Annotated in this window: 52 protein-coding genes (1 of these 52 running past the window's edge); 25 read left to right on the top strand and 27 right to left on the bottom strand. The window is 71.1% G+C overall.

The features are described from left to right. From ACIQJT_RS21410 to glgB, 4 genes are all read left to right on the top strand, one after another. The coding region (locus tag ACIQJT_RS21410) for a DUF3459 domain-containing protein (RefSeq protein ID WP_402645730.1) at window positions 1-567 on the top strand (567 nt) is incomplete at its 5' end. Next, the gene (treS, locus tag ACIQJT_RS21415; protein WP_365465393.1) at window positions 564-2264 is read left to right on the top strand and encodes a maltose alpha-D-glucosyltransferase; all 1701 of its coding nucleotides are present in this window, start codon (window positions 564-566) and stop codon (window positions 2262-2264) included. The genes ACIQJT_RS21410 and treS, both read left to right, overlap by 4 nt. 96 nt (window positions 2265-2360) lie before the next feature. Further along, the gene (locus ACIQJT_RS21420) at window positions 2361-3749 is read left to right on the top strand and encodes a maltokinase (protein ID WP_402645733.1); all 1389 of its coding nucleotides are present in this window, start codon (window positions 2361-2363) and stop codon (window positions 3747-3749) included. A gap of 32 nt (window positions 3750-3781) precedes the next feature. After that, the gene (gene glgB / locus ACIQJT_RS21425; RefSeq protein ID WP_402645735.1) at window positions 3782-6559 is read left to right on the top strand and encodes a 1,4-alpha-glucan branching enzyme; all 2778 of its coding nucleotides are present in this window, start codon (window positions 3782-3784) and stop codon (window positions 6557-6559) included. Window positions 6560-6640: 81 nt separating this feature from the next. Here glgB and ACIQJT_RS21430 read toward each other — a convergent pair whose 3' ends face one another. The 4 genes from ACIQJT_RS21430 to ACIQJT_RS21445 all read right to left on the bottom strand — a co-directional run bounded on the left by ACIQJT_RS21430 (window position 6641) and on the right by ACIQJT_RS21445 (window position 10319). Then, window positions 6641-8857, bottom strand: coding sequence for a UvrD-helicase domain-containing protein (locus tag ACIQJT_RS21430; RefSeq protein WP_365465402.1), 2217 nt, complete (start codon window positions 8855-8857; stop codon window positions 6641-6643). Between the two features lie 166 nt (window positions 8858-9023). Further along, window positions 9024-9356, bottom strand: coding sequence for a thioredoxin family protein (locus ACIQJT_RS21435; protein ID WP_402645738.1), 333 nt, complete (start codon window positions 9354-9356; stop codon window positions 9024-9026). Next, window positions 9353-9781 (bottom strand): MerR family transcriptional regulator, encoded by a 429-nt coding sequence (locus tag ACIQJT_RS21440; protein WP_053846386.1) that lies wholly within the window; start codon window positions 9779-9781, stop codon window positions 9353-9355. Before ACIQJT_RS21440 ends, ACIQJT_RS21435 begins: the two co-directional genes overlap by 4 nt. A gap of 28 nt (window positions 9782-9809) precedes the next feature. Further along, complete coding sequence (locus ACIQJT_RS21445) at window positions 9810-10319, bottom strand: Lrp/AsnC family transcriptional regulator (protein ID WP_402645742.1); 510 nt, start codon at window positions 10317-10319, stop codon at window positions 9810-9812. 45 nt (window positions 10320-10364) lie between these two features. Between ACIQJT_RS21445 and ACIQJT_RS21450 the strand changes: the two genes are divergently transcribed. Further along, window positions 10365-11294 (top strand): NAD-dependent epimerase/dehydratase family protein, encoded by a 930-nt coding sequence (locus ACIQJT_RS21450; protein WP_402645745.1) that lies wholly within the window; start codon window positions 10365-10367, stop codon window positions 11292-11294. Between the two features lie 51 nt (window positions 11295-11345). Here ACIQJT_RS21450 and ACIQJT_RS21455 read toward each other — a convergent pair whose 3' ends face one another. Then, a complete protein-coding gene (locus ACIQJT_RS21455; RefSeq protein ID WP_402645748.1) occupies window positions 11346-12002 on the bottom strand; it encodes a maleylpyruvate isomerase family mycothiol-dependent enzyme in 657 nt (218 codons plus the stop codon). 79 nt (window positions 12003-12081) lie between these two features. Between ACIQJT_RS21455 and ACIQJT_RS21460 the strand changes: the two genes are divergently transcribed. After that, window positions 12082-12522, top strand: a complete 441-nt coding sequence (locus tag ACIQJT_RS21460) for a MarR family winged helix-turn-helix transcriptional regulator (protein ID WP_053846389.1) — start codon at window positions 12082-12084, stop codon at window positions 12520-12522. Between the two features lie 11 nt (window positions 12523-12533). Next, complete coding sequence (locus ACIQJT_RS21465) at window positions 12534-12971, top strand: hypothetical protein (RefSeq protein WP_402645752.1); 438 nt, start codon at window positions 12534-12536, stop codon at window positions 12969-12971. Here the strand turns inward: ACIQJT_RS21465 and ACIQJT_RS21470 are convergent. Together ACIQJT_RS21470 and ACIQJT_RS21475 are read right to left on the bottom strand one after the other, a co-directional pair. Beyond that, window positions 12937-13734 carry a DUF2127 domain-containing protein gene (locus ACIQJT_RS21470; protein WP_365465422.1) on the bottom strand — a complete coding sequence of 266 codons (798 nt, stop codon included), beginning with the start codon at window positions 13732-13734 and terminating at the stop codon, window positions 12937-12939. The two genes, ACIQJT_RS21465 and ACIQJT_RS21470, sit on opposite strands and share 35 nt — an antisense overlap. Before the next feature lie 75 nt (window positions 13735-13809). Further along, window positions 13810-15480, bottom strand: a complete 1671-nt coding sequence (locus tag ACIQJT_RS21475) for an MFS transporter (RefSeq protein WP_402645756.1) — start codon at window positions 15478-15480, stop codon at window positions 13810-13812. 111 nt (window positions 15481-15591) lie between these two features. Between ACIQJT_RS21475 and ACIQJT_RS21480 the strand changes: the two genes are divergently transcribed. After that, a complete protein-coding gene (locus ACIQJT_RS21480; protein WP_365465428.1) occupies window positions 15592-16209 on the top strand; it encodes a TetR/AcrR family transcriptional regulator in 618 nt (205 codons plus the stop codon). Between the two features lie 170 nt (window positions 16210-16379). Here ACIQJT_RS21480 and ACIQJT_RS21485 read toward each other — a convergent pair whose 3' ends face one another. Continuing rightward, a complete protein-coding gene (locus tag ACIQJT_RS21485) occupies window positions 16380-17783 on the bottom strand; it encodes a cation:dicarboxylate symporter family transporter (RefSeq protein WP_402646475.1) in 1404 nt (467 codons plus the stop codon). 176 nt (window positions 17784-17959) lie between these two features. Here ACIQJT_RS21485 and ACIQJT_RS21490 point away from each other — a divergent pair, with 176 nt between their 5' ends. The 6 genes from ACIQJT_RS21490 to ACIQJT_RS21515 all read left to right on the top strand — a co-directional run bounded on the left by ACIQJT_RS21490 (window position 17960) and on the right by ACIQJT_RS21515 (window position 25253). After that, the gene (locus ACIQJT_RS21490) at window positions 17960-19744 is read left to right on the top strand and encodes an ATP-binding protein (RefSeq protein ID WP_402645759.1); all 1785 of its coding nucleotides are present in this window, start codon (window positions 17960-17962) and stop codon (window positions 19742-19744) included. Next, the gene (locus ACIQJT_RS21495) at window positions 19741-20427 is read left to right on the top strand and encodes a response regulator (RefSeq protein WP_053846394.1); all 687 of its coding nucleotides are present in this window, start codon (window positions 19741-19743) and stop codon (window positions 20425-20427) included. Before ACIQJT_RS21490 ends, ACIQJT_RS21495 begins: the two co-directional genes overlap by 4 nt. Window positions 20428-20562: 135 nt before the next feature. After that, window positions 20563-21924, top strand: a complete 1362-nt coding sequence (locus tag ACIQJT_RS21500; protein WP_402645763.1) for an extracellular solute-binding protein — start codon at window positions 20563-20565, stop codon at window positions 21922-21924. Beyond that, a complete protein-coding gene (locus ACIQJT_RS21505) occupies window positions 21921-22781 on the top strand; it encodes a carbohydrate ABC transporter permease (RefSeq protein WP_402645765.1) in 861 nt (286 codons plus the stop codon). The genes ACIQJT_RS21500 and ACIQJT_RS21505 overlap by 4 nt, the downstream gene beginning before the upstream one ends. A 2-nt stretch (window positions 22782-22783) precedes the next feature. Further along, the gene (locus tag ACIQJT_RS21510) at window positions 22784-23626 is read left to right on the top strand and encodes a carbohydrate ABC transporter permease (RefSeq protein ID WP_365465446.1); all 843 of its coding nucleotides are present in this window, start codon (window positions 22784-22786) and stop codon (window positions 23624-23626) included. Between the two features lie 922 nt (window positions 23627-24548). Further along, window positions 24549-25253: a helix-turn-helix domain-containing protein gene (locus ACIQJT_RS21515; protein ID WP_402645769.1), complete on the top strand. Its 705-nt coding sequence runs from the start codon at window positions 24549-24551 to the stop codon at window positions 25251-25253. Between the two features lie 48 nt (window positions 25254-25301). Here the strand turns inward: ACIQJT_RS21515 and ACIQJT_RS21520 are convergent, their stop codons facing one another. Further along, window positions 25302-26327, bottom strand: a complete 1026-nt coding sequence (locus tag ACIQJT_RS21520; RefSeq protein WP_365465452.1) for an ATP-dependent 6-phosphofructokinase — start codon at window positions 26325-26327, stop codon at window positions 25302-25304. Window positions 26328-26524: 197 nt separating this feature from the next. On the opposite strand from ACIQJT_RS21520, the gene pta reads away from it, so the two are divergent. The 3 genes from pta to pyk all read left to right on the top strand — a co-directional run bounded on the left by pta (window position 26525) and on the right by pyk (window position 31413). Continuing rightward, window positions 26525-28669 carry a phosphate acetyltransferase gene (gene pta, locus ACIQJT_RS21525; RefSeq protein WP_402645773.1) on the top strand — a complete coding sequence of 715 codons (2145 nt, stop codon included), beginning with the start codon at window positions 26525-26527 and terminating at the stop codon, window positions 28667-28669. Continuing rightward, entirely contained in the window at window positions 28666-29874 is a 1209-nt protein-coding gene (locus tag ACIQJT_RS21530) for an acetate kinase (protein ID WP_365465458.1), read from the top strand. The genes pta and ACIQJT_RS21530 overlap by 4 nt, the downstream gene beginning before the upstream one ends. A gap of 114 nt (window positions 29875-29988) precedes the next feature. Next, window positions 29989-31413 (top strand): pyruvate kinase, encoded by a 1425-nt coding sequence (pyk, locus tag ACIQJT_RS21535; protein ID WP_365465461.1) that lies wholly within the window; start codon window positions 29989-29991, stop codon window positions 31411-31413. A gap of 56 nt (window positions 31414-31469) precedes the next feature. Here the strand turns inward: pyk and ACIQJT_RS21540 are convergent, their stop codons facing one another. The 5 genes from ACIQJT_RS21540 to ACIQJT_RS21560 all read right to left on the bottom strand — a co-directional run bounded on the left by ACIQJT_RS21540 (window position 31470) and on the right by ACIQJT_RS21560 (window position 36671). Then, a complete protein-coding gene (locus ACIQJT_RS21540) occupies window positions 31470-32027 on the bottom strand; it encodes a hypothetical protein (RefSeq protein ID WP_402645776.1) in 558 nt (185 codons plus the stop codon). Window positions 32028-32264: 237 nt separating this feature from the next. Next, entirely contained in the window at window positions 32265-33602 is a 1338-nt protein-coding gene (locus tag ACIQJT_RS21545) for a hypothetical protein (RefSeq protein ID WP_402645777.1), read from the bottom strand. Continuing rightward, entirely contained in the window at window positions 33592-34200 is a 609-nt protein-coding gene (locus tag ACIQJT_RS21550; RefSeq protein ID WP_402645780.1) for a DUF6114 domain-containing protein, read from the bottom strand. The genes ACIQJT_RS21545 and ACIQJT_RS21550 overlap by 11 nt, the downstream gene beginning before the upstream one ends. A gap of 167 nt (window positions 34201-34367) precedes the next feature. Further along, entirely contained in the window at window positions 34368-35030 is a 663-nt protein-coding gene (locus tag ACIQJT_RS21555; RefSeq protein WP_365465473.1) for a DUF6230 family protein, read from the bottom strand. A 663-nt stretch (window positions 35031-35693) separates the two neighbouring features. Continuing rightward, window positions 35694-36671, bottom strand: coding sequence for a tetratricopeptide repeat protein (locus ACIQJT_RS21560; RefSeq protein WP_365465476.1), 978 nt, complete (start codon window positions 36669-36671; stop codon window positions 35694-35696). 232 nt (window positions 36672-36903) lie between these two features. On the opposite strand from ACIQJT_RS21560, the gene ACIQJT_RS21565 reads away from it, so the two are divergent. Continuing rightward, on the top strand, window positions 36904-37542 hold the full coding sequence (locus tag ACIQJT_RS21565; protein ID WP_402645784.1) for a TetR/AcrR family transcriptional regulator: 639 nt from the start codon (window positions 36904-36906) through the stop codon (window positions 37540-37542). A 125-nt stretch (window positions 37543-37667) separates the two neighbouring features. Here ACIQJT_RS21565 and ACIQJT_RS21570 read toward each other — a convergent pair whose 3' ends face one another. The 9 genes from ACIQJT_RS21570 to ACIQJT_RS21610 all read right to left on the bottom strand — a co-directional run bounded on the left by ACIQJT_RS21570 (window position 37668) and on the right by ACIQJT_RS21610 (window position 44550). Next, complete coding sequence (locus ACIQJT_RS21570; protein ID WP_402645787.1) at window positions 37668-39368, bottom strand: methylmalonyl-CoA mutase; 1701 nt, start codon at window positions 39366-39368, stop codon at window positions 37668-37670. A gap of 60 nt (window positions 39369-39428) precedes the next feature. Beyond that, complete coding sequence (locus tag ACIQJT_RS21575) at window positions 39429-39767, bottom strand: DUF3817 domain-containing protein (RefSeq protein WP_365461907.1); 339 nt, start codon at window positions 39765-39767, stop codon at window positions 39429-39431. A gap of 43 nt (window positions 39768-39810) precedes the next feature. Continuing rightward, complete coding sequence (locus ACIQJT_RS21580) at window positions 39811-40320, bottom strand: MarR family winged helix-turn-helix transcriptional regulator (RefSeq protein WP_086724885.1); 510 nt, start codon at window positions 40318-40320, stop codon at window positions 39811-39813. 442 nt (window positions 40321-40762) lie between these two features. After that, window positions 40763-41662, bottom strand: coding sequence for an SMP-30/gluconolactonase/LRE family protein (locus tag ACIQJT_RS21585; RefSeq protein ID WP_402645791.1), 900 nt, complete (start codon window positions 41660-41662; stop codon window positions 40763-40765). Between the two features lie 30 nt (window positions 41663-41692). Then, complete coding sequence (locus tag ACIQJT_RS21590) at window positions 41693-42343, bottom strand: TetR/AcrR family transcriptional regulator (RefSeq protein WP_402645794.1); 651 nt, start codon at window positions 42341-42343, stop codon at window positions 41693-41695. Then, window positions 42340-43020, bottom strand: a complete 681-nt coding sequence (locus ACIQJT_RS21595; protein ID WP_402645797.1) for a DUF4166 domain-containing protein — start codon at window positions 43018-43020, stop codon at window positions 42340-42342. Before ACIQJT_RS21595 ends, ACIQJT_RS21590 begins: the two co-directional genes overlap by 4 nt. Continuing rightward, window positions 43017-43769 (bottom strand): hypothetical protein, encoded by a 753-nt coding sequence (locus tag ACIQJT_RS21600; protein ID WP_365461901.1) that lies wholly within the window; start codon window positions 43767-43769, stop codon window positions 43017-43019. The genes ACIQJT_RS21595 and ACIQJT_RS21600 overlap by 4 nt, the downstream gene beginning before the upstream one ends. Window positions 43770-43915: 146 nt before the next feature. Then, window positions 43916-44209, bottom strand: a complete 294-nt coding sequence (locus ACIQJT_RS21605; protein WP_132838930.1) for an MTH1187 family thiamine-binding protein — start codon at window positions 44207-44209, stop codon at window positions 43916-43918. Beyond that, a complete protein-coding gene (locus ACIQJT_RS21610; RefSeq protein ID WP_365461899.1) occupies window positions 44206-44550 on the bottom strand; it encodes a DUF3817 domain-containing protein in 345 nt (114 codons plus the stop codon). The genes ACIQJT_RS21605 and ACIQJT_RS21610 overlap by 4 nt, the downstream gene beginning before the upstream one ends. Window positions 44551-45058: 508 nt before the next feature. Here ACIQJT_RS21610 and ACIQJT_RS21615 point away from each other — a divergent pair. From ACIQJT_RS21615 to ACIQJT_RS21630, 4 genes are all read left to right on the top strand, one after another. Then, window positions 45059-45691: an AIM24 family protein gene (locus ACIQJT_RS21615; protein WP_053851681.1), complete on the top strand. Its 633-nt coding sequence runs from the start codon at window positions 45059-45061 to the stop codon at window positions 45689-45691. Further along, window positions 45691-46341 carry an AIM24 family protein gene (locus tag ACIQJT_RS21620; RefSeq protein WP_365461897.1) on the top strand — a complete coding sequence of 217 codons (651 nt, stop codon included), beginning with the start codon at window positions 45691-45693 and terminating at the stop codon, window positions 46339-46341. Before ACIQJT_RS21615 ends, ACIQJT_RS21620 begins: the two co-directional genes overlap by 1 nt. Then, complete coding sequence (locus ACIQJT_RS21625) at window positions 46338-47135, top strand: AIM24 family protein (RefSeq protein WP_365461895.1); 798 nt, start codon at window positions 46338-46340, stop codon at window positions 47133-47135. Before ACIQJT_RS21620 ends, ACIQJT_RS21625 begins: the two co-directional genes overlap by 4 nt. A gap of 92 nt (window positions 47136-47227) precedes the next feature. Then, a complete protein-coding gene (locus ACIQJT_RS21630; RefSeq protein WP_053851684.1) occupies window positions 47228-47704 on the top strand; it encodes a MarR family winged helix-turn-helix transcriptional regulator in 477 nt (158 codons plus the stop codon). Between the two features lie 13 nt (window positions 47705-47717). On the opposite strand, the gene ACIQJT_RS21635 is transcribed toward ACIQJT_RS21630, so the two are convergent. After that, window positions 47718-49214, bottom strand: a complete 1497-nt coding sequence (locus tag ACIQJT_RS21635; RefSeq protein WP_402645802.1) for a sensor histidine kinase — start codon at window positions 49212-49214, stop codon at window positions 47718-47720. Next, entirely contained in the window at window positions 49211-49879 is a 669-nt protein-coding gene (locus tag ACIQJT_RS21640; RefSeq protein ID WP_365461891.1) for a response regulator transcription factor, read from the bottom strand. Before ACIQJT_RS21640 ends, ACIQJT_RS21635 begins: the two co-directional genes overlap by 4 nt. Window positions 49880-50024: 145 nt before the next feature. Here ACIQJT_RS21640 and ACIQJT_RS21645 point away from each other — a divergent pair, with 145 nt between their 5' ends. Then, window positions 50025-50675 carry a PepSY domain-containing protein gene (locus ACIQJT_RS21645; protein ID WP_402645805.1) on the top strand — a complete coding sequence of 217 codons (651 nt, stop codon included), beginning with the start codon at window positions 50025-50027 and terminating at the stop codon, window positions 50673-50675. Window positions 50676-50941: 266 nt separating this feature from the next. On the opposite strand, the gene meaB is transcribed toward ACIQJT_RS21645, so the two are convergent. After that, window positions 50942-51898 (bottom strand): methylmalonyl Co-A mutase-associated GTPase MeaB, encoded by a 957-nt coding sequence (gene meaB, locus ACIQJT_RS21650; protein ID WP_402645808.1) that lies wholly within the window; start codon window positions 51896-51898, stop codon window positions 50942-50944. Between the two features lie 34 nt (window positions 51899-51932). After that, complete coding sequence (locus ACIQJT_RS21655) at window positions 51933-53135, bottom strand: acetyl-CoA C-acetyltransferase (protein WP_402645810.1); 1203 nt, start codon at window positions 53133-53135, stop codon at window positions 51933-51935. A 148-nt stretch (window positions 53136-53283) separates the two neighbouring features. On the opposite strand from ACIQJT_RS21655, the gene mce reads away from it, so the two are divergent. Beyond that, window positions 53284-53724, top strand: a complete 441-nt coding sequence (gene mce, locus ACIQJT_RS21660) for a methylmalonyl-CoA epimerase (protein ID WP_365461883.1) — start codon at window positions 53284-53286, stop codon at window positions 53722-53724. A 208-nt stretch (window positions 53725-53932) separates the two neighbouring features. Then, a protein-coding gene (gene scy / locus ACIQJT_RS21665) for a polarized growth protein Scy (protein ID WP_402645814.1) crosses the window boundary here: on the top strand, window positions 53933-56453 show its 5' portion. It continues 1358 nt past the right edge of the window; the window shows 2521 of its 3879 coding nt (coding positions 1-2521); it begins with the start codon at window positions 53933-53935; its stop codon lies off the right edge, out of view.

A 56453-nucleotide genomic window follows, 5' to 3' on the forward strand; every position in this document is an offset into this window, starting at 1 on the left:
CGCGCGGTGCTGGCCGCGACGCTCTCGCCGACCTGGGGCATCTACTCCGGCTACGAACTCGCCGAGAACACCCCGCTGCGCGAGGGCAGCGAGGAATACCTCGACTCGGAGAAGTACCAGCTCAAGGCCCGCGACTGGGACACCCCCGACTCCCTCGCCCCCCTGATCACCCAGCTCAACACCATCAGGCGGGAGAACCCGGCCCTGCGGCAGTTGCGCGACCTCCACTTCCACCACGCCGACAAGGACGCGGTGATCGTGTACTCGAAGCGGAGCGGCTCGAACACGGTTCTGGTGGTCGTGAACCTCGATCCGCACCACACCCAGGAGGCGACGGTCTCGTTGGACATGCCGCAACTCGGCCTGGAATGGCACGAGTCGGTGCCGGTGCGCGACGAGCTCACCGGTGAGACCTATCACTGGGGCAGGGCGAACTACGTGCGTCTGGAGCCGGGCGGGGCACACGTCCTCGTGGTCGGCCGGGGGTCCGGGGGTCATCCCCCGGGTGAGCACAGCACCGTCCTGCGACCGTCCAACCCGCAGATCGGAGGGTCACCCACAACATGATCGTCAACGAGCCCGTCCACGACACCTTCGAGGACACCCCCGCCAAGGACCGGGACCCGGACTGGTTCAAGCGGGCCGTCTTCTACGAGGTCCTGGTCCGCTCCTTCCAGGACAGCAACGGCGACGGCATCGGCGACCTCAAGGGCCTGACCGCCAAACTCGACTACCTGCAGTGGCTGGGCATCGACTGCCTGTGGCTGCCGCCCTTCTTCAAGTCACCGCTCAGAGACGGCGGGTACGACGTCTCGGACTACACCGCCGTGCTGCCGGAGTTCGGCGACCTCGCCGACTTCGTGGAGTTCGTCGACGCCGCCCACCAGCGCGGCATGCGCGTGATCATCGACTTCGTCATGAACCACACCAGCGACCAGCACCCGTGGTTCCAGGAGTCGCGCAAGGACCCCGACGGCCCGTACGGCGACTACTACGTGTGGGCGGACGATGACAAGCAGTTCCAGGACGCGCGGATCATCTTCGTCGACACCGAGGCCTCCAACTGGACCTTCGACCCGGTCCGCAAGCAGTACTTCTGGCACCGCTTCTTCTCCCACCAGCCGGACCTCAACTACGAGAACCCGGCCGTCCAGGAGGAGATGATCTCCGCCCTGCGGTTCTGGCTGGACCTGGGCATCGACGGCTTCCGGCTGGACGCGGTGCCGTACCTGTACCAGGAGGAGGGCACCAATTGCGAAAACCTTCCGGCAACCCATGAGTTCCTCAAGCGGGTCCGCAAGGAGATCGACGCGTCCTACCCGGACACGGTGATCCTGGCGGAGGCGAACCAGTGGCCGGAGGACGTGGTCGACTACTTCGGCGACTACGAGTCCGGCGGCGACGAGTGCCACATGGCCTTCCACTTCCCGGTCATGCCCCGCATCTTCATGGCGGTGCGCCGTGAGTCCCGCTACCCCGTCTCGGAGATCCTGGCCAAGACCCCGGCCATCCCGCAGAACTGCCAGTGGGGCATCTTCCTGCGCAACCACGACGAGCTGACCCTCGAAATGGTCACCGACGAGGAACGCGACTACATGTGGGCCGAGTACGCGAAGGACCCGCGGATGCGCGCCAACATCGGCATCCGGCGGCGCCTGGCCCCGCTCCTCGACAACGACCGCAACCAGATCGAGCTCTTCACGGCTCTCCTGCTCTCCCTGCCCGGCTCGCCGATCCTGTACTACGGCGACGAGATCGGCATGGGCGACAACATCTGGCTCGGCGACCGCGACGCCGTCCGCACCCCGATGCAGTGGACACCGGACCGTAACGCGGGATTTTCCTCCTGTGACCCCGGGCGGCTCTATCTGCCGACCATCATGGACCCGGTCCACGGCTACCAGGTCACCAATGTCGAGGCGTCGATGGCGTCGCCCTCGTCGTTGCTGCACTGGACCCGCCGGATGATCGAGATCCGCAAGCAGAACCACGCGTTCGGTCTCGGCTCCTACACCGAGCTGCCGTCCTCGAACCCGGCGGTGCTGGCCTTCCTGCGGGAGTACGAGGACGACCTGGTCCTGTGCGTCCACAACTTCTCCCGGTTCGCGCAGCCCACCGAACTGGACCTGAGCGCCTTCAACGGACGGCACCCGGTCGAGCTGTTCGGCGGGGTGCGCTTCCCGGCCATCGGTGATCTGCCGTACCTGCTGACCCTCGGCGGGCACGGTTTCTACTGGTTCCGGCTCCGCAAGGACGCCGCGTAGCCGAGGAGGACCCCGGGCGGGGCGTTTCCACCGGCCCGCCCGGGGCACGCATCAGTAGCACCCCGACCAGCCAGCCCGGGGAAAGGACGCCACGTTATGTCGGAAGCCGTCACCCGTACCGCCACGACAAGTACAGGCATCCTCGCCTCCCTCGACCCACTTCTGCGCGAGTGGCTGCCACGGCAGCGCTGGTTCGCGGGCAAGGGACGCCCGGTCACCGGGTTTACCCTGGTGACGGTCACCGAGCTGCTGCCGCCCACCGCCAAGCTCGGCCTGTACCACCTCCTGGTCCGGGCCCACCAGCCGCTCGCCGTGGGCGCCCCGCCGCACCCCGGGGACTGCTACCAGCTGCTCATAGGCGTGCGCGAGGCGCTGCCGCCCCGGCTGGCGCCCGCGCTGATCGGCCATGTCGAGGAGGGTCCGCTCACCGGCCGTACCGCGTACGACGCCCTCCACGACCCGTTGCCCGCCGAACTGCTCCTGGAGGCGATCCGCTCCGGGAGCCGGATCGGCGGGCTGCGTTTCGAGCGGGACCCGCACCAGGAGATACGGGAGGGCCTGGTGGCCCGGGTGATGACCGCCGAGCAGTCGAACTCGTCGATCGTCTACGGAGATACGTTCATCCTGAAACTCCTGCGCCGGGTCGTGCCCGGCGTCAACCCCGACCTGGAGCTGCCGCTGGCGCTGGCTCGCGAGGGCTGCCCCCGGGTGCCCGCGCCGACGGGGTGGGTGCGGGCGGAGCTGGCGGGCGAGCCGTACACCCTGGGCGTGCTCCAGCCCTTCGTGCAGGGCGCCTCGGACGGCTGGGAGCTGGCCCTGCGGGAACTCGCCAAGGGCGAGGACTTCAGTGCCGAGGCGCACGCGCTCGGGCGGGCCACCGCCGAGGTGCACACCGCGCTCGCGCGGGCCCTGCCGACCGTGACGCTGGGCCACCAGCAACTGCAACCGCTGGTCGACGGCATGATCGAACGGCTGGAGGCGGCCGTCCAGGCGGTCCCCGCGCTCCGGCCGCACGCGCCCGGGCTGCGCTCCGCGTTCACCGCGCTGGGGGATCTCGCCGCCGAGGGCAGCACCTGGACCGCCCAGCGCATCCACGGCGACCTCCACCTCGGACAGTGCCTGCGCTCGGCCGCCGGGCACTGGTCGCTGATCGACTTCGAGGGCGAGCCGTCCAAACCGCTCGCCGAACGCCGGCTGCCGCAGCCCACGGCCCGGGACGTCGCCGGGATGCTGCGCTCCTTCGATTACGCGGCACACTCCACCGACCTGCCGGTACCGGGCTGGGCCGATGCCTGCCGTGCCGCGTACTGCTCCGGATACGCCGAGGTCAGCGGGGTGGACCCGCGGACCGATCCGGTGCTGCTGCGCGCGTACGAGACCGACAAGGCGATCTACGAGGTCGTCTACGAGGCCCGGCACCGGCCGGACTGGCTCCAGGTGCCGATGGCCGCGGTCGCGCGGTACGCCACGACCGACCTGATCTGACCGACCCGACTCCCGCCGAGGAGGCTCCACCTGTGACTCCGCCCACCCCCAGCGGTTCGGAACCGAAGAAGACTGCGAAGAACAAGGCCGCGGAGAAGACAGTGACCAAGAAGGCGTCGGCGAAGAAGGCGGAGCCGGTGGCCAGGAAGGCACCCGCGAAGAAGCCGGGCACCGGGAAGACCGGTGTCGGCGCCGCGGCGGCGGAGACGGCCCGGGCCGTGAAGGCCGGTGCCGAGAAGGTCGGCGCCGAGGCGGCCGACGCCGTCAAGGCCGTGGCCAAGAGGAGCGGCGGCGGGAAGGCCGCGGCCGGGAAGACGGACGCCGGAAAGGCCGTGGCCAAGAAGGCGCTGGTCAGGGAGGCGGCCGTCGACACGTCCGTCGTGAAGAAGGCGGCCGCGAAGAAGGCCGCGGCGAAGAAGGCCCCCGCGAAGAAGACCGCGGCACAGAAGACCGCCGCGAAGAAGACCGCTGTGAAGAAGACCGCTGCGAAGAAGTCCGCGGTGGAGGAGGTTGCCGCCAAGAAGACGGCAGCGCCCGCGGTGGCCGCCGGGAGCGCCGTGGAGCCGGCCGCGGTGGCGGAGACGGCCGCCCCCGCCGCGGTCCAGCCGCCGGAGACACCCGTCTCGCCCGCCCTGGACGCCGGTGACCGGGAGCGGCTGCTCTCCGCCACGCACCACGACCCGCACGGGGTGCTCGGCGCGCACCCGGTGCCCGGCGGGGTGGCCTTCCGGGTGTTCCGTCCGTACGCCCTGGGCGTCACGGTCGTGGCCGAGGAGGTACGGGCCGAACTGCACGACGACGGCGACGGCTTCTTCTCCGGTCTGCTGCCGCTGCGGGAGGTCCCCTCCTACCGGCTGCTCATCACGTACGCGGAGACGGTCCAGGAGACCGAGGACGCGTACGCCTTCCTGCCCGCGCTCGGCGACCTCGACCTGCATCTGATCGGCGAGGGCCGGCACGAGCAGTTGTGGACGGCGCTGGGCGCGCAGCCCATGACCCACCAGGGTGTCGCGGGGACCCGCTTCACGGTGTGGGCGCCGAACGCGCGCGGGGTGCGGGTGGCCGGCACCTTCAACTTCTGGGACCCCTCGGCGTTCGCGATGCGCTCGCTGGGCGGCACCGGGGTGTGGGAGCTGTTCGTGCCCGGTGTCGGCGAGGGCGAGCTGTACAAGTTCGAGATCACCCGCCCCGACGGCTCCAAGACCCTGCGCGCGGACCCGCTGGCCCGCCGCACGGAGGTCCCGCCGAACACCTCCTCGATCATCCACGCCTCGCACCACGAGTGGCAGGACCAGGAGTGGCTGGCGAACCGGGCGGCCGGAGCCCCGGCCCACGAGGCCCCCTTCTCGGTCTACGAGATCCATCTGCCGTCCTGGCGCCCCGGCCTGACGTACCGTCAGCTCGCGGAGCAGCTCCCCGCCTACGTCAAGGACCTGGGCTTCACCCACGTCGAGCTGATGCCGGTGGCCGAGCACCCCTTCGGCGGCTCCTGGGGCTACCAGGTCACCGGGTTCTACGCACCCACGGCACGTCTCGGCACCCCCGACGACTTCAAGTACCTCGTCGACGCCCTCCACCAGGCCGGCATCGGTGTGCTGATGGACTGGGTGCCGGCGCACTTCCCGCGCGACGACTGGGCGCTCGCCGAGTTCGACGGCCGGCCCCTGTACGAGCACGAGGACCCGCTGCGCTCGGCCCACCCCGACTGGGGGACGCTGGAGTTCGACTACGGGCGCCGGGAGGTGCGCAACTTCCTGGTGGCGAACGCCGTCTACTGGTGCGAGGAGTTCCACATCGACGGGCTGCGCGTGGACGCGGTCGCCTCGATGCTCTACCTCGACTACTCGCGCGAGCCGGGCCAGTGGGTCCCGAACGTGCACGGCGGCCGGGAGAACCTGGACGCGGTGGACTTCCTCCAGGAGATGAACGCGACGGTGTACCGGCGGGTGCCGGGCGTGGTGACGATCGCGGAGGAGTCGACGGCCTGGGACGGCGTGACGCGCGCGACGCACCACATGGGCCCCGGGGGCTTCGGCGGTCTCGGCTTCGGTCTGAAGTGGAACATGGGCTGGATGCACGACTCGCTGGACTACATGGCCCACGAGCCGGTGCACCGCAAGTACCACCACCACGAGATGACCTTCTCGATGGTGTACGCGTACAGCGAGAACTACGTCCTGCCGATCTCCCACGACGAGGTCGTCCACGGCAAACGCTCACTGGTGTCGAAGATGCCGGGCGACTGGTGGCAGCAGCGCGCCAACCTCCGCGCCTACCTGGCCTTCATGTGGGCGCACCCCGGCAAGCAACTCCTGTTCATGGGCCAGGAGTTCGCCCAGGGAGCGGAGTGGTCGGAGGCGCACGGCCCGGACTGGTGGCTGCTGGACCCGGCGTACGGCGCGGAGGGGGACCACCGCGGCGTCCGTGATCTGGTCCGCGACCTGAACGCGGTGTACCGCCACACCCCGGCCCTCTGGCAGCGCGACACGGACCCCTCGGGCTTCCAGTGGATCGTCGGGGACGCGGCCGAGGACAACGTCTTCGCCTTCCTGCGCCACGACGCCGACGGATCACCCCTGCTGTCGGTCTCCAACCTCGCCCCCGTGGTCCGCCCCGGTTACCGCCTGGGCGCCCCGGACGACGTCCCGGCCTGGCTGGAGACCCTGAACACGGACGGCGCCCGGTACGGCGGCGGTGACGTCACCAACCCGGACGTGATCAAACCGGACCCCCAGGGCTGGCACGGCCGCCCGGCCAGCATCCAGCTCACCTTGCCGCCCCTGGCCACGGTGTGGCTGCGGCCGGCCTGACCGAGGTCACCGGAGCGGACCCGCGGGGGTCCGCTCCGGGACACGGGACACTCCCGCGAGGACCGCGGTGGCACCTGCCCCTCAGGCGGTGACCAGCGCCTTCGGCAGGCGGCCCGTGTGCAGCACCCCCAGGCGCTGGGTCGCCCGGGTCAGGGCCACGTACAGGTCGCTCGTGCCGTACAGGGCCGGCTCGACCACGAGGACGGAGTCGAACTCGAGCCCCTTCGACTGGCGGGGGTCCAGGAGCACGACGGTCCGCGTCAGGTCCGGTTCAGCGCCCGCCGTGACGCCGTCGAGCCGGGCCGCGAGCCTGCGGTGCAGATGGCGCGGGGCGATGACCGCGAGCCGTCCCTCGGCGGGGGTCAGCTCCTTCACCGCCTCCGCGACCGTGCCGGGCAGGTCGTCGGTGGCGCGCACCCAGGGCCGTACTCCGGTGGAGCGGACCGAACTCGGGGGTTCGAAGCCGGGGTCCTCGGCCCGTACGACGGCCGCCGCGAGCTCCATGATCTCGGCCGGGGTGCGGTAGTTGACGCGGAGCCTCGCGTGTTCCCAGCGGTCCTGGACGTACGGCTGGAGGATCTGCTGCCACGAGCCCACGCCCGCCGCCTCCGCGGTCTGCGCCGGGTCGCCGACCAGGGTCATCGAGCGGGTCGGGCTGCGCCGCATGAGCAACCGCCAGGCCATCGGCGACAGTTCCTGCGCCTCGTCGACGATGATGTGCCCGAACGCCCAGGTGCGGTCGGCCGCAGCGCGCTCGGCGGCGCTGCGGTGGTCGTCCTCCTCCTGCCGCTCGGCGAACCGCTCGGCGTCGATGATGTCGTGCGCGGACAGGACCTCGGAGTCCTCCTCGTCCTTGTCGTCGAACTCGTAGGTGCGCGAGGCGTACGACACGTCGAGCACGCCCTGCGCGTACGCGATCTGCGTCTCCCGCTCGCGTTCGGCCCGGGCCCGTGCCAACCGCTCGTCCACGCCGAGGAGTTCGGCCGCCTCGTCGAGCAGGGGCACGTCCGCCACGGTCCAGCCGCGGGTCACCGGGCGGCGGATCGCGGCCGCGTCCTCGTCGGGGAGGTAGCCGACCGGGTCGGCGAGGAAGTCGGCGACCAGCCGCTGCGGGGTCAGGCGCGGCCACAACTGGTCGATGGCGGCCCAGACCTCGGGGTTCTCGGCGAGTTCGTCACGGATCTGGGTGATGTCGCTCGGGTCCAGCAGGTTCGTCCCGTCGAAGGGATCGGTGCCGATGCGCTCGGCGACCATGTCGGTGAGCGTGTTGAGGATGTGGCCCTCGAAGTGCTCACGGGCGACGTTGTGCGGCAGCCGGGCGGCACGGGTCTTCTCGCGGGCGACCTTGACCAGGCCGTCGTCGAGCATGAGGATCTCGCGGTCGTGCTCGATCGCGATCACCGGGTCGGGCAGTGCCTGCCAGTCGCGTACGACGTCGGCGAGGACGTCGGCCATGGCGGCGCGCCCCTTCACCGCGGCCGCGGCCCGGCTGTCGGTCGCCGTCGCCTTCACTCCGGGGAAGAGCTCCCCGACCGTCGCGAGGAGCACCCCGGTCTCGCCCAGCGAGGGCAGCACCTCGCCGATGTAGCCGAGGAAGGCGGGGTTGGGGCCGACGATGAGCACGGCCCGCTTGGCCAGCAGCTCCCGGTGCTCGTAGAGCAGGTACGCGGCCCGGTGCAGGGCGACGGCGGTCTTGCCGGTGCCGGGGCCGCCCTCGACCACCAGCACCCCGCGGTGGGGTGCGCGGATGATCTCGTCCTGCTCGGCCTGGATGGTCTGCACGATGTCGCTCATGCGGCCGGTGCGCGCGGAGTTGAGCGCGGCGAGCAGGACGGCGTCGCCGGTCGGGTCCTCGTGGCCGGTGCGCTCCTGGTCGCCCAGGTCGAGGATCTCGTCGTGCAGGTCGGTCACCCGGCGGCCCTCGGTGCCGATGTGCCGGCGGCGGCGCAGGCCCATCGGGGTGTGGCCGGTGGCCAGGTAGAAGGGGCGGGCGACGTCGGCCCGCCAGTCGATGAGGATCGGGGTGCGGTCGGCGTCGTCGGTGCGCAGTCCGATCCGGCCGATGTGGTGGGTGGTGCCCGAGGTGAGGTCGATCCGGCCGAAGCAGAGGGAGCCGTCCACCGCGTTCAGCGCGGCCAGCAGCCCCGAGCGTTCGGCGACCAGGATGTCCCGCTCCAGCCGGGCCTGCATGGGGGTGTTGCCCTGGGCGAGCGCGTCCGTGACGGAGGCCTCGGTGTCGCCGCGCAGGGCGTCCACATGTGCGTACAGCCCGTCGATGAATTCCTGTTCCTGCCGCAATTCATCGTCCGGAAAACCGGTGTTTGACAATTCCACTCCCGCCCGGATATACTGTGCTCACTGAGCTTCTTTGTGGCTTCATTCCGGTGAAGTCACGAATCATTGAATATACGCAAAGAAATCCCCCGGGCGCAATCGCCCGGGGGATTTCTCGTATTGCGTCAGCTCACAGGACGTCCGTCAGCTCCTCCAGCAGCCGCCGCTTGGGCCGCGCCCCCACCATCGACCGGACGGGCTCCCCGCCCCGGAACACCATGAAGGTGGGCATCGACAGCACCTTGTAGGCGTTCGTCGTCAGCGGATTGGTGTCGACGTCCAGCTGGACCACCTTGAGCCGCTCCCCCTCCTCCGCCGCGAGGGCCGTGAGCACCGGCCCCATCTGGCGGCACGGCGGGCACCAGTCGGCGGTGAACTCCACCAGCACCGGCAGCTCCGCCCCCAGCACCTCCGCCTCGAAGTCCGCGTCCGTCACCTCGGCCACACCCGCTGCCCTGATCACCTGTGGTCCCCTCCCAGTTCGCACACCGGCTCCGGACCGCCCGGAACCTCCGCGTCGGCGGCCAGTTCGGCACGCGCCCGCTCGGCCCGCTCCAGCTGCTGCCCGACCTGGGCGCGCACGGTCTGCAACTCACCGATCAACGCGTCCAGTTCGCCGAGCTTGCGCCGGTAGACCGCGAGCGAGGCGGGACACGAGTCGCCCTCGGGGTGGCCGGCCCGCAGACACTCCACGAAGGGCCGCGTCTCCTCCAGGTCGAACCCGAAGTCCTGGAGCGTCCGGATCTGCCGGAGCAGCTTCAGGTCGTCCTCGTCGTAGGTCCGGTATCCGTTGTGTCCGCGCCGCGCGGGAAGCAGACCCCGCGCCTCGTAGTAGCGCAGCGTCCGCGTCGTGGTCCCGGCCCGTGCGGCCAGCTCGCCGATTCGCATGCCCCGAACGTAGTCCTTGACGCCGACGTCAAGGCAAGAGCGGTTTGCGCTGCACGGGAGAGGTCAGCACGATCGACGTCGCGGTGCGGCCGAGGGCGGAGACCTCCTCGAGGACCTCCTCCAGGTGGACGGTGTCGCGGACGGCGACCTTGAGGATCCAGCAGTCCTCGCCGACCACGTGGTGCACCTCGGTGATCTCGGGGCGCTCCATCAGCTCCAGGGTCCGCGGATGCCGCAGGGTGTAGCCGCCGTGCGGGCTGACCCGGATGAACGCCTGGATGCCGTAGCCGAGCCGGGCCGGGACCACGTGGGCGCCGTAGCCGCCGATCACGCCCGCCGCCTCCAGCCGCCGCACCCGCTCGGTGACCGCCGCCGGGCTCAGCCGCACCCGGCGGCCCAGTTCACTCAGCTTGATCCGGCCGTCGGTCTGGAGGAGCTCCAGGATCTGCCGGTCGAGCGCGTCGAAGGCGACCGAGGTTTCGTCGGCGGCAGGCCGCGGACGCCGTGGTTCTTTCGGCACCGCTGCCTGAACTCCCATGGTTGCCCCTTCAGTACCCGGACGTGCGCCGGGAGAATTATGGTCATGGAAACGCCACGAGAGGTACTGGTCATCGGCGGCAGCCGGTATGTCGGCAAGCGCCTGGTCGCCCGTCTGCTGGCCGCCGGCGACCGGGTCACGGTCCTCAACCGGGGCTCGTCCGCGCCCCCTCCCGGGGCGGTTCACCTGGTCGCCGACCGCGACGACGAGACCGCGTTGCGCGGAGCGCTGGGCGCGCGCTCGTTCGACGTCGTCGTGGACCAGGTCTGCTACACCCCGCGCCAGGCGGCGATCGCCCGCCGGGTCCTGGCCGGACGGACCCGGCGCTATGTGATGACCTCGACGGTGGAGGTCTACGAGTACGAGGACTCGATCGCCCTCGTCCGGGAGGACGCCGTCGACCCGACGTCCGTGTCCGTCGATCCCGGTCTCCCCTGGGACGACCCCGCATTCCTCGATTCCCATTACGGCGAGGGAAAGCGGCAGGCGGAATCCGTTTTCTCCACGGACCCCGCCTTTCCCTTCACGACGGTCCGCGTGGCGCACGTGCTGGGCGGCGCCGACGACTTCACCGGAAGGCTCGCCCATTACGCCGACCGCATCCGCACCGGCGAGCCCGTCGCCGTCCCGGTCGACAACCAGCCCGCCACCTACATCCACGTCGAGGAGATCGCCGGCTTCCTCGCCTGGACGGTGGGCCAGGACTTCACCGGGCCGGTGAACGCGGCCTCCCACGGGCTGCTGGGCACCGAGGAGCTGTGCCGGGCGGTCGCCGCGCACTTCCCCGAGGGGAAGATTCTCCTCCGGCTGGTCGAGGTCGGCGAGGTCTCGCCGTTCTCCTTCACCCGCGCCTACGGCATGGACAACACCCGCGCCACCCGGCTCGGGTTCACCTTCGACGACGTGCGGCGATGGCTGCCGCGGGCCGTGGCCGAGACACTCGGAACGGGGCGAGCACTCGTGCACGGCCGGTAGGGCGGCGGGAGCCGGCAGAAGAGGGCGGGCGGGCACCCGCGCCCGCCCCCGTCACCGGGAAGCCGTGACCCCCGTCCACGGCTCCCCGGCGCGCTCGGCCCACTGCCGGGCCGCCTCGGGGCGGCCGGTGAGCAGCAGGAGCAGGGAGGCGATCGGACCGCGGACCTCCTCGCCGGCCCCGCGTGTCCACTCGATGTCGGTGGCCACGAGCCGCGCCTTGGGCAGGGGCCAGGGGCGCGGCGGGAAACGCATGGTCCACACCCGGTCGGCGGCGTCCCGCGCGGCGACCGCCGGCATCGCGCGCTCACGCCCGAGGGCGAGGACGATGTCCTGGCCGTGGACGAGGAGGTCGAGCAGGGGTTCGTGCGGTGAGGTGGTCGGCGCGAGGCGGCGGGAGCCGACGATCGAGCGCAGGTCGGCGACGATCGCGGCCACCGGCTGCTCCGCCTCGCGGACCGCCGAGTCATGGATCATCCGGTTCCAGTTCCCCCGGGCGCGGACCATCTCGCGGACGACCCGGCCGCGGGAGAAGCGCGCCGCGATCGTGAGGTGCGCGGCGACGTCCCGCACCCGCCAGTCCCCGCACCGGGTGCGCGTCTCCCACTCCTGCGGGCTCAGGTCCTCCAGCAGGTCGGCCAGGCTCGCCCGCTCCCGGTCGACGATCTGCCAGAGCTCGTCGGTGTCCAGCACTGCACCCACGGGAATCACCCACTCAAGTGGTAAGCTTCTCTGACCAAAGTAGTCAGAGACTCTGACCAATGTCAAGCAGTGCGAGGGAGCGTCGACGATGGTGGCGGAGAGCGAGCTCAACACGGGCGTGCTCCTGTTCCTCCCGTACCGGGCCCTGGAGAATCGAATCTTCGCCGCGCTCGCGGAAGCCGGTTTCGACGACTTCACGCCCGCCCAGGCCCGGGTCATGCAGCGGATCGGCCCCGACGGGACCCGGCTGACGGAACTGGCCGAGCAGGCCCAGATCACCAAGCAGACCGCCGGCTTCCTGGTCGACCAGCTCGAGAAGGCGGGCTATGTCACCCGCGTCCCGGACCCGACCGACAAGCGGGCCCGGCTGGTGCGGGGCGCGGCGAAGGCACGGGCGGCGAAGGAGGTCGCCGACGGCGTGGTCGCGGAGGTGGAGAAGGAGTGGGAGGAACACCTCGGCAGGCGCCGCATGCAGCAGCTCCGCGAGGCACTGACCCTGCTGCGGGAGATCACCGATCCGTGGGCCTAGGGTGTGGCTCCGTGCGGATACCGACGGAGAGCGCGACGATGACGACCCCGGCCCGGTGGGACGAGCCGACGGGCATCAGCGAGGTCCTGGCGGAGGCCGACCGTGCCGAGATCCAGGGCTGGCGGGGCCCCGCGGCGCGGGACGGCGACGACGTCCCGCCCCTGACGGTCCGGCTGGCCGCGCTCGGACGCGCGTTCGCCGAGCGCCCGGCCGATTTCACCCCGGAGCGGACCCGTGCGCTGTTCCGGCTCCTGGAAGACACCCAGGCGGCCGACGGCGAGCGGTACGGCAGCGCCGTCGCCACCGGATTCCTGGAGCCGCTGCTGAACGCCTGGAACAAGGACTTCGACCTCCGCTCCGTCTGGCCGGCCCTCGGCCCGCACTCACGCGCCTGTTGCCGGGCCTGGAACGCCTTCACCGGCGTCCCGACGCCTGACTGGATGCGCTGAGCTCCTGCACCCCGCCCGCCTCCTCGACCTCCAGCAGCGAAGCGCTGTGCCGTTCCGCCTCGAAGGCCCGGTGGCCGCCGCGCAGGCCGAACAGGCGCTTGGCCAGGAGGATGTAGAGGACGGCGAGGATGTTCAGGAGCAGGGTGGCGATCTTCAGCCAGCTGACGCGCTCGGTGAGCTCGTAGACCTCCAGCGGGAGGAACGCGGCGGTCGCGACCACCGTCAGGTACTCCGCCCAGCGCCTGGCGTACCAGAGGCCGACCGCCTCGACGAGCTCGACGACGGCGTAGACCAGCAGCAGCACGGCCACGAGGACGAGCGTGCCGTGCCGGTACCCGAACGTCCTGCGGACGGTGTCGACGACCGGCGAGTGGTCCAGGTCGTAGTGGAAGTGCCGGAACACCGGACGGAAGACGTCCAGGTACTCGTCGAAGAGCCGGCGCACCGCGTCCCGGCTGTTGCTGAACTTCCACACCGCCAGCGCGGCCAGCACGACGAACACCCCGCGCACCGCCCGCTCGACCGCGAGGAAGCGCAGCACGAACAGGTCCCTGAGCACCGTGCCGCGCGGCACCAGGGGCGCGTGGTCCGCGGGTCCCGAGCCGTGCGGCTCGCCGAGGACGAAGTCGCCGCAGCGCAGACAGCGCCAGGCCGCGCCGAGGGCGGTTTCGGCGTGCAGCCGCTCCCGCAGGCGGGGTTCGTCGGGCGCGTACGTCACATGGCCGCGGCGGGCGCACGTCCGCCGGTCCCAGTCGATCTTCATCCCCCGCGCCTCCGCAGCCAAGAGCGTGCCGTCCGGGGACGGCACGCTAGTGGGGCGGGGTAAGAGTCCGGTGAGTCAGCGGGTGCCGGCCAGTTCCTTCTCCCGCTCGGCCCGGGGAGTGGCCTCCGCGGGCTTCCGGCCCGGCAGCAGGACCGCCACCAGTACCGTCCCGGCGCCCAGCACGATCGCTCCGACCAGGCTGGTGTGCGCCACCGCGTCGGAGAAGGACGAGCCGACCGCGTCCGCCATCTGCCGTGCGCCGGAGGCGAGTTGGTCGGCCTGCGCCTTGAGCTGGGCCGCCTGCTGGGGGTCGGTGGCCTGCGCGGCCCGCTCGGCGGCCTTCCGGGCCTGCTCGCCGATGCCCTGCGCGACCGTGTACCCGGCGCCGACCGAGTCCTGGGCGCCGGCCAGGGCGGACGCGGGGAGCCGGCTGCCCGCGGTGGCGTCGGAGAGGCGGTCCGAGTAGGAGGTGGCCAGCAGGGAGCCGAGGATCGCGATGCCGAGGGAGCCGCCGAGTTCGATCGAGGTGTCGTTCACCGCGCCGCCGACGCCCAGTTCGGACTCGGGGAAGGCGCCCATGATCGCGTCCGTGGCGGGCGAGAGGGCGAGGCCGATCGCCAGGCCCAGCACGATCAGGGGCGCGACGAGATCGCCGTAGGACGAACCGGCGTCGATCCGGGTGAGCAGCGCGAGGGCCGTGGTGCCGCCGACCATGCCGGCGGTGACCGTCCACTTCATGCCGACCCGCGGGGTGAGGAACCCGGTCAGGGCGGACCCCGCGAAGACCGCGCCGGCGAGCGGCAGCATGCGCAGGCCGGTCTCCAGGGCGCTGTAGCCGAGGACGAACTGGAGGTGCTGGGTGAGGTAGTAGAAGGCGCCGAAGACGGCCAGGAAGAACAGGGCGACGGCGAGGTTGGAGCCGGCGAAACCGCGGTCGGCGAAGCGGCGCACGTCGACGACGGGGCGCGGGTGGCGCAGCTCCCAGGCGACGAAGAGCGCGAGGCCGGCCCCCGCGACCACCGCGGCGGCGATCGCCTTGGCGTGCCAGCCGAAGTGCGGCCCCTCGATGATCATGTAGACCAGCGCGCCGATCCAGACGACCGACAGCAGTCCGCCGACGTAGTCGATGCGGCCGTGCTCGGCGGCCCTGGACGGCGGGACGAGGGCGAGCGCGGCCACGAGGGCGACGGCCGCGACCGGGACGTTGATCAGGAACGTCGAGGTCCAGGCGTGGTGCTCCAGGAGCGCGCCCGCGACCAGCGGACCGGCCGCGATCGCCACACCGGAGGTGGCGGTCCACACGGTGATCGCCTTGGCCCGCTCCCCGCGCGGGAAGGTCGCGGCGAGCAGGGACAGCGTGGCCGGCATGATCATCGCGGCACCGGTGCCCATCACCGCGCGGGCCGCGATGACCGTCGTGGCGCTGCCGGCGAAGGAGCCGAAGACCGCGCCGCCGCCGAAGACGCCGAGCCCGAGCAGGAGTGCGCCGCGGCGGCTGTACTTGTCGCCGATCGCGCCGAGCAGCAGCATCAGGGCCGCGTACGGCACGGTGTAGCCGTCGATGACCCACTGGAGGTCGGCGCTCGACAGCCCGAGGTCCTCGGTCATGTCGGGGGCGGCGACCGTGAGGGCGGTGTTCGCCATCACGATGATCAGCAGGCTGAGGCAGAGGACGAGGAGTGCCCACCAGCGGCGGGCGTAGGGGCGCTCCATCTTCTCGACCGGTTCGGTGATGACGAGTCGCATGGCAGGGGGTGGCCTTCCTCAGCAGACTTGCACAGTGATGTGCATTTGCTCAATGCTGTGCAATGTACGCTCGCTGCACAACGGTGTGCAAGTCCGGTGAGGAGGGGCACAATGACGGCCATGACCCCGGGCCACTCCAGCCGCGCCGACGCCAACCGGCGCCGCATCCTCGACATCGCGCTCGCCGAACTGCTGCGCGACCCCGACGCGTCCATGGACCAGATCGCGCGCGCCGCGGGCGTCGTACGACGGACCGTGTACGGCCATTTCCCGAGCCGTGAGGCGCTGATCGGCACCCTCGTCGACGGGGCCGTGGAGGCGGTGGCGGCCGCGCACGCGGCGGGACGCGAGGGGACCGAGGACCTGGCGCAGGCCGTGGCGGGCTCCGTGCTCGCGGTCTGGGAGGTCGCCGACCGCTACCGCATCCTGGTCGCGCTCGCCCAGCGCAGCGTCACCGTGCAGGGCATCCGCGAGCGGCTGGCGCCCGTGCGCGCGGCCTGCACCGAACTGCTCCAGCGCGGCCTGGACGAGGGCGTCTTCGTCTCCCCGCTGCCCGCGCCCGCGCTGGCGTACGTCCACGAGCAGATGATGTTCGCGGTCATGGAGGCGGTGAACGACGGGCTGCTGGACGCGGAAGAGGCGGGCCGCTCCACCGCGGTCACCGTTCTGACCGCGGCGGGCGTACCCGCCTCTCTGGCCACCGCGCTGGTGGCGAAGCTGAGCGACTGAACCCGCGCCCGGGAAGGGGGCCCGGGCGGCCGAGCCACGGGGGGAGTACTCGGCCGCCCGGGGTGGGGAGCCGGGCCCGGGTTCAGGTCGGGCCCGGCTCTGCTCTGTGTGGCCCTGGGGCCACCGGGTCACGGCGTCCGGCGTCGGCACCGGCGCCGGCGTCCGGCCGCTCAGGCCTTGGCCAGCTCCTTCTCGCCGCCCTGCTCGGGAATGTCCGCCGGGACCTCGTCGTCGTGGTCGAGGAGCGTCTTCTCGTCGAAGGGCAGGTGACCGGCGAGCACCTGGTCGACGCGCTCGCGGTCGATCTCCTTGGTCCAGGTGCCGATCAGGACGGTGGCCACGGCGTTGCCCGCGAAGTTGGTCAGGGCGCGCGCCTCGCTCATGAAGCGGTCGATGCCGACGATCAGGCCGATGCCGTCCACCAGGGCGGGCTTGTGCGACTGGAGACCGCCGGCCAGGGTCGCGAGACCGGCGCCGGTGACACCGGCGGCGCCCTTCGAGGCGACGAACAGGAAGAGCAGCAGCGGGATCTGCTCGCCGATCGACATCGGGGTGCCCATGGCGTCGGCGATGAACAGCGAGGCCATGGTCATGTAGATCATGGTGCCGTCGAGGTTGAAGGAGTAGCCGGTCGGGATGGTGATGCCGACCACCGGCTTGCTGACACCCAGGTGCTCCATCTTCGCGATGACCCGCGGCAGCGCGGACTCGGAGGAGGAGGTCGACAGGATCAGCAGGAACTCACGGCCCAGGTACCTGAACAGCGTCAGGATGTTGAGGCCCGCGACCAGCCGCAGCAGCGTGCCGAGCACGATGAAGACGAACAGGACGCAGGTGGTGTAGAAGCCGACCATCAGGAGCGCGAGGTCCTTCAGGGCGTCGACGCCGGCCGACCCCACGACGGCGGCCATCGCACCGAAGGCGCCGACCGGGGCGGCCCACATCACCATGGCGAGGACACGGAAGACGAGCCGCTGGATGTGCTCGACACCGCGCAGGACCGGCTGCCCGACCGGGCCCATGGCCTGCAGCGCGAAACCGACGAGCAGTGCGATCAGCAGGGTCTGGAGCACCTCGCCCTCGGTGAAGGCGGAGACGAACGTGGTCGGGATGATGCCGAGCAGGAACTCGGTGGTGTCCTTGGCCTCCGCGTCGACCTGCGCGTGGCCGACGTCCTTGACCGCGTCGGTCACGGCCAGACCGGTGCCCGGGTCCAGGATGTTGCCGACGACCAGGCCGATGCCGAGCGCGACCAGCGACATGATCGTGAAGTAGATCAGCGCGATGCCGCCGACGGCGCCGACCTTGGCGGCCTTCCGTACCGATCCGATACCGAGCACGATCGTGCAGAAGATGATCGGCGAGATCATCATCTTGATCAGGTTCACGAACCCGGTGCCGATCGGCTTCAGCTCGACCGCGAAGTCGGGCGCGACCAGACCGACGGTGATACCGAGGGCGACCGCGACGATCACCGCGATGTACAGGTAGTGCGTGCGGTCCTTTTTGACTGCGGGTGCCGTATCGGGGGTGCTGGCGGCCACGGCTGCCCTCCTTGACGTCTTCGTCGGCATGACCGGCGTGCGGCTCACGTCCGGGCTTTTGAAGGAATGCCGTGACTATCTCCCGCCCTGTGAGGACGGTCACCCTTCCGTTCATTGAGTTCACCGACCGGCCTCCCGGAGCGCCGGGCCGCCGGCCCCCCTCGCGAGGGCAGCGGTCAAAATCGGCCATGGGGCACACTGACGGCATGCGCATCGCCGTACCGAGACCCCGCAGCCTGGCGGCCCAGCTCTTCGCCATGCAGGCCGTGCTGATCGCCGTGCTCGTGGCGGGGTACGCGCTGTTCACCTACGTCAGCGACCGGGGACAGGCCGAGGACGCGGCGCGCAGTCAGGCCAGGGCGGTGGCGCGGGCGGTCGCGGACTCGCCGTCCGTGCGGGAGGCGATAGGCACGCCGAGACCGACGGCCGAACTCCAGCCGTACGCGCTCAGGGTCATGGCCGACACCGAGGTCGACTTCGTCACCATCATGAGTCCGCGGGGCATCCGCTGGACCCACCCCGACGAGAACCAGATCGGCAAGCACTTCCTCGGCAACACCGAGCGCGCGCTGAAGGGCGAGACCTTCACGGAGACCTACACCGGCACCCTGGGCGCCTCGGTCCGGGCGGTCACCCCCGTCAAGGACGACAGGGGACACGTCATCGGCCTGGTCAGCGCCGGCATCCAGGTCGAGAAGATCAGCGAACGGGTGCAGGGCCAGCTCACCGCCCTGCTCGCGGTCGCGGGCGGCGCGCTCGCGCTCGGCGCCATCGGCACGTACGTCGTCAACGCCCGCCTGCGCCGCCACACGCACGGCATGAACGCGACCGAGCTCAGCCGGATGCACGACTACCACCAGGCGACCCTGCACGCGGTCCGCGAGGGGCTGCTGATGCTGGACGGGCAGTACCGTGTCGCGCTGATCAACGACGGCGGACGGGAGTTGCTCGGGGTGTCCTCGCAGGACGGTGTGGTCGGGCGGTCGGTGGCGGACCTCGGGCTGCCGGCGCCGCTGACCGGTGCGCTGCTCTCCTCGGAGCCGCGGGTCGACGAGGTCCACCTCACGTCCACGCGGGTGCTGGTCGTCAACACCTCCCCGGTCTCCGGCGGAGAGCAGCGCGGCACCGTGGTCACCCTGCGCGACGTGACCGAACTCCAGTCCCTCATGGGCGAGTTGGACTCGGAGCGCGGCTTCACCCAGGCATTGCGCTCCCAGGCCCACGAGGCGGCGAACCGGCTGCACACGGTCGTCTCCCTGATCGAACTGGGCCGCGCGGAACAGGCGGTGGACTTCGCGACCGCCGAACTGGAACTGGCGCAGGCCCTCACCGACCAGGTCGTGGCGGCGGTCGGCGAGCCCGTCCTGGCCGCCCTTCTGCTGGGCAAGACCGCACAGGCGAACGAGCGGGGCGTGGAGCTGGTCGTCTCGGAGGACAGCCGCCTGGACGACGGACTGCTGCCGGAGAGCCTCCCGGCCCGGGACCTGGTCACCATCCTCGGCAACCTCATCGACAACGCGGTGGACGCGGCCCAGGGCAGCGTCCGGGCACGGGTGACGGTGACGGCGTACACGGCGGGCCCGGAGGGCGGGGCGGGCGTCGCCGGCTCGGCCGGCCGCGGGCTGGTGCTGCGGGTCTCGGACACCGGCGCCGGTGTCGATCCGGCCCACGTGGAGACGGTGTTCCAGCGGGGCTTCTCGACGAAGCCGGCGGGCCCGGGCGGCCGCGGGCTGGGCCTCGCGCTCGTACGGCAGACGGTCAACCGCTGCAAGGGCACCCTGACCGTGACGGAGGCGGAGGGGGGCGGCGCCGAGTTCGAGGTGCGGCTGCCGCTGGGGAGCGAGACCGGGGCCGAGGGAGGGACTCCGGCCCCGGAGGGTTCCGCGGCCCCGGGCGACGGCACGGAACCCGACGGCTCCCCCGTCTCCGGTGACCCCCCGGCCCACGACGGCGCCCCCGTTCCCGCCCCCGTCCCCGGAGGCGACGCATGACCGGTCAGCAGCCCATCCGTGTCCTGGTCGTCGAGGACGACCCGGTCGCCGCCGACGCGCACGTCCTGTACGTCAACCGCGTGCCCGGCTTCACGGCCGTCGGCAAGGCGCACACCGGCGCCGAGGCCCGTCGCCTCCTGGACCGTACGGCCGTCGACCTGCTCCTGCTCGATCTGCACCTGCCGGACGGGCACGGCCTCCAGCTCGCCCGTTCGCTGCGCGCGGCCGGGCATCAGGCGGACGTGATAGCGGTGACGTCGGCCCGGGACCTGACGATCGTCCGCGAGGGCGTCTCCCTCGGAGTCGTGCAGTACGTACTGAAGCCGTTCACCTTCGCCACCCTGCGGGACCGGCTGATCCGGTACGCGGAGTTCCACGCGGCGGCCGGTGAGGCGAGCGGTCAGGACGAGGTGGACCGCGCGCTGGCCACACTGCGGGCACCGGGTCCCGCCGCCCTGCCCAAGGGGCTCAGCGCGCCGACCCTGGAGCGGGTGACGGTGGCGCTGCGGGACTGCGCGGAGGGCCTCACGGCGACCGGTCTCGCCGAGGTGGTCGGCATCTCCCGGATCACGGCCCGCCGCTACCTGGAGCACCTGGTCGACGCGGGCCGGGCGGCACGCAGTCCGCAGTACGGGACGGTGGGGCGGCCGGAGTTGCAGTACCGGTGGGTCAGGGGGCAGTAGGGACGGCCCTCCGCCATGCCGGACCGCCGCCCGGCAAGTCCAGTCCGCTGCAAGGTCATTGACGGGACTAGACCACTCCACTTACGTTCACACGGCAGCCGTCCCGGCCACAACGACGTGAGCCCGTAGGAGGTCATGCCCGTGCGCCCCACCGCCGTACTCCCCTCCCTGCTCGTCACCGCCCTCGCCGCGTCCGCCCTCACCGCCTGCGGCGGTGGTTCCGGCAGCGATCCGGACACCGTGAAGGTCTCGTTCAAACAGTCCACCGACAACTCGGTCCACGTGATGGACGACTACCTCGCGGACGTCAAGAAGCAGTTCGAGAAGGCCCACCCCGGCAAGAAGGTCGAGCTCGTCCCGATCAAGGCCCCGGACTCGGAGTACTACACCAAGCTCCAGCAGATGCTCCGCTCCGCGAAGACCGCGCCCGACCTGGTCTACGAGGACACCTTCCTCATCAACTCCGACATCACCAGCGGCTACTTGAAACCGCTCGACGCCTACCTCGCCAAGTGGCCCGACTGGAACCGGTTCATCGACACCGCGAAGGCCGCCGCGAAGGCCGAGGACGGCAAGACGTACGGCGTCCCGGACGGCACGGACACCCGCGGGCTCTGGTTCGACAAGGGCATCTTCGCCAAGGCCGGCCTGCCCGCCGACTGGCAGCCCAGGACCTGGGACGAGGTCCTGGATGCCGCCCGCACCATCAAGCGCAGGGTCCCGGACGTCACCCCCCTCAACGTCTACACCGGCAAACCCGCGGGCGAGGCCGCCACCATGCAGGGCTTCGAGATGCTGCTCTACGGCACCGAGGACCGCCTGTACGACGAGTCCGCCAAGAAGTGGATCGCCGGCAGCCAGGGCTTCAAGGACGCCCTGTCCTTCGTCGAGACCGTCTACCGGGAGAAGCTCGGCCCGGACGTCTCCACCGCTCTCGACCCCAACATCCAGACCATCGTCCGCGGCGACCTGCTCCCCAAGGGCAAGCTGGGCATCAACCTGGACGGCTCCTGGCTCCCGCAGGACTGGCTGCCCGGCAGCGGCCACGAATGGCCCGAGTGGTCGCGGGAGTTGGGCCTCGCGTACATGCCGACCCAGCACGGGCAGGCCCCCGGCAAGGTGAGCATGTCCGGCGGCTGGACCTGGGCGGTCCCGGCCAAGGCGGGCAACCCCGACCTCGCCTTCGAGTTCGTGAAGACCATGCAGACCAAGGCCAACGCCCAGAAGTGGTACGTCGCCAACTCCGGCATCGCGGTGCGCGAGGACGTGGCCGAGGACCCGGCGTACGCCAAGGCCCAGCCAGGGATCAAGTTCTTCACCGACCTGGTCGCGAGCACCCACTACCGGCCCGCCTACCCGGCGTACCCGAAGGTCTCCACCGCGATCCAGGAGGCGATGGAGGGCGTGACGACCGGTGACGTCCCCGTCGAGGAGGCGGCCAAGGGCTACGACGACGCGCTCAAGGAGGCCACGGACAACCAAGTGATCGAAAAGTGAACCCGCGCTCCCTCGCCCGTGCCCTCCCCCTCACCCCCGCCCTCGTCCTGCTGCTCCTCTTCCTCGCCGGTCCGATCGCCTACTGCGCGTGGATCGCCTTCACCGACCTCCAGTTGACCGGCCAGGCCGAGTCGTCGTTCGTCGGCTTCGAGAACTTCCGTACGGCGTTCGGGGACGAGGAGTTCCTCAACGCGGTATGGCTGACGCTGGTGTTCACGGTCGTGTCGTCGCTGGTCGGTCAGAACACCCTGGGCCTGGCCCTCGCCTCGCTGATGCGGCGCGCCTCCAAGCCCGTGCGCACGCTCACGGGCGGCATCGTCATCACCGCGTGGGTGCTGCCCGAGGTCGTGGCGGGCTTCCTCCTCTACGCCTTCTTCCGCAAGGAGGGCACCCTGAACGCCGTGCTCGACCTGCTCCGTCTGCCGTCCCAGAACTGGCTGTTCACCCTGCCGATCCTGGCGGTGTCCTTCGCGAACGTGTGGCGGGGCACGGCCTTCTCCATGCTGGTCTACACGGCGGCCCTGAACGAGATCCCGAAGGAGATCACGGAGGCCGCCGAGGTCGACGGGGCGGGCGGCTGGCGCCGGATGTGGCACATCACCCTGCCGATGATCCGGCGCTCCATCGGCACGAACCTGATGCTCAACACCCTCCAGACCCTCTCGGTCTTCGGGCTGATCTGGGTGATGACCAGGGGCGGTCCGGGCGACAGAAGCCAGACCCTGCCCCTGTTCATGTACGAACAGGCCTTCCAGAACAGCATGATCGGCTACGGCACCGCGGTGGCCCTGCTGCTGCTCCTGGTGGGGTCCCTCTTCTCCGTGGTCTACATGCGCCTGCTGCGGACGGAGGTGTGAACATGGCCGGGGCATCGCTCGCCGACCGCCGCCGCAACCGCCGACTGGCCGCCGACGCGGGCCTGTTGGTGGTCGCCGCCGCCTTCGTGCTGCCGCTCGCCTGGGTGGTGCTGTCGGCGCTGGACCCGCACGCCGACCTTCGGGTGAAGGTCCCGGACGGGCTCACGCTCGAAAACTTCGACGCGATCCTGACCTCGGAGATCACCTTCACCCCGCTGCTCAACAGCCTCGTCCTGTGCGGCGGGGCGACCCTGCTGACGGTGGTCTGCGCGGCCCTCGCCGCCTATCCCCTGTCCCGCTTCCGCTCCCGCCTCAACCGGCCGTTCCTGCTGTCGATCCTGTTCGCCACCAGCCTGCCCATCACGGCGATCATGGTCCCGGTCTACGCGCTCTTCGTGCAGGTCGACCTGATCGACACCCTCCAGGGCACGATCCTGTTCTTCGCCGCCTCCCAACTCCCCTTCGCCATCTGGCTGATGAAGAACTTCATGGACGGCGTGCCGAAGGAGCTGGAGGAGGCGGCCTGGACGGACGGCGCCGGCACCCTCCAGTCCCTGGTCCGGATCGTGCTGCCCCTCATGGGACCCGGGGTCGCGGTCGTGACCGTCTTCTCCTTCGTCATGATGTGGGGGAACTTCTTCGTCCCGTTCATGCTGCTGCTCACCCCGGACCAGATGCCGGCGTCCGTCAGCATCAACGAGTTCTTCGGCAACCGCGGCATGGTGGCCTACGGCCAGCTCGCCGCGTTCTCGATCGTCTACTCGACACCGGTGATCCTGCTGTACGTACTGGTCGCCCGACGGTTGGGGGGCGGGTTCGCCCTGGGCGGCGCGGTCAAGGGGTGACCCAGTCCTGAACTCGTCACCCCGGCCCCGACCGCCGGGGGCTCCCGCGCACCCAGAGGTGCGTCAAGTGCCCGGCCCGCGTGCGCGTCGCGTGGCCGCGTGCGCCGAACTCCCGTCCCCGCTCCGACAGACACCCAACCGATCCCCTTCCAGGACGCGCCCGACCACCGGAACCGGCCCTGCCGACCACTCCCGCCCCTCCCCGCCGACCCCGTCCACGCACGCCAGCCCACAGCCAGCGGGCCCCGCCCTGACACACGGCCGACCGACTTCCTACCCGGGCGCGACCGACGTTGCGACCCCGTCGGAACGGCTCCAGCCCCCACCCCCCGCCCCGGACCGGTTCGAGCAGCAAGCAGCCGTGGGTTGGGGTCCTCATCGATGTCCTTCCGGGTGTGCCGGTCCGCAGAGCGTTCCGTCCGCCCACCCTCCGCGTGCGGCATCCCCACGCCCTTGCGGCAGTGGGGAGCACCACCCGGCTCCGGCTCCCGACGCCGTCCCAGGGGCGGCTCTCCAAGTCGGGGCGGGAGAGGGGAACGTTCGGATTGCGCCGCGGGTTTTCCTCGCTCACCCGCCCGGTCGCCGTGCTGACCATGACGTACTCACCTTCGAGGTCCGCCCGCACGGGCGAGACCTGGGGCGCTCCCTCGGGACCGGGGCTCGCGAAGCGCCAGGAATTCGGTGCCGGTGGACGCTCGCGAATATGCCCCTCTACCTTGCCATTCACTTCGTGCTCGAAGATCACATTTCGTTCCGGGCATCCGCCCGACCCCCGGTGCCGCGCTCGCCGCCGCTTCCGCACCGCCCGCGGAGGATCTACGACCAGCCCGAATGCGCGCGCGAAACCGTAGGTTCCTACAATCCGTGTTCCTGGCCGAACAGACCGTAGTCACCGGCCGTTCGCTTCCCTAACTTGTGGGCCGTGCGCCGACCCCCAGCCCTGCCGAACCAGCCCGGACCGCCCTTCGACAACCTCACCGCCCGCAGACTCCGTGCCGCCCTCGGCATGGGGCCCGAGCACGTGGCCTACGGGCTGCGCGTCTCGTACGGGCTGCCCTACGCCACCCCGGATCTCGTCATCGCCTGGGAACGCGGGACCGTCTGCCCGACCAGTCCGGAACTCACCGCCCTGGCGGGCGTGTTGTGGTGCTCCCCCGGTGAACTCATCGGCCGCCCCCGCACCCTGCGCGAACACCGCGTGGCGCGCGGCATCGCCCCCGAGGACGTCGCCCGCGCGGTGGGGCTGGAACTGCTCGCCTACCTCAGCATGGAGGAGCACGACGAGTGGCGCGGCACCGACCGCCAGTCCGCCGCCCTCGCCGACCTGCTGGAGCTGACCCTGCCGGACTTCGTCGCCGTGACGGGGCGCGAGAAACGGCTCGCCGAATGCCTGCGCGGGGCGGTCAGCACCCGCTGGCAGGCCTACGTACGCCAGATCGCGAAGATCGTGCCCCTGGACCGGCGCCTGGTGGAGGAGACCCTCGTGGATCTGCACCGGCAGTACCAGGGGCAGATGGTGTCCACCCTGAGCTGGGGCGGGGGCGGCGAACGCTCCGGCCAGGCCGGCCAGGAGTTCCTGGACGAGATCGTGGAGCGGTTCTGGGACGCGGTCGAGGGGCGGCCGTAACCACCGCCGCCCCGCCCGGCCCGGCCCGTCAGGCCCAGGAAAACAGGTCTAGAAGACCGACTCCGCCTCGTCCATCCGGTCCTTGGGGACCGTCTTCAGCTCGGTGACCGCCTCGGCGAGCGGCACCATCACGATGTCGGTGCCCCTGAGCGCGGTCATCCTGCCGAACTCGCCCCGGTGCGCGGCCTCCACCGCGTGCCATCCGAAGCGGGTGGCGAGGACCCGGTCGTACGCGGTGGGTACGCCACCGCGCTGGACGTGCCCGAGGATGACCGGCTTGGCCTCCTTGCCGAGCCGGCGCTCCAGCTCGTACGCCAGGGCGGTGCCGATGCCCTGGAAGCGCTCGTGGCCGAACTGGTCGATCTCGCCCTTGCCGTAGTCCATGCTGCCCTCGGCGGGGTGGGCGCCCTCGGCGACGCAGACCACGGCGAACTTCTTGCCGCGGGCGAAGCGCTCCTCGACCATCTTGACCAGGTCGGCCGGGTCGAAGGGGCGCTCGGGCAGGCAGATGCCGTGGGCGCCGGCGGCCATGCCGGACTCCAGGGCGATCCAGCCCGCGTGCCGGCCCATGACCTCCACGACCATCACGCGCTGGTGGGACTCGGCGGTGGTCTTGAGGCGGTCCATGGCCTCGGTGGCCACGCCGACCGCGGTGTCGAAGCCGAAGGTGCGGTCGGTGGACGAGATGTCGTTGTCGATCGTCTTCGGGACGCCGACGACCGGGAGGCCCGCGTCGGACAGCATCCGCGCGGCCGTGAGCGTGCCCTCGCCGCCGATCGGGATCAGCGCGTCGATGCCGAACTCGTGGATCATGTCCGAGGCGTTCTCGCACGCCTCGCGCAGCCGGTCGCGCTCCAGGCGGGAGGAGCCGAGGATGGTGCCGCCGCGGGCCAGGATGCCGCTGACGCTGTCCAGGTCGAGGGCGCGGTAGCGGCCGTCGAGCAGGCCGGAGTAGCCGTCCTCGAACCCGATGACCTCGTCGCCGTAGTTGTCGACCGCGCGGTGCACGACCGACCGGATCACGGCGTTCAGGCCGGGGCAGTCGCCGCCTGCGGTGAGAACTCCGATGCGCATCGTGCTGTGTCTCCTGCTCGCTGTTGATACCGGTGAGCCAGGTCCGATTCTTTCACGTCCCGCACAGCCCCGTCGCATCCGGTGCTGACGGGCGCCTTATCCATCGATCGGGGTATTGTCAAGAGGGTTTCCGCTCACCTAGGTGGGCGATTTTCATGACAGCGACTTTTCCGAAGGCGACGGAACGGAGACCACGCGTGACCCGCAGCGTGTACGTGACCGGGATCGACCGCGGCGACGGCCGCCAGGTCGTCGAGCTGGGGGTCATGGAGCTGCTGACCCGGCAGGTCGACCGGGTGGGGGTGTTCCGGCCGCTGGTGCACCACAGTCCCGACCGGCTCTTCGAGCTGCTGCGCGCCCGCTACCGGCTCTCCCAGGACCCGGCCACCGTCTACGGCCTCGACTACCACGAGGCGTCCGCGCTCCAGGCCGAGCGCGGCACCGACGAGCTGGTCTCCACCCTCGTCGACCGTTTCCACCTGGTGGCCCGCGACTTCGACGTCGTCCTGGTCCTGGGCACCGACTTCGCCGACACCCAGCTCCCCGACGAACTCGCGCTCAACGCCCGGCTCGCCAACGAGTTCGGCGCCTCCGTGATCCCGGTCGTGGGCGGACGGGGACAGCAGGCCGAGTCGGTGCTCGCGGAGACCCGCAACGCCTACCGGGCCTACGACAGCCTGGGCTGCGACGTCCTCGCCATGGTCACCAACCGGGTGGCCCGGGAGGACCGCGAGGAGATCGCCGAGCGGCTGCGCGGCCGGATGCCGGTGCCCTGTTACGTCGTACCGGACGAGCCCGCCCTCGCCGCGCCCACGGTCGCCCAGATCGGCCAGGCGCTCGGCGCGAAGGTCGTGCTCGGCGACGACTCCGGGCTCGCCCGGGACGCACTGGACTTCGTGTTCGGCGGCGCGATGCTGCCGAACTTCCTGAACGCCCTGACCCCGGGCTGCCTCGTGGTCACCCCGGGCGACCGCGCGGACCTGGTGGTCGGCTCGCTCGCCGCGCACAGCGCCGGCACCCCGCCGATAGCCGGGGTGCTGCTCACCCTGAACGAGGTGCCGAGCGACGAGATCCTCACCCTCGCCGCCCGCCTCGCCCCCGGCACCCCGGTGCTCTCGGTGCCCGGCAACAGCTTCCCCACCGCCGCCGAACTCTTCGCCCTGGAGGGCAAGCTGAACGCGGCCACCCCGCGCAAGGCGGAGACCGCGCTCGGTCTCTTCGAGCGGTACGCGGACACCGCCGAGCTCGCCCGCCGGGTCTCCGCGCCGAGCAGCGACCGGCTCACGCCGATGATGTTCGAGCACCAGCTCCTGGAGACGGCCCGCTCCGACAAGCGCCGGGTCGTGCTCCCCGAGGGCACCGAGCCGCGGGTGCTGCACGCGGCCGAGGTCCTGCTGCGCCGGGGCGTGTGCGACCTCACGCTGCTCGGCCCGGTCGACCAGATCCGCAAGAAGGCCGCCGACCTCGGCATCGACCTCGGCGACTGCCGGCTGATCGACCCGGCCACCTCGGAACTGCGCGACGCGTTCGCCGAGAAGTACGCCGCCCTGCGGGCCCACCGGGGCGTCACGGTCGAGCTGGCCTACGACGTGGTCTCCGACGTGAACTACTTCGGCACGCTGATGGTCCAGGAGGGCCTCGCCGACGGCATGGTGTCCGGGTCGGTGCACTCCACGGCGGCGACGATCCGCCCGGCCTTCGAGATCATCAAGACGAAGCCGGACGCCGACATCGTCTCGTCGGTCTTCTTCATGTGCCTCGCCGACAAGGTGCTGGTGTACGGCGACTGTGCGGTGAACCCCGACCCGAACGCCGAGCAGCTCGCCGACATCGCCATCCAGTCCGCCGCGACCGCCGCGCAGTTCGGCGTGGAGCCGCGGATCGCGATGCTGTCGTACTCCACCGGCACGTCCGGCTCGGGCGCCGACGTCGACAAGGTGCGCGAGGCCACCGAGCTGGTACGGCAGCGGCGGCCCGACCTCAGGATCGAGGGTCCGATCCAGTACGACGCCGCCGTCGAGCCGACCGTCGCCGAGACCAAGCTGCCGGAGTCGGACGTGGCCGGACAGGCGACGGTGCTGATCTTCCCGGACCTCAACACGGGCAACAACACCTACAAGGCCGTGCAGCGCTCGGCCGGCGCGATCGCCGTCGGCCCGGTGCTCCAGGGCCTGCGCAAGCCCGTCAACGACCTGTCCCGGGGCGCCCTCGTCTCGGACATCGTCAACACCGTCGCCATCACGGCGATCCAGGCCCAGACCCCGACCACCGGCCCCGCCTCGACGGCCTCGACCGCTTCGACCGCCTCGACCGCTTCGACAGAGAAGGCTTCCGCCCAGTGAGCGCCACCCGCGTCCTCGTCCTCAACTCCGGCTCCTCGTCGGTGAAATACCAGTTGCTCGACATGCGGGACAGCAGCCGGCTGGCGGCGGGGCTCGTCGAGCGCATCGGTGAGCGGTCCTCGCGGCTGAAGCACACGCCGCTCGCGACCGGCGGGGACAGCCGTGAGCGGACCGGCGCGATCGCCGACCACGACGCCGCCCTGAAGGCCGTCGCGGAGGAGCTGGCGCAGGACGGGCTCGGCCTGGACTCCCCCGAACTGGCCGCCATCGGGCACCGGGTCGTGCACGGCGGCAAGGCCTTCACCGAGCCGACGGTGATCGACGAGGCCGTGCTCGCCGAGATCGAACGGCTGATCCCGGTCGCCCCGCTGCACAACCCGGCCAACCTCACCGGCATCCGCACCGCGCGGGCGCTGCGCCCGGACCTGCCCCAGGTCGCCGTCTTCGACACCGCGTTCCACACCACCATGCCGGAGTCGGCGGCGCGCTACGCGATCGACGTGGAGACCGCCGACGCGCACCGCGTCCGCCGCTACGGCTTCCACGGCACCTCGCACGCGTACGTGTCCCGGGCGACGGCGGAGCTGCTCGGGAAGTCGCCGGAAGAGGTGAACGTGATCGTGCTGCACCTCGGCAACGGCGCGTCCGCGTCCGCCGTACGGGGCGGACGCTGCGTGGACACCTCGATGGGGCTGACGCCTTTGGAGGGGCTCGTGATGGGTACGCGCTCCGGAGACACGGATCCGGCCGTCATCTTCCATTTGGCGCGCGTTGGCGGAATGTCCATCGACGAAATCGACACTCTTCTCAACAAGAAGAGCGGACTGGTCGGCCTCTGCGGTGACAACGACATGCGGGAGATTCGGCGCCGGATCGACGAGGGGGACGAGCGGGCCGCGCTCGCCTTCGACATCTACATTCACCGTCTGAAGAAGTACATCGGCGCCTATTACGCCGTTCTCGGTACGGTGGACGCGATCGCGTTCACCGCCGGGGTCGGCGAGAACGCGGCGCCGGTGCGGGAGGCCGCCGTGGCGGGCCTGGAGACCCTGGGCCTGGCGGTGGACCGCGAGCTCAACGCCGTACGGAGCGACGAACCGCGGCTGATCTCGCCCGCCGACGCACGGGTGAAGGTGGCCGTGGTGCCGACCGACGAGGAACTGGAAATCGCGACGCAGACCTACGCGCTGGTCGGGCGGGATTGATTTCGGTTCCGTGCCTGGCGACCGAGCGGTAACCCAGTTGAGCGACGTTCCGCCCATTTGTATCTTCCGCCAGACGGAATATTCCGCAGCGAAACAAACCGATAGGATCGCCCCATGCGCCGTTCGAAAATCGTCTGTACTCTCGGCCCCGCGGTCGACTCCCACGAGCAACTGGTCTCGCTGATCGAAGCCGGCATGAACGTGGCCCGTTTCAACTTCAGCCACGGCTCGCACGCCGAGCACCAGGGGCGGTACGATCGCGTCCGTGCCGCCGCCAAGGAGACCGGCCGGGCCATCGGTGTCCTCGCCGACCTCCAGGGCCCGAAGATCCGCCTCGAGACCTTCGCCGAGGGTCCGGTCGAGCTGGAGCGCGGTGACGAGTTCGTCATCACCGTCGAGGACGTCCCCGGTGACAGGACCATCTGCGGGACGACCTACAAGGGCCTGCCCGGTGACGTCTCCCGCGGCGACCAGATCCTCATCAACGACGGCAACGTCGAGCTGAAGGTCCTGGACGTCGACGGCCCCCGGGTCAAGACGATCGTCATCGAGGGCGGTGTCGTCTCCGACCACAAGGGCATCAACCTGCCCGGCGCCGCCGTGAACGTCCCGGCGCTGTCCGAGAAGGACGTCGAGGACCTCCGTTTCGCGCTGCGCATGGGCTGCGACATGGTCGCGCTGTCCTTCGTCCGGGACGCCAAGGACGTGGCCGACGTCCACCGCGTGATGGACGAGGAGGGACGCCGGGTCCCCGTCATCGCCAAGGTGGAGAAGCCGCAGGCGGTGGACAACATGGAGGACGTCGTGATGGCGTTCGACGCCGTCATGGTGGCCCGTGGCGACCTGGCCGTCGAGTACCCGCTCGAGAAGGTCCCGATGGTGCAGAAGCGCCTAATCGAGCTGTGCCGCCGCAACGCCAAGCCGGTGATCGTGGCGACCCAGATGATGGAGTCGATGATCACCAACTCCCGCCCCACCCGCGCCGAGGCCTCCGACGTGGCCAACGCGATCCTGGACGGCGCGGACGCGGTCATGCTGTCGGCGGAGTCCTCGGTCGGCGCCTACCCGATCGAGACCGTGAAGACGATGTCGAAGATCGTCACCGCGGCCGAGGAGGAGCTGCTCTCCAAGGGCCTCCAGCCCCTCGTCCCCGGCAAGAAGCCCCGCACACAGGGCGGTTCGGTGGCCCGCGCGGCCTGCGAGATCGCCGACTTCCTCGGCGGCCGCGGCCTGGTGGCCTTCACCCAGTCCGGCGACACCGCCCGCCGTCTGTCGCGCTACCGCGCCCAGCAGCCGATCATCGCCTTCACGACGGACGAGAACACCCGCAACCAGCTGGCTCTCAGCTGGGGCGTGGAGTCCCACGTGGTCCCCTTCGTGAACACCACGGACGAGATGGTCGACATGGTCGACCAGGAGATCGCCAAGATCAACCGCTTCAACCCGGGCGACACCGTCATCATCACCGCCGGCTCGCCCCCCGGCGTCCCGGGCACGACGAACATGCTCCGGGTGCACCACATCGGCGGCGCGCAGTAGGCCTTTCCCGTACGACACCGAGGGCGCTCCCTGTGAGGGGGCGCCCTCGGTGCGTGTCACGGCAGTTCGCGGGCCACGCGCTCCCACTCCTGGACCTCGCCCCAGCGGGGGTGGTCCGCGAGCAGCCCGGCCAACGGCCGTACCGGAGCGAGCAGCCGTCGGATCATCCGCAGCGCCATGATCTGTTCCCGGTCCTGCTCCCGCCAGTGCGGGGCCGCGCGGGCTGCCTCCGAGGGGGACATGGGCATGGAGGCCAGCGCCCTCTCCAGCACGGCCGCCGGTTCCAGCAGGGGGACGCCCTCGCGCGGCCCGACGTGCTGGAGCAGCCAGGACCTCAGGTGCAGGTCCCGCAGCAGCCACTCGCCCCGCTGCCGCCCGGTCGCCCGCTCGGCGCCGGCCAACAGCACCGCCCACGCCCGTCCGACGGCACGCCACTGGTCGTCGGTGAGCCCGGCCGGCCCGGACGGATCGTCCTGGAGCCGGGCGGCGAACTGCTGGGCCGCGGCCATCCACTGGCTCACGTCCCCATCGACCGCGGCGACGCCCGGCGCCGACCAGAGGCGCACATGGCCGTCGAGATCGAGCCGGAACAGGTCATCGAAGACTCCGGTCACGGGAACACAACCCCAGCCGCCTCGAAGAGCTCCCTGCCGAGCTGCTCGGCTCCGCCGCCCGGAGCCCAGAACGGGTCGCCCTGTTTGAGGAAGGGACTGCCCGGAGGGACGGTCTTTCGCGCCAGATGGGCCGTTCCCGTGCCGCAGGGGTCGTTCCCCGCGGCTGTGCCCCGCCGGGGCCGGCCCGGCGGGGCACAGTCTTTCTGCGGCTCCCGGAAGGGTTCGTGAAGGGGCCGGTCAGCCCTCGCTGTACTGGTGCATCCCGGGAATGGTCAGGGTCCCGCCGTACTGGGCGGCCTGCTGGACCGTGACGTTGGTGAAGTAGATCAGGGGGATGTTCAGCGGCGGGGGGCTGTCCGGGCTGAACGTGACCGGGATCAGCCCCAGCAGGTTGCCGGAGATGCTCTCGGTGTACATCGTCGTCTTGCCACCGGTGATCTTCGACGTCGTGCCCTTGCCCGCCTGCACGTGGTACGTCTTGCCGCCCTCGGTGACGATCTGGTGCAGGTCGCCGATGTCGGTGCCGCCGGACACGACGTACTTCAGGACCTTCTTCGTCGTGCCGCTCGCGGTCCTGACCTTGACGACGCCCTGGTAGTCGGCGCCCTTGAGGGTGAGCGAACTGGCCTTCAGGGTCCAGGCCTTGTCCGCCACGGTGATACCGGGCTCGGTGTCGCCCTCCTCGTCCGTGGCGGCCGGGCAGTCCTCCGGGTCGGTCGTGGAACTCGCCGAGGGGCTCGGGGAGGCCGTGGCGTCCGCCGCCGCCTCCTCGGCCGCCTTCGCGGTGTCCTGGACGACCTTGGTGGTGTCCTCGGCCGCCTTGGACGCCGTGCCGGTCGTGTCCTTCACGGTGTCCTTGACCGTGTCGGTGACCTTGTCGGCCGTGTCCTTGGCGGTGTCGTCCGCGCCGTTGCCGGCGCTGTCGTCCGCGCTCTTGGACGCCGAGGCGGAGGGGGTCGGCGTCGGAGTGGCGCCGGCCGAACCGCTGGAGCCGGAGCCGCCCGTGAAGATCCCGGTGAGCGCGTCGCCGATGTCCGTCAGGAGGTTGCCGTCGTCGCTCGCGGAGGCCGACGGGGACGGTGTCGCCGTGGCGGTGCCGGAGTCCGCGGAGTCGGAGGAGGAGCTGCTCTCCTGCTTGGTCGCGGAGGCGGACGGCGTGGGCGTCGGCGTGGCCTCGTCGTCGGAACCTGAATCCGACGAAGAGGAACCGTCCGAACCCGAGCCGGAGTTGGAGCCGGACCCGGAGGACGCCGACGGGGACGGTGTCGCCGTGGCGTCGGGCGAGGAGCTCGCCGAGGCGGACGGGGAGGCGCTGCCGTCCAGCGCCGCGATGCAGTCCTTGTACTCGTCCGCCGTCAGGCTCTTCGCGGTCGGCGCGTCGTCGGCGAGGGCGAGCGTCGGCGTGAAACCTATGCCCATGAGAACGGCCGTCGGCATCGCCGCCATGGCTATCGCCTTGCCGGCCGGCATGTGGAACCTGTTGAACAGGGGCTTCTTGGGCGCCGCGTGCCGGGGGCCGGTTCTGACCTCCGCGGCGACCGCGCGGCCCTCGCCGGAGAGGTTCTCAGCCGACACGGTACCCCCCGTTCGCGTCGTCGCCGCCGGCCCAGGCGTTCTCGGGCGTCCGGTCCGACGATCCGTCCCGGCCGTGCTCCGGCGCCGGGTACGCGGCTCCGGGCTCGTCCCCCACCGGCTTGAGGATCGCGGTGTCGGGGTCGGCGGCCTGGGGCGCACCGCCCTGCGTCCCGTCCTCGTCCAGCGGCTGCGGCCGGGGCGGCACACCGGGCGCCCAGGAGACGGCGAGCGCACCACCGATCAGCGCGAAGAGGAAGCCCAGGATGAAGCCGCCGATGTTGGAGACCACCAGGGACACCAGGGAGAGCACGATCGCTGCGACCCCGGCGAAGATCCGTGTGGCCTGCTGGAACCACATGGTCAGACCCAGCGTGAACAGCAGTACGCCGATGATGAGGGAGCCGGCACCCGCGGTCGTCGCCATGGCGATCGACATGGTGCCCAACTTGAGCGTGGCGTACGGGAAGTAAGCGATCGGCAGCCCGCCGAGCAGGGTGAACAGGCCCGCCCAGAACGGCCGGTTGCCCCGCCAGGCACGGAATCGCAGACGCAGCCGGGTGAAAGTCCCGACGCTCTGGACCGGAGTCTCGGCACTCATGGAAAAAGCTCCCTGGGTCCGGTTGAGGTACATACCGACTTGGCCGTACGCACGGAAAGCCGGAAAGTCTGAGTTTGTCGTCCGCCGTCGGCCGTCGGACCCGGCAGGCGGGGTGGAGAGGCACAGCCTCTCCACCCCCCCCCCTTGTCAGCTCACGACCGAAGTCGTCAGAAGCACTCCATCTTGGCGTCCGTACCAAGGCGCATCGACAGACCGCTGAGCTTGAAGGTGCCGGCGGTGGTGGCCCACGCCGTCTGCTCCACCTTCGTGAGATCCGCCGACTCCGCCTGCTGGGCGAAGCCGCCCGGCAGCACGTTGTCACCCTGCTTCAGCTCGGGACCCCTACCGCCCTTGCTCTTGGCGGTGTCCTGAGCAGCAACACCGATGTCGATGTTCTTGAACGTCGCGTTGGCGTCGAGCTGGGCGACGTCGATGTAGAGGTTCTCGGCCTCGACCTTGTGGTCCGCGTCCGGGCCCGCCTCAAGACGGAGGTACACCGTCTTGCCTATGAGCGGGATCTTGGTCGCGACCGACTGGCACATGTTCGTGATCTGCGCCGTCCTGAACGACGAGATCGCGACCGGGTGCACCGCCGACTTGTCCTTGCCGTCGGTCGACGTGTAACCCGTGTCGATACCGCCGTACTGGGCGAAGCCCTGGCCCTCGAGGTGTCCGGCGGACACCTTGAACTCCTGGCCGGACACGCTGAACGACGCGGCGAGCGCACCCTGCGCAAGCCCGACGCCCACCGCGGCGGCCGCGGCGACGCTGGGCACCATGACCACAGCGAACCGCTTCCATCTGGTCCCGCCACGCACCTGGGACTCCATATTTCCTCCTTCTCGGACGTACATCTCCTGACCCTGACTGCCCTCTCGAAAGGACGGCTCAGCCGGGCAGGGATGGGAGAAGTGCTACGTCCTCGGGAAGGAGAGCGCCCGCACTCGGAGGCGCGAACCGCGCACCGATCACCGGCGATCACCCCCGAGCGACAACCACTGGTCGCGCCTGACACGCATCACGCACAACCTTGCTGGACAGGCTTCGCCGGATGGGCGAAGACCCCCCCTGTCCGAGAGCCGGCGCACCTGCCGCCTGCTCTGCTCGGTGGGGACCCACGGATTCCCGCGGCCCGACCGGCTGTCGGGGTACGGGAAAGGACCGAGCGTCGCCGATCGTGGTGCATTCTCGCCGCCCGCACAAGGGGCTTCGTTACTCGGTAGTAACGGCCGGATAACCGAACAACGACCCGCTGGTCTCGGTCGGCGACGCTGGGTGGCAGAGAGGGGGAGGACAAAGCAGTTGATCGATGGACAGAATCCGACAGATCAACGGCGGTGACTTACTGGAAGTAACAGCGGCCGCGATTACCAAGTTTTGGTAAAGCGCGGCCGCAGTGACACCCCGACGACAGATCTTTCACTCGGGCAACACAGGCCGGGGCGTTTAGCAACTGGTCAGAACCGGCCCGGCGCCCCGCTCGGTTCCCGCCCTCAGAACAGGGCCCGGGACAGCGCCCTGCGGGCCGCCGAGACCCGCGGATCGTCGGCCCCGACCACCTCGAAGAGCTCAAGGAGCCGCAGCCGTACGGTGTCCCGCTCGTCCCCCGCCGTGCGGCGCACGGTGTCGATCAGCCGCCCGAACGCGTCCTCGACGTGACCGCCGACCAGGTCCAGGTCGGCGGCGGCGATCTGCGCCTGCGCGTCACCGGGCCTCTCGGCCGCGTCCTTGCGCGTCTGCTGCGGGTCGAGCGACTGCACCCGCTGGAGCAGTTCCGCCTGGGCGAGCCCCAGTTTGGCCTCCGAGTTGCCCGGGTCGTCGCTCAGCACGTTCTTGTAGGCCTGCACGGCCCCGCCGAAGTCCCCGGCGTCCAGGGCGCGTACGGCGGCTTCGAGGAGTGCGTCGTAGGGTCCCGCCGGCACCTCGGCGGGCTGTGCGGCGGCGCCCGGCCGGGCGTCCGGGTCGACGGTCAGGCCGGTCAGCCCGAAGCGCTGCTCGGCGACCTGCACCAACTGGTCCAGGGTCTGCTGGATCTGCTCCTTGCCGGCCGCGCCCTGGAAGAGCGGCAGGGCCTGTCCGGCGACGACGGCGAACACGGCCGGGATGCCCTGCACCCCGAACTGCTGCATCAGCATCTGGTTGGCGTCGACGTCGATCTTGGCGAGGAGCAGGCGTCCGTTGTACTCGACGACGAGCTGCTCCAGCACCGGGCTCAGCTGCTTGCAGGGCTCGCACCACTCGGCCCAGAAGTCGATGACGACCGGGACCTCGGTGGACCGCTGCAGGACATCGCGTTCGAAACCCGCCTCGTCTACGTCGATGACGAGATCGGCCGGGGAGACGGCACCCGGGCCGCCGCCGTGCCGGGCCGCTTCGGCGCGGGCCTGCTCCGCCTTCGCCTTGGCCTCCTGGGCCGCTTTCACCGCGGCGAGGTCGACGACTCCGCTCATGGACATGTTCCGTGGCTGCATGCGTCTATCCTCCCCCGTGCGCGCGCGTCTGTGAAAAGCGCTGTGAAAGCCGGTCGTGCAGCGCGGTCCTGACGCCGGGTCCCCACCCCACGCCGTGCGCACCGTCGCCCGCGTACGTCCGTCACGAGCTTTCGCTACGAGTCGTAGCGTAATGGCACCGAGTGCCCACCCGGTACCCCGCCCCGGTGATCTCCCTCACTGCCGTCCGAGAACGGCCGGTTATGGTCGGAGAATGCAGAGCCGCAGCCCCGCCCCCCGCGCCACCGGACGCCCGCGCAGCGCCGCCGCGGACACCGCGATCCTCGCGGCGACCAGGGCCGCGCTGGTGGAACTGGGCTGGTCGAAGCTCACGCTGGGAGATGTGGCTACCCGTGCGGGGGTCGCGAAAACCACCCTCTACCGCCGCTGGGCCGGCAAGAACGAACTCGTCGTCGACGCGGTGGCCGAACTCTTCGACGAACTCGAACTCCCCGACAGCGGAACCCTCGCCGCGGACATCGAGGGAGTGGTCCTCCAGTTCGCGGCGATCCTGGCCCGACCGGAGGCGCAGAGCGGCCTGATGGCCGTGATCTCGGAGTCGACGCGGGACGACGCGCTGCGCGGACGCATCCGCGAGTCGATCGTCGAACGGCAGAAGCGGCTGGTCCTGGAGGGCCGCTCCCGCGCCCAGTCCCGAGGTGAACTGCCCCCGGAAACCGACCCGCTCGAGGCGGCCCGCACCGCGGACCTCATCTTCGACATCGTCGCCGGCTCGGTGGTCCACCGCTGCCTGGTGAGCTCGAAGCCGGCCGACGCCGCATGGGTGCGCAGCCTGACGCGCGTGCTGCTGCTGGGACTTCGGGGAGCCGCGGAGGCGGACGGGGCCGTGTAGCACCGTGAAAGGGCGTCCGCCCCGGGGTCCCGCGCCACCGCGAAGGGGCCGAGGGCCTCGTGGGCGACGGCCGTCCAGCGGTAGCGGTACGGGATACCCGTTCTCGAACCGCAGGTGAGCGGCGTCTAGAACCCGGCCGGCTCCGTGTACGTCCCCCACTCGTCCCGCAGCACCCCGCAGATCTCCCCCAGGGTCGCCTCGGCGCGCACCGCGTCCAGCATCGGGCCGATCATGTTGGACCCGTCGCGGGCGGCAACGAGCATCCCCTCCAGGGCAGTTCGTACGGCCTCCTCGTCCCTCGCCGCCCTGCGGCCGGCCAGCGCCCGCACCTGCTCCCGCTCCACCTCGTGGCTCACCCGCAGGATCTCCAGGTCGCCGGTGACCGAGCCGTGGTGGACGTTCACCCCTACGACCCTCTTCTCGCCCTTCTCCAGGGCCTGTTGGTAGCGGAAGGCCGCCTCCGCGATCTCGCCGGTGAACCAGCCGTCCTCGATCCCCTGGAGGATCCCCGAGGTCATCGGGCCGATGGGATGCCGTCCGTCCGGATGCGCCCTGAGCCCCCGCTCCCTGATCTGCTCGAAGATCTTCTCCGCCTGCGCCTCGATCCGGTCCGTCAACTGCTCCACGAACCACGAACCCCCCAGCGGATCGGCCACGTTGGCGACCCCGGTCTCCTCCATGAGCACCTGCTGGGTGCGCAGCGCGATCTCCGCGGCCTGTTCCGACGGCAGGGCCAGAGTCTCGTCCAGCGCGTTGGTGTGCAGCGAGTTGGTCCCGCCGAGCACGGCCGCGAGCGCCTCGACCGCCGTACGGACGACGTTGTTGTACGGCTGCTGCGCGGTCAGGGACACCCCGGCTGTCTGGGTGTGGAACCGCAGCCACTGCGCCTTCTCGGACCGCGCCCCGTACACGTCCCGCATCCAACGCGCCCAGATGCGCCGGGCCGCACGGAACTTGGCGATCTCCTCGAAGAAGTCCACGTGCGCGTCGAAGAAGAAGGAGAGGCCGGGCGCGAAGACGTCGACGTCCAGGCCGCGGGAGAGCCCCAGTTCGACGTAGCCGAAGCCGTCGGCGAGCGTGTAGGCGAGTTCCTGCGCGGCCGTGGATCCCGCCTCGCGGATGTGATAGCCGGAGACGGACAGCGGCTTGTAGGCGGGGATGCCGGCCGCGCAGTACTCCATCAGGTCACCGATGAGGCGCAGGTGCGGCTCGGGCGGGAAGAGCCACTCCTTCTGCGCGATGTACTCCTTGAAGATGTCCGTCTGGAGCGTGCCGTTGAGGACGGACGGGTCCACGCCCTGGCGCTCGGCCGCGACCAGGTACATGCAGAAGACGGGGACGGCGGGTCCGCTGATCGTCATGGACGTCGTCACGTCACCGAGCGGGATGTCCCGGAACAGGACCTCCATGTCGGCCGCCGAGTCGACGGCCACCCCGCAGTGCCCGACCTCGCCGAGCGAGCGGGGGTCGTCGGAGTCCCGTCCCATCAGCGTCGGCATGTCGAAGGCGACCGACAGCCCGCCGCCGCCGTCGGCCAGGATCTTCTTGTACCGCTCGTTGGTCTGCTCGGCGTTCCCGAACCCGGCGAACTGCCGGATGGTCCAGGCCCGCCCCCGGTAGCCGGTCGGATACAGCCCGCGCGTGAAGGGGTACTCCCCCGGCCACCCGATCCGCTCGAAGCCCTCGTACGTGTCCCCCGGCCGCGGCCCGTACACCGGCTCCACGGGGTCCCCCGACAGCGTGCTGAAGTCGGCCTCACGCCTGCGCGAGGCGTCGTACCGGGCCTGCCAGCGTCGGCGGCCCTCTTCGATGGCGTCAGCGTCCATACCATCGAAGCTACTGGGACGCCCAAGTGAACGTCGACACGCGACCGCCGTACGCGTGCGTTACGCCTTGACGGGGGCGGGGGTCCCGTCCGTGATCCTGCTCTCCAGCTCGCGGCTGACCTTCCGCTCCACGAAGAAGGCCGCCGTGGGGATCGTCCCGGCGAGCAGGACCCACAGCTGCTTGGCGACCGGCCACTTCGCCTTGGAGCCCAGGTCGAAGGCGAAGACGAGGTAGACGACGTACAGCCAGCCGTGCGCGATGCCGACGGCCGTCGTGAAGCTGTCGGCGCCGTCGATCTTGAGCAGGTACTTGGCGATGACGCCGAGGGTCAGCAGGACCAGCAGCACACCGGTGACGTAGGCCATGACGCGGTAGCGGGTCAGCACGCTCTTCTTCATGCCGTCGAGCGTAACCGTCCGTTCCGGGAGATCTTGCCCCGGGTCACTCCTCGTCGAAGTCCCGCGCCGCGACCCTCAGCGGGCGCAGCATCGCGAAGATCTCCGCGCACTCCTCGGCGTCGTACACACCGAGGCCGAAGTCCATCGCCATGAGGTCCCGCGTGGCGGCGTCGACGACCTCGCGGCCCTTGTCGGTGATGGAGGCGAGGGTGCCGCGTCCGTCGTTGGGGTTGGGGCGCTTGTCGACCAGACCGGACCTGACCAGGCGGTCCACGGTGTTGGTGACCGACGTGGGGTGCACCATGAGCCGCTCGCCGATCTTCGACATCGGCAGCTCGCCCGCCTTGGAGAAGTTGAGCAGCACCAGTGCCTCGTAGCGCGCGAACGTCAGTCCGTACGGCTTGACCACCGCGTCGACCTCGGCGAGCAGGATCTGGTGCGCCCGCATGATCGAGGTGATGGCGGCCATGGACGGCACGTTTCCCCAGCGCTGCTTCCAGAGCTCGTCGGCGCGGGCGATGGGGTCGAAGGGGAGACTGAGCGGCTTCGGCACGGCAACGACCTTACCGGCCGGTCACATGGTGGTCAGCAGTGTCTCGCCCTTCAGACTTCTCGGGTGCGGATTCGGTGGGGGCGGGCGTTTTGCGCAGTTCCCCGCGCCCCTGATGCCTGCGGCGGCCCGTCGCTGCCCGGTGGGGGTTCGTGTAGCGCGTGCGGTCCGGTGGGTGGGTCGGTGCCGGGGTGGGGGGTATCCGTCCTCGGTCCGGCGGCTCGGTCCATCGAGCAGTTCTCGGTAACGGACGCCGGCCGCTGCGGGCGGACACCCCCCACCCCGTCCCCTCACCGCCGTACGCGGCCAACGGCCCGCTGGGGCGCGCGGTGCGGCGAACGGTCCGTCGTAGCGCCGGTGACTGCGACTACTCAGGGGCGCGGGGAACTGCGCGACCAGCCCCCACCGGACCCGCACCCGGCCGACAATCGCAACCGGCACCCCCCTACACCCGCCGCGCCCCCGTCACCGACATCAGCAGCGAGTACAGGGAACTCGTCGCAGCGATGAACATCCGGTTCCCCTTCGGGCCGCCGAAGGTCACGTTGGCCACCCGCCCCGGCACCCGGACGCGGCCGATGAGCGTGCCGTCGGGGGCGTAGCAGTGGATGCCGTCGTCCAGGGCGGCAGCCCACAGGCGGCCCTCGTCGTCGAAGCGGATGTTGTCGAAGTGGACGCCGGCGGGGGCCTCGGCGAAGACCTCGCCGTGCGAGAGCGTGCCGTCGGCGTGGACGTCGAAGCGGTGGATCCGGGCCGCCCGTGAGTCGGAGACGTACAGCCGTCGCTCGTCGGGCGAGAGGATCACCCCGTTGGGGCCGTCGAGGCCGTCCGCGGCGAGGGACACCTCTCCCGTGCCCGGATCGATCCGGTACACATGGCACGCCCCGATCTCCGACTCGGCCCGGTGCCCCTCGTAGTCGCTGAGGATGCCGAAGTCCGGGTCGGAGAACCAGATCGTGCCGTCGGAGCGTACGACGGCGTCGTTCGGGCTGTTCAGGCGCTTGCCCTGCCAGCGCTCGGCCAGCACGGTCACCGTGCCGTCGGGCTCGGTGCGGGTGACGCGGCGGTTGCCCTGTTCGCAGGTGACGAGCCGGCCCTGCCGGTCGACGGTGATGCCGTTGCTGTTGCCGGCCGGGGACCGGAACACGCCGACCGCGCCGGTGGCCTCGTCCCAGCGCAGGATGCGGTCGTTCGGGATGTCGCTCCAGACGAGCTGGCGCCAGGCGGGCAGGTACAGGGGTCCCTCGGCCCAGCGGCAGCCGTCGTGGAGGGTCTCCAGCCTGCTGTCGCCTTTGGTGCAGGGCAGGAAGCGGTCGTCCAGGATCTCGTAGAGGCTGTCGGGCACCGGGGTCCTCTCGGTAGGGGTGGGACGGGGTCAGCGGCGGCCGGTCCGCCGGAGGTGGTGGCGCACCGCGCGCTGGGCGACCGGCCCGAGGTCCTCCAGTGCGGCGACGAGCACGCCGAGCTGCTCCAGGGCGTCCAGGGCCGACGTGGCGCCTGCCGCGTCGACGCCCTCGTACAGCTCGATGCCCACGAAGGACGCGGCCACCGCCCGGGCCAGGCCCGCGGGGTCGGCGAACTCGCCGAAGGGGGTGGACGCGAGGACTCTGGTGAGGACCTGCTCGATCTCGGTGATCCACAGTTCAAGGCCGGCGGCGGTGGCGGGCCCGAGGGTGGCGTGGGTCTGGGCGCCGGCCAGGAGCTGGCCGAGGAGGGCCACATGGCCTCCGGCCCGCTCCTCCTCGTGGACCCGCCGTCCCACAGCCAGCAGTTCGGACAGCGAGGTCACCTCGGCCAGCCGCTGCCGGTAGCGGGCCACCGAGCGCTCGGCTCCGTAGCGGCAGGCCGCGGCGAGCAGTTCGTCGACCGTGCCGAAGTGGTAGAAGACCAACGCCTGGTTGACGCCCGCGGCCGCCGCGACCGTGCGGGCGGAGGTCTTGGCGATGCCCTGTTCGGTGAGGGTGCGCAGGGCGCCGTCGAGCAGCTTGGCCTTGGTCTCCAGGGACTTGGCGGACTCGGGGCTCACGCGCGCGACTCCTCGCGCACGGGACGCAGGCCGGGGCGCACCCCGCACGTCGTGATGTCGCTGTACGTCGCCTCGAAGGACCCCTCGTAGCCGAAGAGCGGGCCGAAGTACCGGTTGACGACACGGACCCGGATGCGGAAGCGGCCCGCGCGGTCGTCGTACGACTCCCTCACCTCCGCCGTCGCGCCGATCAGCTCGGGCACCCGGACGTCGACCACGCCCTCCCGGAACCGGTGCTCCCCGGACCGGATCAGCAGCGAGCCGTCGGGCTCGGCGCTGAAGTGCAGCTCGCTGGCCAGGTGCTGGTGGGTGCCGAGGTAGTCGAGGATGCGGTCGCCCTTGGGGCTCAGCACCATCTGGGCGTCGAAGCGGCGGGGGCGGCCTGGCAGGCGGAAGGTGCGCACGAAGGTCACCGTCTCACGGCCGTGGGTGTCCACGTACGGCACGTTCTCGATCACGAACGGCACGTTCCGCCCCGGTGTCGGCACCAGGATGTTGCGGGTCGTGCCGAGGGCCAGGAAGGGCTTCACGAAGGCCCCGCCGTGCCAGACCCGGTCCATCACGCCCCGGCCGGTGCAGGCCTCGCCGGACGCCAGCCCGACCGAGAAGCGGCGCTGGAGCCGGGGGTGGAGGCGGTCGAAGTCGGCACCCATCACCGTGCGGAACATCGAGGTCATCGCGGGGTCTCCAGGGTGCGCAGGACACGCGGCGCACGCACGCGTGTGGAGGGCCGGCGCAGACAGCGCCGGGCGGCCGGGGTGCCGGGCAGGGGCGACTTGAACAGGGCCACGGAGATGGCGAGGGCGAGGAGGAGCGGCGAGAGGAAGGCCATCGGCGCCGCGAGCGGGCCGAAGAGGTGCAGGAAGCGCTCCAGGCCGAGTCCGGTGCCGGCGACGAGCACGACGAGGGCGCGGACCAGGAGCTCGGCGAGCCAGTTCCGCAGGGCCCGCTCCGGGGTGATCCCGCGTTCCAGCCACAGTCTCAGCCGGTCGAAGGACCAGGCGGTCGCCCAGCCGATCAGGGGACGGAACAGCAGGCGGTCGGCCACGGCGCCGAAGCGGCCCCAGCGGGGGCGGTAGTCGTAGCCGGTGAGGAAGAGGACGCCGTCGCCGTCCGGGACGTAGCGCCAGTAGCCGCTGCCCTCCGCCAGGAGCGAGAGGGGGTGCGGGGAGGAGAAGCGCAGGGCGGAGGTGCGGGTGCCGTCGGGGCGTTCCCGCTCCCCCGCGGCGACACCGGTGCCGGCGACGGTGAGACCGGGCAGCACGCGTGTGGCGTAGCGGAAGCGCTGCGGCTCGTCCGCCCCGCGCGGGAGGTAGGTGATGCGCGTGAAGCGGAGGTCCCAGCGCTGGTGCTGGGACGGCTCCTGGGTCCGCGTCCAGAGGTCGTCGAGATCGGCACGGATGCGTGCCTCTATGTAGAGCCCCAATGTTCCCCCAGGTGAGCTCAGCATTTGAGCGACCGCTCAAACTCTCAGGACGGGAAGGTACACGTTTTTGAGCGACTGCTCAATCAGCGGGCACGAGAAAACCCCGGCCCGCGCGGGCCGGGGTTCGTCTGTCGTACGGGGCTCGGTCAGCCGGCGAGGTGCCGTTCCACCGTCTCCACCTTGGAGGTCAGACCGTCCGTGACTCCGGGACGGATGTCCGCCTTGAGCACCAGCGACACGCGCGGCGCCCGCGCCTCCACGGCGGCCACGGCACGCTTCACGACGTCCATGACCTCGTCCCACTCGCCCTCGATCGAGGTGAACATGGCGTCGGTGCGGTTGGGCAGCCCCGACTCGCGCACGACCCGCACCGCGTCGGCGACGTACTCCCCCACGTCCTCGCCGACCCCGAGCGGGGTCACGGAGAAGGCGACGATCATGCGTTCACGATCCCTTCCTGGCGAGCCCGGGAGGCGATCACGGCGTCCTCGGCCTCACGCTTGAGCCTGCGCTCGGCGAAGAAACCGCCGGTGGGCAGCACGGAGAGCACGAAGTACCAGATCCCGGTCTTCGCGGACCACTTGGTGCGGTTCCAGGCGTCGAGCCAGAAGATCACGTACAGGATGAACAGGAAGGCGTGCACATAGCCCATCACCGGGACGGCGTTGAAGTCCGTGGTCCGCTTCAGCACCGAGCAGACGAGCAGAACGAGGAACGAGATCGCCTCGGGAGCGGAGACCAGGCGGAGGCGTCGGATGGCGGAGGCTGTCTTGAGATCCACGGGTCACCTTCGGTGGGAGGTCGGTCGACAGCTTGTGAACGAACGCACAAGCGCACGTCCATTGTGACAAACGGTTCGACGGGGCCTGTGCCGGGGGGCGGCTGCGGGCCCATCGTGGCTTGTCGCGCAGTTCCCCGCGCCCCTGGGGAGTTGCAGTCACCCGCACCACGACGGACCGTTCGCCGCACCGCGCGCCCCAGAGGGCCGTCAGTCGCGTACGGCGGTGAGGGGACGGGGTGGAGGGTGTCCGCCCGCAGCGGCCGGCGTCCGTTACAGAGAACCACTCAAGAGACCGAGCCGCCGGACCGAGGACGGACACCCCCCACCCCGGCACCGACCCACCCACCGACCCCAAGGCGCTACACAAGCCCCCACCGAACAGGCGGCTGCGCCGCAGGCATCAGGGGCGCGGGGAACTGCGCAAAACGCCCGCCCCCACCCACCCGCACCCGAAAACCCACACCTCTGTCCGCAGACACCCTCCGCCAGATACCTTCACCTCGTGGCGATGTTTCGACTTCAAGGCAGCAAGGTGCTCGCCGTCGACATGACCGGGGACGCCGTGAAGGCGAAGAACGGCTCCATGGTCGCGTACGACGGACAGATGCAGTTCAAAAAGCTCAGCGGCGGCGGTGAGGGCATCCGGGGCATGGTCACCCGGCGCATCACCGGCGAGCAGATGACCGTGATGGAGGTGTCGGGGCACGGGACGTGCTGGTTCGCGGACCGGGCCTCCGAGATCAACCTCGTCAGCCTCCAGGGGGACAAGCTGTACGTGGAGTCGAGCAACCTGCTCGCGACCGACGCCGGCCTGCGCACCGGAACCAGTTTCACCGGCATGCGCGGCGCCTCGCAGGGCAACGGACTCTTCACCACGACCGTGGAGGGCCACGGCCAGGCGGCGATCATGTCGGACGGGCCGGCGGTCGTCCTCCGTGTGAGCCGCCAGTACCCCCTCACCGTCGACCCGGGCGCCTATATCGCCCACCAGGGGAATCTCAACCAGTCCTTCCAGTCCGGTGTGACCTTCCGCACCTTCATGGGCGAGGGCGGCGGCGAGGCCTTCCAGATCCGCTTCGAGGGCGACGGCCTGGTGTACGTCCAGCCCAGCGAGCGCAACACGATCGCGGGGGATGTGTGATGCCGTTCCGCGAGATCAACTCCAAGATGGTCGAGGCGACCGTACTCCCCGGCCAGCGCCTGTTCAGCCAGCGCGGCGCGATGTTGGCGTACAAGGGCGAGGTGTCCTTCACCCCGAACATCCAGGGCGGCCAGGGCGGGGTCATGTCGATGATCGGCCGCCGCGTGGCCAACGAGGACACGCCCCTGATGACGGTGGAAGGCAGCGGCACCGTGCTCTTCGGACACGGCGGCCACCACGTCACCGTGGTCAACCTCTCCGGCGACACCCTGTACGTCGAGGCGGACCGGCTGCTCGCCTTCGAGGGCACCCTCCAGCAGGGCACCATGTTCATGGGCTCGCAGGGTGGCGTGATGGGCATGGTGCGCGGCCAGATCAGCGGCCAGGGCCTCTTCACGACCACGCTGAAGGGCCACGGCTCGGTGGCCGTCATGGCCCACGGCGGGGTCTTCGAGGTCCCGATCACCCCGCAGCGCCCGGTCCACGTCGACCCGCAGGCCTATGTCGCCCACCACGGCGACGTCCGCAACAAGCTGTCGACGGCACTCGGCTGGCGCGACATGGTGGGCCGCGGCTCCGGCGAGGCCTTCCAGCTGGAGCTCAGCGGGAACGGCGTGGTGTACGTCCAGGCCTCGGAGGAGAAGCTGTGAGCCACTACCCGGGCGCGGGCCCCACCGTGTACGACCCGATGACGCTGCCGTCGGACGACAACGTCAACAACTACACCTTCTGCGTGGAGCTCAAGGGGAGCCAGTGGTTCCTGCAGAAGGGGAAGATGATCGCCTACTACGGGCAGATGGATTTCAACGGCATCGGACACGGCCGCCTCGACGGTCTCGTCCGCACGTCGTTCCATTCGCCTCTGCACGCGAGCGACTGGGTCGTGGCGCAGGGCTCGGGCAAGATGCTCCTCGCCGACCGGGCCTTCGACGTCAATTCGTACGACCTCGAGGACGGCAACCTGACCATTCGCTCCGGCAATCTGCTTGCTTTTCAGCCAAGTCTCGCGCTGAAGCAGTCGATCGTGCCCGGCTTCCTCACCCTCATCGGAACCGGAAAGTTCGTGGCGGCCTCCAACGGCCCGGTGGTGTTCATGGAGCCCCCGATCCGGGTGGACCCGCAAGCGCTTGTGGGCTGGGCCGACTGCCCCTCGCCCTGCCACCACTACGACCACGGGTACATGACGGGCCTGATGGGCGGTCTACGTGCGATGACGGGCCTCGGCGGGGCCTCCGGCGAGGAGCACCAGTTCGAGTTCGTGGGGGCCGGGACCGTACTGCTCCAGTCGACCGAGGTGCTGATGGCCGAGCAGGCCACGGGCGTGGTGCCGTCCGAGCCCGGTGTGCCCGGCGGTTACGGGGCACCCGCGGGGCAGCCGCAGCAGCCGGGGGCACCGCGCCTTCCCGGACAGCTCGGGGACCTCCAGCGTCGCTTCGGGCTGTGAGCGGTAGTCTGCGGAGTGTGACATCGAACGCGTGCGCACAGTCACACCACCCTCATTAGTTCGCCTTTCAACCTTTTAGGTAGACTTCATTCATGGAGACCGAGACGGCCACGCGCTGGCTGACCGATGCGGAGCAGTGCGCCTGGCGCACCCACCTGGAGGTCAACAGGCTGTTGACGTATCAGCTCGAAAGGGACCTGCAGCCGTTCGGCCTGACGATGAACGACTACGAGATCCTGGTCAATCTCTCCGAGTCGGAGGGCGTACGGATGCGGATGAGCGATCTCGCGGCCGCCACCCTCCAGTCCAAGAGCCGGCTCTCGCACCAGATCACCCGCATGGAGAACGCGGACCTGGTCCGGCGCGAGAACTGCGAGTCCGACCGCCGCGGCCTGTACGCGGTCCTGACCGAGCACGGCATGGAGACGATGAAGAAGGTCGCGCCGCATCACGTGGCGTCCGTGCGGAGGCACTTCATCGACCTCGTACCGCCCGAGTCCCTGACGGAGCTGGACAAGGCCCTGAAGCCGATCGCGGAGCATCTGCGGGGGCAGCGGGGACGCCCCTGACACCGGGGCACGGCTAGGCGAGCGGCAGGCGGAGTTCGAACAGGGCTCCGCCTGCCGGCGCGTCCCGGACCGTGAGCGTGCCGCCGTGCCGGGCGGCGACGTCCCGGGCGATGGCGAGCCCTAGCCCGGCCCCGCCGTCGTCCCGCGCCCGCGCCTCGTCGAGCCGCACGAACCGCTCGAAGATCCGCTCCCGGTCCTCGGGCGGCACCCCGTCCCCGTCGTCGGCCACCTCGACCACGGCCCGGCGGTCGCCGTCCCGCCGTACCGTCACCGCGACCTCCGACCGCGCGTGCCGTCGCGCGTTGTCCAGCAGGTTGTCGAGCACGCGCTCCAACTGCCCCCGGGAGCCCGTCACTTCCACGGCGTCCGCCCGGACGGTCACCCCGGCCCGTCCTGCCGCCCGCTCCCGCACCAGCGCCCCCAGCTCGATCCGCGCGTCGGTGACCCGCTCCCCCGCATCCAGACGGGCCAGCAACAGCAGGTCCGCGGCCAGGCGTTGCAGCCGTACGGTGTCCTCGACCGCCCCGTCCAGGTCCAGCAGCTCCGGATGAGCGGCGGCCACTTCGAGCTGGGTCCGCAGGGAGGCGATCGGGCTGCGCAGCTCGTGCGAGGCGTCGGCGACGAACCTGCGCTGGCGCTCGACGGAGGTCTCCAGCGCGGCCAGCGTCTCGTTGGTGGTGCGGGCGAGGCGGGCCACCTCGTCGTGGGTGTCCGGCACCGGCACGCGGCGGGCGAGGTCCTCGGACGCGGTGATCGCGGCCATCTCGGCGCGGATGCCCTCGACGGGGCGCAGCGCACGCCGGGTGACCAGCCAGGTCACGGCGGCGACGACACCGAGCAGCAGCGGGAAGCCGACCAGCATGACGGTCTGGGCGGTGTCCACCGCGCTCTGCTCGGGGTCCAGGGAGGCGCCCGCGTACACGGTGAGGGTGCCCTTGTCGGGGACCTCGACCTCCACGGCCGCGAAGCGGTAGTCGGCGGACTTCCCGTCGATCGTGGCGGAGCCGGCCGTGAGCCGGACGTCGTCGGCGATCTCGCCGGGCTCCAGGGCGGACCGGTCGTCCCCCGCCGCGTCGTCCCCTTGCGTGTCGTCGTCGGAGTCCTCGGCGTCCCCGGAGTCCCCGGAGTCCTTGGAGTCGCCTGTCCCGCCGGTGCCCGGCGTGGCTCCCGCGCCGCCCGTGCCGCCCGCGGACGGCTGTGGCTGCACCTCGGTGACTCCCGTGCCGCTGATCCGCTCCAGGTGCTCGGTGGCCGCGACCAGACGGCCGTCCCCGTCGACGACCTGGACCGGCTCGTCGTCGTCCAGCTCCAGGCCGGTGTACGGCGTCCCGCCGGAGAGGTCGGCGGCCACGTTGCGCGCGGCCCGCTCGGCCTGGGTGCCGGCCTCGTCGATCAGGTTGGAGCGCAGGGAGAGCAGCACGGCCGCCCCGGCCGCGACCAGCGCCACGGCGACGACCACAGTGGCGGCGAGGGTGGCCCGCGCCCGGACCGAGCCGAACAGCCGCCTCATCTCCCGGCCTCCAGCCGGTACCCGGCGCCGCGGACCGTCCGGATGAGGCCCGCGTCCAGCTTCCGGCGCAGCGTGCTGATGTACACCTCGACGATGTTGGGGTCGCCGTCGTACGCGAAGTCCCAGACGTGCTCCAGGATCTGCGCCTTGGAGACCACCTCCCCGGGCCGCACCGCGAGCTGCTCCAGGACCGAGAACTCCTTGGCGGTGAGGGTGACTTCGGTGCCGTCGAGGAAGACCCGGCGGGCGGCGGTGTCGATTCTCAGCGGCCCGGTCTCCAGCACCGGCGAGGCCCCGGTGCCGTTGCCGCGCCGCCGCAGCAGGGCCTTGATGCGGGCCACGAGGACGACGTAGGAGAAGGGCTTGGTCAGGTAGTCGTCGGCGCCGGTGTCCAGGCCCTCGGCCTCGTCGTACTCGCCGTCCTTGGCGGTGAGCATCAGGATCGGCACCTCGTGGCCGGCGGCGCGCAGGGCGGCGCAGACCCGGTAGCCGTTGAGGCCGGGCAGCATGATGTCGAGGATGACCAGGTCGTACGAGCCCTCGCCGGCCCGGTGCAGGCCCTCCCGGCCGTCGTGGACGACGTCGACGGCGTAGCCCTCGGCGGTGAGGCCCTTGGCGAGGGACAGAGCGAGTCGTTTCTCGTCCTCGACGATCAGCAGACGCATGCGTACAGGGTGGCAAAGCGAACCTGAAGACGCCTTCAGGAGGCTTCAGGTCGGCTTCAGCTCCCCTCCGGCAGCGTGGTCGTCGTCGAGAACGAGTGAAGCAGAACGAAGCTGAACGAAGCAGACCCGCTCTGGAGGGATCCTCATGAAGCGCAACATCGTCATCGCCACCCTGACCGCCGCCGCACTGGCCACCGGCGGTACCGTCGCGGCCTTCGCGGCGGCGGACGACGACGCGACGGCGACGCAGCGCCAGTCGACCACGAGCGCCCGGCAGGCCGCCGACCGCGACGACGACTCCGCGGACGACCAGGACGACCGCGACGACGTCTCCGGGGACCGTACGGCGGTCTCGGGCAGCAGCGTCACCGCGGCCGAGGCGATCGCCGCCGCCCTGAAGCACACCCCGGGCACCGCCCTCTCCGCCGACCTCGACGACGACGGCGCCGACGCGTGGGAGGTGACCGTCGTCAAGGGCGACGGCACCGAGTACGACGTGCGGATCGCCCCGGACTCCGGCAAGGTGCTCGGCGCCCAGCGCGACACGGACGACGACAGCGACGCCGACGACCGCGCCGAGCTCGCCGCGGTGAAGGGCGCGCGGACCGACGCCCGGGAGGCCGCCTTGGCCGCCGCCGCGAAGGGCGCGGTGACGGAGGTCGGCCTCGACGACGACCACGGCACCGTGGCCTGGACGGCGGACACCGTCAAGGACGGCAGGCACGGCGAGTGGAAGGTCGCCCTCGACTCGGGCGAGGTCACCCAGGACCGTGACGACGACGGCGACGACGCCTGAGTCGCACGTCGGCCCGCGGCCGCGGCACACCTTGCCGCGGCCGCCAGGGCCGTCAGGACGACCGCCGCCCCCGTCGCCGCGAAGCACACGGCCACCGGCAGGTGCCCGGCCGGGGCGCCCGCCGCGGCCGGGCTCCCGGCGTTGACGGCCGTGTTGGCCCAGGCCCAGGCCCCGGCCCGGGTGCGCACCTCGGGTCCACGCTCTCGTCGGCGATGAGGCAGGCGGTGGTGACGGCCGGCGACATGAAAAGCCCGGCCGCCAGAGGCTCAGCCCCGGGTCAGGCCCCTCACGAGTTCGTCGGCCGCCCGGTAGGGGTCCAGTTCGCCGGCGACGATCCTCTCCGCGAGGGCGTCCAGGCGCCGGTCGCCACGCAGGTCGCCGATGCGTTCGCGCAGGGCGGTGACGGCGATCGTCTCGACCTCGTGGGCGGCGCGGGTGCGGCGGCGCTCGGCGAGGACACCGCGCTCCTCCATCCAGGCGCGGTGCTTCTCCAGGGCTTCCACGACCTCGTCGACGCCCTCCGCGCGTGCGGCGACGGTCTTGACGATCGGCGGGCGCCAGTCGCCCGGCTTCCGGGACTCGCCGAGGCCCAGCATGTGGTTGAGCTCGCGGGCGGTGGCGTCGGCGCCGTCGCGGTCGGCCTTGTTGACGACGTAGACGTCGCCGATCTCCAGGATTCCGGCCTTGGCGGCCTGGATGCCGTCGCCCATGCCCGGGGCGAGCAGCACCACGGAGGTGTCGGCCTGGGAGGCGATCTCCACCTCCGACTGGCCGACGCCGACCGTCTCGACCAGGATCACCTCGCAGCCGGCCGCGTCCAGGACCCGGACGGCCTGCGGCGCGGCCCAGGCGAGGCCGCCGAGGTGGCCGCGGGTCGCCATGGAGCGGATGTAGACGCCGGGGTCGGACGCGTGCTCCGACATGCGCACCCGGTCGCCGAGCAGGGCGCCGCCGGAGAACGGCGAGGACGGGTCGACGGCCAGGACGCCGACCCGTCTGCCCTGCTTGCGGTAGGCGGTCACGAGGGCCGAGGTGGACGTCGACTTGCCCACCCCGGGCGAGCCCGTCAGGCCCACCACGTACGCGTTGCCGGTGAGCGGGGCGAGCGTCGCCATGACCTCCCTGAGCTGCGGGGACGCCCCCTCCACGAGGGAGATCAGCCGGGCCACGGCCCGTGGGCGGCCCTCCCTGGCCTGGGCCACCAGGGTGGAGACGTCCTGCATCACAGCTCCGTTCGACGCGTTTGCCCGAGGGGGCTCAGGCCTTGGGTACCCGCACGACCAGCGCGTCACCCTGACCGCCGCCGCCGCACAGGGCGGCCGCGCCGACACCGCCGCCGCGCCGCTTGAGCTCCAGCGCGAGGTGCAGGACGAGCCGGGCGCCGGACATGCCGATGGGGTGGCCCAGGGCGATCGCGCCACCGTTCACGTTCACCTTTTCGGTGGACACGCCGAGGTCCTTCATCGACTGGACGGCGACGGCCGCGAACGCCTCGTTGATCTCGATCAGGTCGAGGTCGGAGACCTCCAGGCCCTCCTTCTTGAGGGCGTGCAGGATCGCGTTGGACGGCTGCGACTGGAGGGAGTTGTCCGGGCCCGCCACGTTTCCGTGGGCGCCGATCTCGGCGATCCACTCCAGGCCCAGCTCCTGCGCCTTGGCCTTGCTCATCACGACCACGGCCGCCGCGCCGTCGGAGATCTGCGAGGCGGAGCCGGCGGTGATGGTGCCGTCCTTGGTGAAGGCGGGACGCAGCTTGCCCAGGGACTCCGCGGTGGTGTCGCCGCGGATGCCCTCGTCCTTGCTGAAGACGACCGCCTCGCCCTTGCGCTGCGGGATCTCCACGGGGGTGATCTCGGCCTCGAAGATGCCGTTCTTCTGCGCGGCGGCGGCCCGCTGGTGGGACAGCGCGGAGAACTCGTCCTGCTCGGGGCGCTTGATGCCGAGGCGGGTGTTGTGCTTCTCCGTGGACTCGCCCATGGCGATGTTCTCGAAGGCGTCGGTGAGGCCGTCGTACGCCATGGCGTCGAGCATCTCGATCGCCCCGTACTTGTAGCCCTCGCGGGACTTGGGCAGCAGGTGGGGGGCGTTGGTCATGGACTCCTGGCCGCCGGCGACGATCACGTCGAACTCGCCCGCGCGGATGAGCTGGTCGGCCAGCGCGATCGCGTCGAGGCCGGACAGGCACACCTTGTTGATGGTGAGCGCCGGGACGTTCATCGGGATGCCGGCCTTGACGGCGGCCTGGCGGGCCGGGATCTGCCCCGCGCCGGCCTGGAGCACCTGGCCCATGATCACGTACTGCACCTGGTCGCCGCCGATCCCCGCACGGTCGAGGGCGGCCTTGATCGCGAAGCCGCCGAGGTCGGCTCCGGAGAAGGACTTCAGCGAGCCCAGCAGCCGTCCCATGGGCGTACGGGCGCCCGCGACGATCACCGAGGTCGTGCTGTTCGATCCAGACATGAGCTGCGATCCCCTTACCGGCTGCACTGCCGAGGAGTGAACGAGGGTTTACTTCGAATGTACTGAGTGGCACTCCGTGCCGTCACCCGGCCGTCGGTGTGATCGCGCGCACGTTGCGTAACCGTTTCGCGAGCGCTGCACTGACTACATGCTGACGCGAATCGACCACATCGGGATCGCCTGTTTCGACCTCGACAGGACCGTCGAGTTCTACCGGGCCACGTACGGCTTCGAGGTGTTCCACTCCGAGGTCAACGAGGAGCAGGGCGTGCGCGAGGCCATGCTCAAGATCAACGAGACGTCCGACGGCGGCGCCTCCTACCTGCAGCTTCTGGAGCCGACCCGCCCCGACTCGACCGTCGCCAAGTGGCTGGACAAGAACGGCGAGGGCGTCCACCACATCGCTTTCGGTACGGCCGATGTCGACACCGAGGCCGCGGACATCCGCGACAAGGGCGTACGCGTCCTGTACGAGGAGCCGCGACGCGGCTCCATGGGGTCACGGATCACCTTCCTGCACCCTAAGGATTGCCATGGCGTACTGACAGAACTGGTCACTTCGGCGCCTGTTGAGTCACCTGAGCACTGACCCTCGTACATATGGGCCGGTAGGGTTGGGGGCGGTCGCTCCCGGAAGGGGGGTGACCGCTTTCCGGGGTCCGGGTTTCGGGGGACGAGCGGCGGCAGCAGCCCATGCTCCGTCGTTGATCTGACACCATTCCCCGGGGGCCCCGTCCGGCGGATGGACGGTGCTCGTTCGGAGAGACTTGCGACCAGGGGACGGATGGGACCGCGCAGTGCGGGGCTACGAACGCCAGGAGCGAGAGCCGGCGGCTGACGTCGACCACCTCTCTCGGTTCGAGGCCGAGATGGATCGGCTGAAGACCGAGCGGGAAAAGGCGATCCAGCACGCCGAGGACCTCGGCTACCAGGTCGAGGTGCTGCGCGCCAAGTTGCACGAGGCGCGGCGCACCCTCATGTCCCGGCCCGAATTCGGCGGCGGTGACATCGGCTACCAGGCCGAGCAGTTGCTGCGGAACGCGCAGATCCAGGCCGACCAGTTGCGCCAGGACGCCGAGCGCGAACTGAGCCAGGTCCGCGCCCAGACCCAGCGCATCCTCCAGGAGCACGCCGAGCAGGCCGCGCGGCTTCAGGCGGAGCTGCACCAGGAGGCCGTCACCCGCCGCCAGCAGCTCGACCAGGAACTGGCCGAGCGCCGGCAGACCGTCGAGTCGCACGTCAACGAGAACGTGGCGTGGGCCGAGCAGCTGCGCGCCCGCAGCGAGGCCCAGGCCCGCCGGCTCCTGGAGGAGTCCCGCGCGGAGGCCGAACAGGCCATGGCGGCCGCCCGCGCCGAGGCCGAGCGGGTCACCACCGAGGCCCGCCAGCGCCTCCAGAGCGAGGCCGAGGCCGCCCGCGCGGAGGCCGAACAGCTGCTGCGCCGCGCCCGCGCGGACGCCGAGCGCCTGCTGGACGCCGCCGCCACGCAGGCCCAGGAGGCCACCGAGCACGCCGAGCAGCTGCGCACCTCCACCGCGACCGAGTCGGACAGCGCCCGCCGCCAGGCCACCGAGCTGAGCCGGGCCGCCGAGCAGCGGATGACGGAGGCCGAGGAGGCGCTGCGCAAGGCGCAGGCCGAGGCCGAGAAGGTGCTCGCCGAGGCGAAGTCGGCCGCCGAGAAGACGCTGGCGAGCGCGGAGTCGGCCAACGAGCAGCGCACCCGCACGGCCAAGGAGCAGGTCGCCCGGCTGGTCACCGAGGCCAACCAGGAGGCCGAGGCGACCAAGGAGGCCGCCGAGCAGATCGTCGCGGACGCCCGCGCCGAGGCCGAGAAGATCGTCACCGAGGCCGCCGAGAAGGCCCGCACGATCACCGCCGAGGAGAGCGCCACCCAGCTCTCCAAGGCCGCCAAGACCGCCGAGGACGTCCTCAACAAGGCGCAGGAGGACGCGCAGCGGACCACCAAGGCCGCCGCCGAGGAGGCCGAGCGGATCCGCCGGGAGGCGGAGGCCGAGGCGGACCGGCTGCGTGCCGAGGCGCACGACATCGCCGAGCAGCTCAAGGGCACGGCGAAGGACGACACCAAGGAGTACCGCGCCAAGACGGTCGAGCTCCAGGAGGAGGCCCGCCGGCTGCGCGGCGAGGCCGAGCAGCTGCGCGCCGACGCGGTCGCCGAGGGCGAGAAGATCCGCGCGGAGGCCCGCAAGGAGGCCGTCCAGCAGATCGAGGAGGCGGCCAAGACCGCCGAGGAACTGCTCTCCAAGGCCAAGGCCGACGCCGACGAACTGCGCCAGACCGCCACCGCGGACAGCGAGAAGGTCCGCACCGAGGCCATCGAGCGCGCCACCACGCTGCGCCGGCAGGCCGAGGAGACCCTGGAGCGCACCCGCAACGAGGCCGAGCGGCAGCGTGCCGAGGCCGTCGAGCTGTCCGAGGAGATCACCGCCGCCGCCGAGCGGGCCGCGAGCGAGCTGCGCGAGGAGACCGAGCGGGCCGTAGAGGCACGCCGTGCCGAGGCCGCCGAGGAACTGGCCCGGCTGCACACCGAGGCCGAGGAGCGCCTCGCCACCGCCGAGCAGGCCCTGACCGAGGCCCGCGAGGAGGCCGCACGGATCCGCCGCGAGGCCGCCGAGGAGACCGACCGGCTGCGCACCGAGGCCGCCGAGCGCATCCGCACCCTCCAGCAGCAGGCCGCCGAGGAGACCGACCGGCTGCGCACCGAGGCCGCGTCCGACGCGTCCGCCTCCCGCGCCGAGGGCGAGGCCGTCGCCGTACGGCTGCGGTCCGAGGCCGCCGCCGAGGCGGAGCGGCTCAAGACGGAGGCCCAGGACACCGCGGACCGGGTCCGGGCGGAGGCCCAGACCGCCGCCGAGCGGATCGCCGCCGAGGCGTCCGAGACGCTGGCCGCCGCCCAGGAGGAGGCCAACCGGCGCCGCCGTGAGGCCGAGGAGTACCTCGGTTCGGCCCGCCAGGAGGCCGACCAGGAGCGTGAGCGGGCCCGTGAGCAGAGCGAGGAGCTGCTGGCCTCGGCGCGCAACCGTGTCGAGGAGGCGCAGGCCGAGGCGGTGCGCCTGGTCGAGGAGGCGGACCGGCGCGCCACCGAGATGGTGTCGGCCGCCGAGCAGCACGCCCAGCAGGTGCGGGACTCCGTCGCCGGGCTGCACGAGCAGGCGCAGGAGGAGATCACCGGGCTGCGCAGCGCCGCCGAGCACGCGGCCGACCGCACCCGGCGCGAGGCCGAGGAGGAGGCCGACCGGGTCCGCTCGGACGCCTACTCCGAGCGGGAGCGGGCCAGTGAGGACGCGGCCCGGATCCGGC

Source organism: Streptomyces sp. NPDC091972 (genome assembly GCF_044756385.1).
In the GTDB taxonomy this organism is placed as follows: domain Bacteria; phylum Actinomycetota; class Actinomycetes; order Streptomycetales; family Streptomycetaceae; genus Streptomyces.

What these genes read in the sequence shown, in the direction of transcription:
- ACIQJT_RS21460 (WP_053846389.1), top strand. Translation starts at nt 12,082, where the DNA reads ATGGTGGCGGAGAGCGAGCTCAACACGGGCGTGCTCCTGTTCCTCCCG.
- ACIQJT_RS21560 (WP_365465476.1), bottom strand. Translation starts at nt 36,671, where the DNA reads ATGCAGCCACGGAACATGTCCATGAGCGGAGTCGTCGACCTCGCCGCG.
- ACIQJT_RS21595 (WP_402645797.1), bottom strand. Translation starts at nt 43,020, where the DNA reads ATGACCTCGATGTTCCGCACGGTGATGGGTGCCGACTTCGACCGCCTC.
- ACIQJT_RS21500 (WP_402645763.1), top strand. Translation starts at nt 20,563, where the DNA reads ATGCCCGTGCGCCCCACCGCCGTACTCCCCTCCCTGCTCGTCACCGCC.
- ACIQJT_RS21495 (WP_053846394.1), top strand. Translation starts at nt 19,741, where the DNA reads ATGACCGGTCAGCAGCCCATCCGTGTCCTGGTCGTCGAGGACGACCCG.
- ACIQJT_RS21570 (WP_402645787.1), bottom strand. Translation starts at nt 39,368, where the DNA reads ATGGACGCTGACGCCATCGAAGAGGGCCGCCGACGCTGGCAGGCCCGG.
- ACIQJT_RS21630 (WP_053851684.1), top strand. Translation starts at nt 47,228, where the DNA reads ATGGAGACCGAGACGGCCACGCGCTGGCTGACCGATGCGGAGCAGTGC.
- ACIQJT_RS21490 (WP_402645759.1), top strand. Translation starts at nt 17,960, where the DNA reads ATGCGCATCGCCGTACCGAGACCCCGCAGCCTGGCGGCCCAGCTCTTC.
- ACIQJT_RS21620 (WP_365461897.1), top strand. Translation starts at nt 45,691, where the DNA reads ATGCCGTTCCGCGAGATCAACTCCAAGATGGTCGAGGCGACCGTACTC.
- ACIQJT_RS21565 (WP_402645784.1), top strand. Translation starts at nt 36,904, where the DNA reads ATGCAGAGCCGCAGCCCCGCCCCCCGCGCCACCGGACGCCCGCGCAGC.
- meaB (WP_402645808.1), bottom strand. Translation starts at nt 51,898, where the DNA reads ATGCAGGACGTCTCCACCCTGGTGGCCCAGGCCAGGGAGGGCCGCCCA.
- ACIQJT_RS21475 (WP_402645756.1), bottom strand. Translation starts at nt 15,480, where the DNA reads ATGCGACTCGTCATCACCGAACCGGTCGAGAAGATGGAGCGCCCCTAC.
- ACIQJT_RS21480 (WP_365465428.1), top strand. Translation starts at nt 15,592, where the DNA reads ATGACGGCCATGACCCCGGGCCACTCCAGCCGCGCCGACGCCAACCGG.
- ACIQJT_RS21655 (WP_402645810.1), bottom strand. Translation starts at nt 53,135, where the DNA reads ATGTCTGGATCGAACAGCACGACCTCGGTGATCGTCGCGGGCGCCCGT.
- treS (WP_365465393.1), top strand. Translation starts at nt 564, where the DNA reads ATGATCGTCAACGAGCCCGTCCACGACACCTTCGAGGACACCCCCGCC.
- ACIQJT_RS21510 (WP_365465446.1), top strand. Translation starts at nt 22,784, where the DNA reads ATGGCCGGGGCATCGCTCGCCGACCGCCGCCGCAACCGCCGACTGGCC.
- ACIQJT_RS21605 (WP_132838930.1), bottom strand. Translation starts at nt 44,209, where the DNA reads ATGATCGTCGCCTTCTCCGTGACCCCGCTCGGGGTCGGCGAGGACGTG.
- pyk (WP_365465461.1), top strand. Translation starts at nt 29,989, where the DNA reads ATGCGCCGTTCGAAAATCGTCTGTACTCTCGGCCCCGCGGTCGACTCC.
- ACIQJT_RS21470 (WP_365465422.1), bottom strand. Translation starts at nt 13,734, where the DNA reads ATGAAGATCGACTGGGACCGGCGGACGTGCGCCCGCCGCGGCCATGTG.
- ACIQJT_RS21615 (WP_053851681.1), top strand. Translation starts at nt 45,059, where the DNA reads ATGTTTCGACTTCAAGGCAGCAAGGTGCTCGCCGTCGACATGACCGGG.
- ACIQJT_RS21635 (WP_402645802.1), bottom strand. Translation starts at nt 49,214, where the DNA reads ATGAGGCGGCTGTTCGGCTCGGTCCGGGCGCGGGCCACCCTCGCCGCC.
- ACIQJT_RS21640 (WP_365461891.1), bottom strand. Translation starts at nt 49,879, where the DNA reads ATGCGTCTGCTGATCGTCGAGGACGAGAAACGACTCGCTCTGTCCCTC.
- ACIQJT_RS21575 (WP_365461907.1), bottom strand. Translation starts at nt 39,767, where the DNA reads ATGAAGAAGAGCGTGCTGACCCGCTACCGCGTCATGGCCTACGTCACC.
- ACIQJT_RS21420 (WP_402645733.1), top strand. Translation starts at nt 2,361, where the DNA reads ATGTCGGAAGCCGTCACCCGTACCGCCACGACAAGTACAGGCATCCTC.
- ACIQJT_RS21485 (WP_402646475.1), bottom strand. Translation starts at nt 17,783, where the DNA reads ATGCCGACGAAGACGTCAAGGAGGGCAGCCGTGGCCGCCAGCACCCCC.
- ACIQJT_RS21520 (WP_365465452.1), bottom strand. Translation starts at nt 26,327, where the DNA reads ATGCGCATCGGAGTTCTCACCGCAGGCGGCGACTGCCCCGGCCTGAAC.
- ACIQJT_RS21450 (WP_402645745.1), top strand. Translation starts at nt 10,365, where the DNA reads ATGGAAACGCCACGAGAGGTACTGGTCATCGGCGGCAGCCGGTATGTC.
- ACIQJT_RS21445 (WP_402645742.1), bottom strand. Translation starts at nt 10,319, where the DNA reads ATGGGAGTTCAGGCAGCGGTGCCGAAAGAACCACGGCGTCCGCGGCCT.
- mce (WP_365461883.1), top strand. Translation starts at nt 53,284, where the DNA reads ATGCTGACGCGAATCGACCACATCGGGATCGCCTGTTTCGACCTCGAC.
- ACIQJT_RS21550 (WP_402645780.1), bottom strand. Translation starts at nt 34,200, where the DNA reads ATGAGTGCCGAGACTCCGGTCCAGAGCGTCGGGACTTTCACCCGGCTG.
- ACIQJT_RS21440 (WP_053846386.1), bottom strand. Translation starts at nt 9,781, where the DNA reads ATGCGAATCGGCGAGCTGGCCGCACGGGCCGGGACCACGACGCGGACG.
- ACIQJT_RS21645 (WP_402645805.1), top strand. Translation starts at nt 50,025, where the DNA reads ATGAAGCGCAACATCGTCATCGCCACCCTGACCGCCGCCGCACTGGCC.
- ACIQJT_RS21555 (WP_365465473.1), bottom strand. Translation starts at nt 35,030, where the DNA reads ATGGAGTCCCAGGTGCGTGGCGGGACCAGATGGAAGCGGTTCGCTGTG.